This is a genomic window from Bradyrhizobium hereditatis (assembly GCF_020329435.1).
GTDB classification, from domain to species: domain Bacteria; phylum Pseudomonadota; class Alphaproteobacteria; order Rhizobiales; family Xanthobacteraceae; genus Bradyrhizobium; species Bradyrhizobium hereditatis.
The window spans coordinates 284,299-341,969 of sequence record NZ_JAGKJK010000006.1 but is presented as its reverse complement, the minus strand read 5'-3'; the positions used below and the strand labels follow the sequence as shown (position 1 = coordinate 341,969).

Annotated in this window: 47 protein-coding genes and 3 pseudogenes (2 of these 50 only partly in view); 8 read left to right on the top strand and 42 right to left on the bottom strand. The window is 62.4% G+C overall.

Annotated elements, in window-relative coordinates:
* The 13 genes and pseudogenes from J6524_RS16795 to J6524_RS16740 form a co-directional block, all read right to left on the bottom strand.
* Window positions 1–9,238 carry the 5' portion of a choice-of-anchor I family protein gene (locus J6524_RS16795; protein WP_225672407.1) on the bottom strand. Its footprint begins 743 nt before the window's first position, so only the first 9,238 of its 9,981 coding nucleotides appear in the window; the start codon lies at window positions 9,236–9,238; its stop codon lies off the left edge, out of view.
* A 423-nt stretch (window positions 9,239–9,661) separates the two neighbouring features.
* The gene (locus tag J6524_RS16790) at window positions 9,662–10,918 is read right to left on the bottom strand and encodes an ABC transporter substrate-binding protein (protein WP_225672405.1); all 1,257 of its coding nucleotides are present in this window, start codon (window positions 10,916–10,918) and stop codon (window positions 9,662–9,664) included.
* A 52-nt stretch (window positions 10,919–10,970) separates the two neighbouring features.
* Window positions 10,971–11,813, bottom strand: a complete 843-nt coding sequence (locus tag J6524_RS16785) for a carbohydrate ABC transporter permease (RefSeq protein WP_225672403.1) — start codon at window positions 11,811–11,813, stop codon at window positions 10,971–10,973.
* Window positions 11,810–12,664, bottom strand: a complete 855-nt coding sequence (locus J6524_RS16780) for a carbohydrate ABC transporter permease (protein WP_225672401.1) — start codon at window positions 12,662–12,664, stop codon at window positions 11,810–11,812. Before J6524_RS16780 ends, J6524_RS16785 begins: the two co-directional genes overlap by 4 nt.
* Window positions 12,665–12,738: 74 nt before the next feature.
* Entirely contained in the window at window positions 12,739–13,860 is a 1,122-nt protein-coding gene (locus tag J6524_RS16775; RefSeq protein WP_283843315.1) for an ABC transporter ATP-binding protein, read from the bottom strand.
* Window positions 13,853–15,139 (bottom strand): alkaline phosphatase family protein, encoded by a 1,287-nt coding sequence (locus tag J6524_RS16770; RefSeq protein WP_225672399.1) that lies wholly within the window; start codon window positions 15,137–15,139, stop codon window positions 13,853–13,855. Before J6524_RS16770 ends, J6524_RS16775 begins: the two co-directional genes overlap by 8 nt.
* A 153-nt stretch (window positions 15,140–15,292) precedes the next feature.
* Window positions 15,293–16,372, bottom strand: a complete 1,080-nt coding sequence (phnA, locus tag J6524_RS16765; RefSeq protein WP_312002400.1) for a phosphonoacetate hydrolase — start codon at window positions 16,370–16,372, stop codon at window positions 15,293–15,295.
* A 46-nt stretch (window positions 16,373–16,418) separates the two neighbouring features.
* Window positions 16,419–17,771 (bottom strand): amidase, encoded by a 1,353-nt coding sequence (locus J6524_RS16760; RefSeq protein WP_225672398.1) that lies wholly within the window; start codon window positions 17,769–17,771, stop codon window positions 16,419–16,421.
* Window positions 17,768–18,667 carry a branched-chain amino acid ABC transporter permease gene (locus J6524_RS37705; protein WP_312002406.1) on the bottom strand — a complete coding sequence of 300 codons (900 nt, stop codon included), beginning with the start codon at window positions 18,665–18,667 and terminating at the stop codon, window positions 17,768–17,770. Before J6524_RS37705 ends, J6524_RS16760 begins: the two co-directional genes overlap by 4 nt.
* Before the next feature lie 162 nt (window positions 18,668–18,829).
* Window positions 18,830–19,681, bottom strand: a pseudogene (locus J6524_RS37700) (branched-chain amino acid ABC transporter permease); the annotation flags it as partial.
* An 11-nt stretch (window positions 19,682–19,692) separates the two neighbouring features.
* A complete protein-coding gene (locus tag J6524_RS16750) occupies window positions 19,693–20,400 on the bottom strand; it encodes an ABC transporter ATP-binding protein (protein WP_225672393.1) in 708 nt (235 codons plus the stop codon).
* Window positions 20,393–21,214: an ABC transporter ATP-binding protein gene (locus tag J6524_RS16745; RefSeq protein ID WP_225672391.1), complete on the bottom strand. Its 822-nt coding sequence runs from the start codon at window positions 21,212–21,214 to the stop codon at window positions 20,393–20,395. Before J6524_RS16745 ends, J6524_RS16750 begins: the two co-directional genes overlap by 8 nt.
* Entirely contained in the window at window positions 21,211–22,413 is a 1,203-nt protein-coding gene (locus J6524_RS16740; RefSeq protein WP_225672389.1) for an ABC transporter substrate-binding protein, read from the bottom strand. Before J6524_RS16740 ends, J6524_RS16745 begins: the two co-directional genes overlap by 4 nt.
* 175 nt (window positions 22,414–22,588) lie before the next feature.
* Between J6524_RS16740 and J6524_RS16735 the strand changes: the two genes are divergently transcribed.
* Window positions 22,589–23,566: a sugar-binding transcriptional regulator gene (locus tag J6524_RS16735; RefSeq protein ID WP_225672387.1), complete on the top strand. Its 978-nt coding sequence runs from the start codon at window positions 22,589–22,591 to the stop codon at window positions 23,564–23,566.
* Between the two features lie 7 nt (window positions 23,567–23,573).
* Here J6524_RS16735 and phnY read toward each other — a convergent pair whose 3' ends face one another.
* The 5 genes from phnY to aepX are packed head-to-tail and all read right to left on the bottom strand — an operon-like array spanning window position 23,574 to window position 29,352.
* A complete protein-coding gene (gene phnY, locus J6524_RS16730) occupies window positions 23,574–25,010 on the bottom strand; it encodes a phosphonoacetaldehyde dehydrogenase (protein WP_225672385.1) in 1,437 nt (478 codons plus the stop codon).
* On the bottom strand, window positions 25,004–25,957 hold the full coding sequence (locus tag J6524_RS16725; protein WP_225672384.1) for a DMT family transporter: 954 nt from the start codon (window positions 25,955–25,957) through the stop codon (window positions 25,004–25,006). The genes phnY and J6524_RS16725 overlap by 7 nt, the downstream gene beginning before the upstream one ends.
* 17 nt (window positions 25,958–25,974) lie before the next feature.
* Entirely contained in the window at window positions 25,975–27,234 is a 1,260-nt protein-coding gene (gene aepY, locus J6524_RS16720) for a phosphonopyruvate decarboxylase (RefSeq protein ID WP_225672381.1), read from the bottom strand.
* 41 nt (window positions 27,235–27,275) lie between these two features.
* On the bottom strand, window positions 27,276–28,424 hold the full coding sequence (locus J6524_RS16715; RefSeq protein WP_225672379.1) for a methyltransferase: 1,149 nt from the start codon (window positions 28,422–28,424) through the stop codon (window positions 27,276–27,278).
* Window positions 28,405–29,352, bottom strand: coding sequence for a phosphoenolpyruvate mutase (gene aepX, locus J6524_RS16710; RefSeq protein WP_225672377.1), 948 nt, complete (start codon window positions 29,350–29,352; stop codon window positions 28,405–28,407). Before aepX ends, J6524_RS16715 begins: the two co-directional genes overlap by 20 nt.
* A 389-nt stretch (window positions 29,353–29,741) precedes the next feature.
* Here aepX and J6524_RS16705 point away from each other — a divergent pair, with 389 nt between their 5' ends.
* The gene (locus J6524_RS16705) at window positions 29,742–30,623 is read left to right on the top strand and encodes a hypothetical protein (RefSeq protein WP_225672374.1); all 882 of its coding nucleotides are present in this window, start codon (window positions 29,742–29,744) and stop codon (window positions 30,621–30,623) included.
* Here J6524_RS16705 and J6524_RS16700 read toward each other — a convergent pair.
* The gene (locus tag J6524_RS16700) at window positions 30,588–30,980 is read right to left on the bottom strand and encodes a nuclear transport factor 2 family protein (protein WP_225672372.1); all 393 of its coding nucleotides are present in this window, start codon (window positions 30,978–30,980) and stop codon (window positions 30,588–30,590) included. The two genes, J6524_RS16705 and J6524_RS16700, sit on opposite strands and share 36 nt — an antisense overlap.
* Window positions 30,980–31,411, bottom strand: coding sequence for a hypothetical protein (locus J6524_RS16695; protein WP_225672370.1), 432 nt, complete (start codon window positions 31,409–31,411; stop codon window positions 30,980–30,982). Before J6524_RS16695 ends, J6524_RS16700 begins: the two co-directional genes overlap by 1 nt.
* A gap of 515 nt (window positions 31,412–31,926) precedes the next feature.
* Between J6524_RS16695 and J6524_RS16690 the strand changes: the two genes are divergently transcribed.
* Window positions 31,927–32,403, top strand: a complete 477-nt coding sequence (locus J6524_RS16690) for a helix-turn-helix domain-containing protein (protein WP_225672368.1) — start codon at window positions 31,927–31,929, stop codon at window positions 32,401–32,403.
* Window positions 32,404–32,449: 46 nt separating this feature from the next.
* Here the strand turns inward: J6524_RS16690 and J6524_RS37960 are convergent, their stop codons facing one another.
* The 13 genes and pseudogenes from J6524_RS37960 to J6524_RS16625 all read right to left on the bottom strand — a co-directional run.
* The gene (locus tag J6524_RS37960; RefSeq protein ID WP_225672586.1) at window positions 32,450–32,719 is read right to left on the bottom strand and encodes a tetratricopeptide repeat protein; all 270 of its coding nucleotides are present in this window, start codon (window positions 32,717–32,719) and stop codon (window positions 32,450–32,452) included.
* Entirely contained in the window at window positions 32,643–33,440 is a 798-nt protein-coding gene (locus tag J6524_RS16680) for a hypothetical protein (protein ID WP_225672596.1), read from the bottom strand. The genes J6524_RS37960 and J6524_RS16680 overlap by 77 nt, the downstream gene beginning before the upstream one ends.
* Window positions 33,441–33,506: 66 nt before the next feature.
* Window positions 33,507–33,866 carry a YybH family protein gene (locus J6524_RS16675; RefSeq protein ID WP_225672365.1) on the bottom strand — a complete coding sequence of 120 codons (360 nt, stop codon included), beginning with the start codon at window positions 33,864–33,866 and terminating at the stop codon, window positions 33,507–33,509.
* A 17-nt stretch (window positions 33,867–33,883) separates the two neighbouring features.
* Window positions 33,884–34,795, bottom strand: a complete 912-nt coding sequence (locus J6524_RS16670; protein WP_225672364.1) for a hypothetical protein — start codon at window positions 34,793–34,795, stop codon at window positions 33,884–33,886.
* Entirely contained in the window at window positions 34,792–36,513 is a 1,722-nt protein-coding gene (locus tag J6524_RS16665) for a radical SAM/SPASM domain-containing protein (RefSeq protein ID WP_225672362.1), read from the bottom strand. The genes J6524_RS16670 and J6524_RS16665 overlap by 4 nt, the downstream gene beginning before the upstream one ends.
* A gap of 18 nt (window positions 36,514–36,531) precedes the next feature.
* Window positions 36,532–37,032, bottom strand: a complete 501-nt coding sequence (locus tag J6524_RS16660) for a hypothetical protein (RefSeq protein WP_225672360.1) — start codon at window positions 37,030–37,032, stop codon at window positions 36,532–36,534.
* The gene (locus J6524_RS16655; RefSeq protein WP_225672358.1) at window positions 37,026–38,639 is read right to left on the bottom strand and encodes a LysM peptidoglycan-binding domain-containing protein; all 1,614 of its coding nucleotides are present in this window, start codon (window positions 38,637–38,639) and stop codon (window positions 37,026–37,028) included. Before J6524_RS16655 ends, J6524_RS16660 begins: the two co-directional genes overlap by 7 nt.
* Before the next feature lie 163 nt (window positions 38,640–38,802).
* Complete coding sequence (locus J6524_RS16650; protein ID WP_225672356.1) at window positions 38,803–42,246, bottom strand: LysM peptidoglycan-binding domain-containing protein; 3,444 nt, start codon at window positions 42,244–42,246, stop codon at window positions 38,803–38,805.
* A 144-nt stretch (window positions 42,247–42,390) separates the two neighbouring features.
* A complete protein-coding gene (locus tag J6524_RS16645; RefSeq protein ID WP_225672354.1) occupies window positions 42,391–43,020 on the bottom strand; it encodes a hypothetical protein in 630 nt (209 codons plus the stop codon).
* A 25-nt stretch (window positions 43,021–43,045) separates the two neighbouring features.
* On the bottom strand, window positions 43,046–44,332 hold the full coding sequence (locus J6524_RS16640) for a DUF1521 domain-containing protein (RefSeq protein WP_225672352.1): 1,287 nt from the start codon (window positions 44,330–44,332) through the stop codon (window positions 43,046–43,048).
* A gap of 345 nt (window positions 44,333–44,677) precedes the next feature.
* Window positions 44,678–45,049: an immunity protein YezG family protein gene (locus J6524_RS16635; RefSeq protein WP_225672350.1), complete on the bottom strand. Its 372-nt coding sequence runs from the start codon at window positions 45,047–45,049 to the stop codon at window positions 44,678–44,680.
* A gap of 29 nt (window positions 45,050–45,078) precedes the next feature.
* Entirely contained in the window at window positions 45,079–45,768 is a 690-nt protein-coding gene (locus tag J6524_RS37695) for a DNA/RNA non-specific endonuclease (protein ID WP_225672348.1), read from the bottom strand.
* A pseudogene (locus J6524_RS16625) lies at window positions 45,749–46,600 on the bottom strand (DUF4781 domain-containing protein); the annotation flags it as partial. The gene J6524_RS37695 and the pseudogene J6524_RS16625, both read right to left, overlap by 20 nt.
* Before the next feature lie 53 nt (window positions 46,601–46,653).
* Here J6524_RS16625 and J6524_RS16620 point away from each other — a divergent pair.
* Window positions 46,654–46,785: pseudogene (locus J6524_RS16620) on the top strand (CopD family protein); the annotation flags it as partial.
* Here J6524_RS16620 and J6524_RS16615 read toward each other — a convergent pair.
* The 9 genes from J6524_RS16615 to J6524_RS16575 all read right to left on the bottom strand — a co-directional run bounded on the left by J6524_RS16615 (window position 46,769) and on the right by J6524_RS16575 (window position 54,901).
* Window positions 46,769–47,191, bottom strand: a complete 423-nt coding sequence (locus tag J6524_RS16615) for a DUF4781 domain-containing protein (protein WP_225672584.1) — start codon at window positions 47,189–47,191, stop codon at window positions 46,769–46,771. The pseudogene J6524_RS16620 and the gene J6524_RS16615 overlap by 17 nt on opposite strands.
* A 1,386-nt stretch (window positions 47,192–48,577) precedes the next feature.
* A complete protein-coding gene (locus J6524_RS16610; RefSeq protein WP_225672344.1) occupies window positions 48,578–49,090 on the bottom strand; it encodes a tetratricopeptide repeat protein in 513 nt (170 codons plus the stop codon).
* Window positions 49,091–49,236: 146 nt separating this feature from the next.
* Window positions 49,237–51,399 carry a type III secretion system export apparatus subunit SctV gene (sctV, locus tag J6524_RS16605; RefSeq protein WP_225672342.1) on the bottom strand — a complete coding sequence of 721 codons (2,163 nt, stop codon included), beginning with the start codon at window positions 51,397–51,399 and terminating at the stop codon, window positions 49,237–49,239.
* Window positions 51,396–51,740 (bottom strand): type III secretion apparatus assembly chaperone SctY, encoded by a 345-nt coding sequence (gene sctY / locus J6524_RS38270; RefSeq protein ID WP_512699567.1) that lies wholly within the window; start codon window positions 51,738–51,740, stop codon window positions 51,396–51,398. Before sctY ends, sctV begins: the two co-directional genes overlap by 4 nt.
* 72 nt (window positions 51,741–51,812) lie before the next feature.
* A complete protein-coding gene (locus tag J6524_RS16595; protein WP_225672338.1) occupies window positions 51,813–52,199 on the bottom strand; it encodes a hypothetical protein in 387 nt (128 codons plus the stop codon).
* A gap of 31 nt (window positions 52,200–52,230) precedes the next feature.
* A complete protein-coding gene (locus J6524_RS16590; RefSeq protein ID WP_225672335.1) occupies window positions 52,231–53,214 on the bottom strand; it encodes a SctD/MshK family protein in 984 nt (327 codons plus the stop codon).
* Window positions 53,215–53,333: 119 nt separating this feature from the next.
* A complete protein-coding gene (locus J6524_RS16585) occupies window positions 53,334–53,558 on the bottom strand; it encodes a nodulation protein NopA (RefSeq protein ID WP_225672333.1) in 225 nt (74 codons plus the stop codon).
* Window positions 53,559–53,755: 197 nt separating this feature from the next.
* Entirely contained in the window at window positions 53,756–53,995 is a 240-nt protein-coding gene (locus tag J6524_RS16580; RefSeq protein WP_225672331.1) for a hypothetical protein, read from the bottom strand.
* Between the two features lie 117 nt (window positions 53,996–54,112).
* A complete protein-coding gene (locus tag J6524_RS16575; protein ID WP_225672329.1) occupies window positions 54,113–54,901 on the bottom strand; it encodes a nodulation protein NolW in 789 nt (262 codons plus the stop codon).
* A gap of 202 nt (window positions 54,902–55,103) precedes the next feature.
* Here J6524_RS16575 and J6524_RS16570 point away from each other — a divergent pair, with 202 nt between their 5' ends.
* The 4 genes in view from J6524_RS16570 to sctL are tightly spaced (at most 38 nt apart) and all read left to right on the top strand, a layout consistent with a single transcriptional unit that may run on beyond the window.
* On the top strand, window positions 55,104–55,649 hold the full coding sequence (locus J6524_RS16570) for a nodulation protein NolB (protein WP_225672327.1): 546 nt from the start codon (window positions 55,104–55,106) through the stop codon (window positions 55,647–55,649).
* 38 nt (window positions 55,650–55,687) lie between these two features.
* Window positions 55,688–56,566 carry a type III secretion system inner membrane ring lipoprotein SctJ gene (gene sctJ / locus J6524_RS16565; RefSeq protein ID WP_225672325.1) on the top strand — a complete coding sequence of 293 codons (879 nt, stop codon included), beginning with the start codon at window positions 55,688–55,690 and terminating at the stop codon, window positions 56,564–56,566.
* A gap of 25 nt (window positions 56,567–56,591) precedes the next feature.
* Window positions 56,592–57,242 (top strand): hypothetical protein, encoded by a 651-nt coding sequence (locus J6524_RS16560; RefSeq protein WP_225672324.1) that lies wholly within the window; start codon window positions 56,592–56,594, stop codon window positions 57,240–57,242.
* Window positions 57,229–57,671: the 5' portion of a type III secretion system stator protein SctL gene (gene sctL, locus J6524_RS16555; RefSeq protein ID WP_225672322.1), read on the top strand. Its footprint extends 196 nt past the window's final position; only the first 443 of its 639 coding nucleotides appear in the window; the start codon lies at window positions 57,229–57,231; its stop codon lies off the right edge, out of view. The genes J6524_RS16560 and sctL overlap by 14 nt, the downstream gene beginning before the upstream one ends.

Genomic DNA, 57,671 nt, shown 5'->3' with positions numbered 1-57,671 from the left:
TGACCTCGAAAGCCGCGAGGCTGAGCGGCAGGTTGCCTTCGACGTCGGTGTCGTTGGCCAGGAGATCAAACGACTTGGCCTGATTCTCACCCGTAGTGCCGATATCCGCCACCGTGACCGGTGCATCATTGACGGGTGCAACCGCCACCTTGACGACGGTATCGACCGCCGCGGCGATGCCGTCGCTGACCTTGATGACAAAGCTGTCGTCGCCATTGAAGTTCTGGTCAGGGGTATAGATGTACTGACCCTGGGCATTGACGCTCACGGTGCCGTGCTGCGGGCCGGTACCAACTGCATAGGTTAGCGTATCGCCGTCAACGTCGGTGGCCACGATCTGGCCGGTGAGCTGCGTATCCTCGTTAGTGCCCGCGACGGCCGGCGTGACAACAGTCGGCGCATCATTGACTGGTTTGACGGTGACATTGATCACCGCGTCCACCGGCGGCGCGATGCCGTCGCTGACCTTGATGACGAAACTGTCGCTGCCGTGGAAGTTCAGGGCTGGCGTATAGGTGTATTGACCCTGGGCATTGACGCTGATGGTGCCATGCTGAGCGGAGGTGCCGACCGTGTAGGTCAGCGTGTCGCCTTCGGCATCGGTTACTGCGACCTGGCCAACGAGCTGAGTATCCTCGTCGGTTTGGACCGCGACCGGCGTCGTCGGAGCCGGCGCATCGTTCACCGCGGTCACGGTGAAGCTGACCTTGCCGATATCCGAACCGCCGCTGCCATCGCTGAGGGTATACTCGAACGAGGCGGGCCCGTTGAAATTGACGGCCGGCGTGAACCGGATGCCGTCAGCTACGATCTCGGCGGTGCCGCCAACGACATTGGCGAGCGCAGTGATCGAGAGCGTATCAAGATCGGCATCGGTATCATTGCCGATAATGTCGGCGAACGGGATGACGAACGCCGCCGCATCTTCCGCCACGGTCGCCGCCGTGTCGTCCACGGCCACCGGTCCGCGATTGACGATCGCAGCGTTGATGCCGTTGCGATCGAGCTCTTGGCCGTTGGCGAAGGTCACCTTCTCGACGCCACCGCCGATCCGCTGATCCTTCAGCGTGATGACGCTGCCGTTGGACAGCTCGATCTGGGTGTCGTTGCCGAACCGACGGAACGTGACGTCCGCAGCATTGATGTCAACCAGCGCCAGCGTATCGGTATCAGCCGGCGCATTCGCCGCGTCAGTAATGATGTCGGAACCGTCGCCCAGCTTGTAGGCATAAGCATCCGAACCCGCACCGCCGTTGAGATTGTCATTGCCAATTCCACCGGCCAGCTTGTCATTGCCGTCATTGCCGCGAAGGCGGTCGTCGCCGGCACCGCCCAGCACGGTATCATTACCTGCGTCGCCGAAGACGAAATCGTTGCCCTCGCCGCCCTCGAGACGGTCGTCGCCGTCACCACCTTCGATGACGTCGTCACCGCCGCCGCCGAGCACCAGATCGTTGCCGCCAAGGCTGCGGACGCGATCGTCGCCATTCTTGGCAAAGATCGAGTTCTTTGCGGCGGTACCGGACAGGTCATCCTCACCGTCGGTTCCCATGATCGGCAGGACGGTGTCGGTGCCGCCGTTTGCGACCAGATTCTGGATGCGCTGATCCTGGGCCGGAGCCGTATCCGCCTGCGCGTACGGTGTATCCGAGAAGTTCGCCGCGAGATATTCGGCCAGTGCGTCCTGCTCGAAGCCGTCGTCGGTAAACTTGGCGATGCCGGTGCGGGCCGCTACGTCGTCGGCCGGCAAATTATCCGGAGACAGATCGACACGGTTGGCAAACGCCGGGTTGGCCGCGATGTACTCGGCAAACCGGAAGCCGTCGGGCCGGTTGAACCCGCCCGGAGCGTTGGGATTTGCCCCACCGATCAGGAAGCTCAGCGTCACCATCCGGATCGCCGCCGGCGCATCTGCAACCACTTCACCGTCGGCGACAACGACCGCGATCACGTGCTCATTTTCGTCGACCAGCGAGACCGAGCGAACCCGGTCCTCCACAGGACGAGTCAGATCGTAGCTGAACCGGAGGCCGCCGACCTGGGCGAAGATGCCGCTTGGATTGGAAACACCATTTTCGAGTGCCTCAAGCAGTTGCTGCGGCGTCAATGTGACAAGGCTGAGCGCGTTGTTGAAGCGCAGTGAGTTCTCAATGTCGAGCTGGCTGACCTCGCCCGCTTCCTTGCCAACTTCCGGATTTGCAGCCGGTGGCAGTTCCGCACCATCGCCCTCGGAGCTGATCGAGCCGATCGAGTCGCGGATGCCGCCGCCGTTCTTGATCGAGATCTGAACCGTGTCGTCGTAGCCGGACTTGGCGTACCACAGGTTGGCATCGGCAGAGAGGTTGCCGAGATTGGTTTCCTGCGAGCGCACCTCGCCACGTCGCCCCTCAAGGTAAACGTCGGTGCGACCGAAGGTAACGGCATCCTTCTGGGTGATGATGCCGTCGATTGCGGTGGTGATGTCGCGCACTGCATCACCACGCGAGCCCTCGGCGAACGGATCGATTCCGGAGCCTTCATAGACCCTGGCAAGACCCGCATCATCAGTGGCATAGGCGCCGTTGATGTTCGGATCGAGGCTGGCGGGAATAATGTCGCCATTGGCATCGAACTCGAGCACCAGCCGGCCCACATACTTGTAGTTGCCGTCGGTATTGACGAGAACCGTGTTCTTGCCTTCCGCGTTGGTGATGATCTGTGCGTATTCGCCTTCGCTGACATCGCCCGGGCGAAGAACGTCGTTGCTGTCGGAGAGCAGCGTGTTCGAGCCGCCGCCGATCACGACGTCGACGCCCTTCAGGAAGGTGATGAGCTTCTGCTCGTTCTCCAGCTCCTGCAGCTGCGAAACGATGATCACCTTGTTGACACCCTGGGCGATGACAGCATCGATCGCCGGTTGGATAACCGCTGCAAGCGCGATGAAGTCGGCATCGGTTTCCAGCGTACGCGGGCCAATGATCCGCACCCCGCCCGGTGTCGTGATGTCCTCGAACACCGGCGTGGTGACGCCAACGACGCCGATCTTCTCGCCATTTTCCTCAAGAATGGTCGACGGAGCGATGCGGCGCCCGCCGCTTGCACCGACGCCGAACGTCGCTTCAGTCAGCGGCGTGGTCTGGGCGTTGGGCGCTAGGTCCGGCTCGCCGGCAAAGTTCAGGTTGGCGGCGAGATAGGCGAATCGGGTTCCTTCGTAGCCACCCAGCGGACCTGCCCCGTCGGGATCGGCGACCGGGCGGATGAGGTTCTGCACATCGCGCGGGCCCGGATCGAACTCGTGGTTGCCGATGACGGATGCCTCGATTCCGGTCGAGTTCAGGATGCGGATGTCGGCACGGCCGATACTCGGCGGGAAGAACCCCGCCATGGACGGGTCGCTGGCGGCATTGAAGAACGGGCTCGGAATATAGTTGTCGCCAGACGCCAGCGTGATCGAGTTGGCGAACTGATCCTCGAGCCGGTCCACGATGGCCGCGAAGCGCGGCGCGTCGTCGATCGCCTTCAGCCCCGCCTCGAAATCCGATGCGTGCAGGATCTGCAGCTTATAGGTCTGCGGCGCCGCAACGGTGAAGTCGAGCGCATTCTGCGCGATGCCGCCGAAAGCGTTACCCGCAACGTCGGTGATCACGCCCGATGCAAGGGTAACGTCGTAAGTTGCTCCGGCCGCCAGATCGGCCGTCGGATTGATGGTGACGGTGTTGCCGGAGATCGTGACCTGCGAGGCGTCGTTGATCGCGATCGTGCGGGTGTCGCCTGCGCCGTTGCTGATGACGATATTTCCGGTACCGGCCGCGACGGCTTCGTCAAAGGTGAGCACAATGTTATTTCCGGCCGCCACTGCAGTCGCATCGTCCGCCGGCGTCGCGGCGGTAAGGACGGGCCACGTTGCATCGGTCAACTCTGCGGCCGTGAGCGTGCGGTCTGCGAACTCGAACCGCTCCACGTTCGAGACGGTGTCTATACCGTCCGAAGAGCCAGTGCGGTTATCGGTAATGACGAACGAGCCACCCTGCACGGTGATCGTGTAGTTGCTGCGTGCGCCAGTGAACACTGCAGTGTCGCCAGCCGCACCATTGGTTCCTCCATCGACGACGTCGTTGCCGCCACCGGCGACGATGCGGTCATCACCTCCGAGGCCGTCGATGGTGTCGTTACCGGCGAGGCTGCCGCGCGCGCCGAACTTCGCCGTGTAGGCGGCCTGATCGAACACGTCGTTGCCAGCGGTTGCGATCGCGGCCGAACGGGACATCAGAAGCGACGATACCGACGGGTCGTGATCGGAGAGCTGGTCGATGAACTCCGAGTTGATGTGCACGATGTCGAACTGCGCGCTGTCGAACATGTTGTTCGACACCAGGATGTGATCCAGCGCCTGCGCATTGCCGTCGAAACTGTAGGAATAGCGCTCGTTCTCCGGGAGCTTGCTGATCAATTCCCCAAGCACCGCCGTGCCCGGAGCAAAGACACTGGCGGTCCCGTCGGGGTTGGCGGCGGTGCGGGTGAGCGCGCCCGTGATGAGATCGACGACCGGGAAGAACTGGAAGTCGTTCAGGTCGCCGAGCACCACGATACGGTCATCGGTCGCCGATCCATTGGCCAGCAGCCCATCGACAAACGCGTTGATCGTTTCGGCCTGCCCTTCACGCTCATTCGACGTGCCGGTTTGCTGCGCGGAACCATTGATCGGATCGGCATAGAGCGGCAGATCTAGCAAGGTGGTGTAGAGCGGCGCCGAGCCACCCTTCGAGGAGAGATGGTTGTTGACTGTCCAGAACGTACCGCCCTGCTCGTCGGTGTAGCCGACGGGCGACCATTCCATCGGCAGCGACTTGCGCGTGGCGGTGAAGTCGGTATTGCCCTGCCCGATCTGGTTGGCGCTCGGGAACAGCTGCACTTTCACACCATCTGCATCGCTGACGATATCAGTCAGGCCATTGCGCGCCGTCGGCGAAACCGCCTCTGGATCGTACAGATAGGCGACACGCTGATTGCCGTTCGGGATGCCGCCAATGTTGTCGATCGGCGGTGAGTCGATGGCCACGTAGCGTGGGCCGCCGGCAGCGACGATGGCATCGATCAGTTGCGAGAGTGTCTGCGAGGCGCTTGTGACGCTCGAGCTGGTGGCACCGTCATTGTCCAGCACCTCCTGGAGCGCAATGATTTCCGGCGTCTTGAGGTTGTTGACGATGGCAGCGGCGAGACCAGCGAACTTGCTTGCTTGCGTCGGCACGCCATCCACCGGCTGGCCAACCGGTGCCAGGTTCTCGACATTGAAGGTCGCAACGCGAATCCGGTCAAAGTTCTCCACGATAGTGGTGGTTTCCTTTTCCAGGTTCGCGGCCGTTACCGGACCATACGCCTCGGTGGTGTTTACCTCATACTGGCCGTTCGCGTAGTTGACGACGCCTGTCACATCGCCCAAGCGGTCGCCTGTTTGAAGGCCGGTCGGCAGCGCCACTCCCGCCTCGTCGTCGAGTTGAATACGCTCCGGATTGAAGTCGAATACTTTGTCGGCCGGCTGCGTCGTCCCGGGCGTCGTGTCGCTGATGGTCAGGCCGCCACGCGAATTGCTTGAGGGGTTCGCGCCGACGTTCGGCGTGACGAACTGCTCGTCGAAATTCGAGTGGAAGGGACTGGTGACGCGCACGTCTTCAAGCGTGACGCGCATACCCTCCAGCGATTCCCAGAAATCCGATCCTTGATTGATCGGGTCGTAGCTGCCGGTAGGAGGAGCGGTATCGACATCATCATCACCGAGCGACACCAGCGCCGGTTTACGCTCAAGGCCGGTCGCGAGGTTGTCGACATCGCCCACGCGGACGGCCGTTGGCAGCGCATTGCCGGTTGACAGCACGCTCGTCGTGCCGGCCACCGGATTGAGCTGCGTCACCGAAAGCTGGTTCGTGCCGGCAAATTCGTTGACGGTTGCGGTCAATTGCACTTCCGCACCAACCACGATGCCGTTGGGGATCGTCACATTGGCGCCGGTACCCAGGAAAACAAACACGCCATCCGAGGTACGGTAGTCGCCGTCGCCGACCGCGTCCTGAATGTAATAGCCGACCGGGTTGTTGCCGCCGTTCTCGGTGCCGGACGCGTCAATAGCCGTGACGATGCCGCGCACAGTCACCTGCTGGCCAACGTACTCCGAACGATGTCCTGCACCCTGGACGTCGTAAATATGCAATACATCATCGTTCTGGATCGTGCCGGTCGCGACGGCCTGGGTAGCGCTGATTGCAGTGGTGACACCCGTCTGCGTCGTCGTCGCGCTGGTGATGGTGGCCGTGAAGCTCTCGTTGGCTTCAAATGCGGTATCGCCGGCTACATTGATCGTCACCGTCGCCGACGCCTGACCGGCCGGAATGGTGACGGTGACATTGCTCGGCAGGTTCATGACGCCCGCGAAGTCCTGCGCGTTGGCGCCATTGCTTGCACCCGCCGCCAATTGCAGCGTCACATCGATCGAGCCGATGGTGCCATTGGTGCGCTCGATGGTGAAGGTGAAGGCGGTGGTGCCGGTATTGCCCTCCGCCTGCGACACACTGGTCGAGGACGACGCGACACGAATCTCCTGGGTATAGTTTTCCGGCAGGGCCGCGTAGACTGTCAGCCCGGCGCCTGCGAAGCCGGCGCTTGAGTTGCCTTCGTTGGCCGTGAGCACCAGCGCCGTGCCGGTCGGCGAGTCCTCGGCGCTGATGAATTTCGTCACTTCGGGCGCGTTGCCCTCCCCCGTCAGCGGCGGGCGGTAGCCGACATAGCTGGCGTTAGCTGGATCGGTGACGTCATAGATCATGACGCCGCCGACACGCTCCAAACCAACAAAAGCATAGGTGCGGCCGTTGATGACACCGATGTCGACGCCTTCCGGCTCGGGCCCCTTATTGTCGGACCGGTTGTCGGTCGCGCCGCCTCCGCCACCCTCGGCGGTGTCGATGTTGAAACGAGCCGCGAAGTTACGGGCAATGATAGCTTCGAACTCGCCGCCGGTCTCGCGCACCTTGGTGATGGTGCCGTCGGCATTCTGCTTGAAGATCGAGATGCCGCGGCCACCATAGGCGTAGATCTGATCGATATCGCCGTCGCCATCGGTATCGCCGAGATCTTGGCGAACCCGAAGCCGGCCGAGCCCGGTGGTGTTATTTTGAAGCGCAGCCGCATTTGCGTAGGCTGTCGGATCGAGCGTTAGGTCGGCAAGATTGGCTTCATCGTCGAGATTGACGCGCGCATCGCCTTCATTGGCTGTGATGAAATAGGTGGAGCCGCCGACCGAATAGCTGGCGATCGCATCCGGCTGCAGCAGGCCGATCACGTCGGCCGTACGGAGGTTCGCAGTGCCATCGCGATCGCTGCCGTCGAACACGTTGCCGGCGAGGTTATGATCGACGCCGCCGAGCGGCAGAATGGCGATCGGTTTGGTCGCGGCCGGGTTGGTGAGATCGATCACCGCAACGGCATTGACTTCCTGGAGCGTGACGTAGGCGCGCGATCCATCCGGAGAGACGGTAATGTATTCCGGCTCGATGTCCGCGGCAGCCGCCTGACCGGTGAGCACACTTACGCCGGCCTGCTTGAGCACGCTCTCAAAACCGTTGAGCGCGTCGAATTCAATCGTAGTCGCAACGGCCGCGTTGGCCGCGCCACCGGCAAGATCGATGATAGATACGCTGCCTTCGGGATTGACCACGTTCGATTCGACCGTGAACGGCTCGCCCTCGTTCGCGACCAGAAGTTTCGAACCATCCGCCGTAAACACGATCTGGTCCGGACCGGCGCCGACTTCGATCGTCTTGATCAGCACACCATTGGTATCAAACAGCGCGATGAAACCGTTGGCGCCGGGCTGGTCGCCCGCGACGGCGACCGCGAGCACGCCATTCTTGACCGCGACCGAGTTGGCGCCGCCGAAACCGTCAAGCGCGGTGAGATCGATCGAACCGACGGCACTGGTCGCGCCGCGGGCGCTGATGCCGACGATGTCGATCCTGTTGCCGATGGTGTTGAGCACGAACGCTCGATCGGTGGTGGCGTCGAAGGTCACGACCTCCGCATTCGTGCCGGCGGCGGGGGTGAAATTGTCGAGGCGGATGAGCTGAACCGCATTGGTTGCTGCCGGCGTCGCGGTAGCACCGGCGAGAGACGGCGCTTCGTCGAGGATGGTAATACCGTTGATAACATTGCCCGGGGCGGCCGCATCGTCGTTCTGGATCGTGCCGGTCGCGGTGGCCTGCGCACCGAGCGACGCGGTCACGTTCGCATTGTTGTTGGAGACCGTCTGCAAGGTCAGGGTGAAGACCTCGTCGGCTTCGACGGCGGCATCGCCGGCGACCTGGACGACCACGACCGCCGAAGTCTGCCCTGCCGGAATCGTGCCGCTGAAGGCGAAGGGTACCGTCGCTGGACCACTGAAATCGGCGGCGTTCGCCGCAGCCGAGGAAACCTGACCGCTGAAGCTGATATCGCCGACAGTCCCGCCTGTCCGCTCGACCGTGAAGGTGAAAGTCGTGGTGCCTGCATTACCCTCGGCCTGTGACACCGACACCGAGGCCGGCGCGAACGCGACCGCCTGGGGCTGCGGCGGCGCGCCGATGGTGAACGTTACACCTGATATCGGCGATTGCGGATCGGTGCGGAACGGCGCGTCCGGCGTCACATCATCAGCGTCCTGGTTGCCGCTGGCGTCCTGCGTCACGAAATTAGAGCCGGTATTAAAGGCGATCAGAGCGTCTGCGCGCGAAGCGAACACGCTGCCTGCTATTGCCGGATTGTAGACCGCCACGTCGGCTCCGCTTATGCCGGGCAGCACCAATGCGGTGGAGCCGGCGATCAGGCCGGTGTTGGTCAGCAACCCGCTGCTGGTCGCACCGCTAAAGCCGCCGCTATTGTTGGTGACAGCGGCAAGGAACGTGGTCGGCGTAGTCAGCGAGGAGCCCGTAAAGGCGTAGATCGACTCGCCCGAATTGCCGAGCGCAATCGATCCCGCAGAAACCGTGCCAATATTGACGGATTTTGTCGCCGAAGTGTTCAGGAACTCGACGACCGTTCCGGCGGCAAGCGCGGTGGCGCCATTGGTCCAGGAGAAACCACCCTCGCCCGAATTAAAGGCACTGCCGTCCCACTCGTTGTCGCTGAAGTGAATGACCTGACCCGGATCGATCGTGTCGAGCACGATGAAGGCGAAACCGTCGTTGCCATCAGCGTTGTAACCGATGAAGGCGATCGAACCGGGAACGAGAGCCATGGTATTCTCCATTCGAAAAGACAAAAGGAAACCGTCGCGCCGCAGGGGGACCGCGCGCGCAGCATTGAAGAATTGTTGTTGGCGACGACCGGGAGGCGTCAGCGCGCGGAATGTAGGATGGCGTTAATTACAGCGCGGTGACGGTTTTTTAACCATTGCGATTCATCCACCGAGATAGGAGGCGGCGGCGCCAGCTATCTCGGTCCGGACCTTCGGACAGAGAGACAACGATTTTCCGGTTTTGCCCACGGCTCGGACCGCCACGACCGCGCGATCCAGCACATTTCGCTTCAGCCGGAGCAACGGCAGCGGGGCCCGCGCACCGGCCAGAGTGCCCCGTGCCAGCATCCGCAAATGAAGCCGCAGCACGACGGATGCGACAATTTGCTGCCCTTCGGCGGTCGCGGTTCGTTCGATTGTTGGCTAGTCGCCACACTTTGGCAGAAGATTGGACACATCTCCAACCAGCTCAGGCATGACCTGCTCCGCCGTACGCTTGGCCGTCACCAGGCTCTCTATGTGGTGCTTGATCACTTCGATAATTTTCAGCGAATTATCACCTGGAAAAGATGCCCATTCCGTCAGCAGCGGCAGCTGCTGGATACTGGTCAGGTGGTTGGGGCTCCGCTCGTAGAAAGCGCCGAGCAGCTCCGGTGTTTTTACAGCGATCTCGTTGCCGGGCATATAGCCGGTGGAATTGACCATGGCGGTCTGGCCGACCGGTCCGGTGACGAACTTAACGTATTTCCAGGCGGCCTTCTGGCGTTCCGCGTCTTTTGCGAAAACCATGGCGACGTTTCCGCCTGCGGGAAGGCGCCCGTCGGCTGTGGCGAGCGGGAAGGCAACGGTTTTGAACCGGAAGCGACCACCGATCTGCCGCTCAGCCGCGGCCACGTAGGATGTGGAATCCGCGAGTATCGCGATACTGCCGGCGACGAAGGATTGCCGGGCCTGACCAAGCGCGAGGTTCGGCATGCCCGATTTGCCGAAATCTTCCAGCGTCTTCAGCGCCCACTTGCCGTTCGCGTCGTTGAAGGCGACGCTGCATCCGTCGGCTTTGAGAATACGACCGCCCTTGCTCGTCACCAGCGACTGGAACAGCCAGTTTCCAGTTTGCTCCCACTGATAATAGAAGCCGGTAGCCGAGGTGCCCGCTTTCGCCTCGATGGTCTTGCCCAGAGTCAGAAGCTCCGGCCAGGTCTTTGGAAGCGCTGACACATCGGCGCCGGCCTTTGCGAGCAGATCAGCATTCACGTAGAGCACGGGCGTCGAAACTGCGAATGGCAGGCCATAGAGCTTGCCCTTGTATTTTCCGAGTTCCGCAAGCGTCGGGTAATAACCAAGTCCGGCAAGCCCACCATCTGCCGCCGCGAATCCGTCCAGCGGCGCGCCTAATCCCCGATCTACAAACAGGCCAATCTGGTTGATCCCGTTGAAAGCGACATCCGGCAGGCGACCGGTGATCTGGTCACGCAGAATTTGCTGTGCGGCCTCCTCATAGCTCGCAACGGGGTTGCGGAACTTCACCTTGATGTCGGGGTGCGCCTCGGTGAAGCGCTTGGCCAATTCCTGATGCAGCGCATTGAAGGTACCGGGCGTGGTGTAGAGCACGTCAAGCGTGACTTCGGCCCGCGCGGCCGTCGCGCCGACCGCCGCGACGGCGGCGGCTCCGGCGAGCACCGGGCGAAGCCGGGTTACGATTTGATCAAGCATGGACGGTCTCCATTTTGGATTACTTCATGTTCGTTACAGCGAGGCCGTCGATAAACCGGCGCTGCGCAATCAGAAATGCAAGGAGAAGTGGGGCTACGATGATCACGGCGCCGGCCATCAGCGGACCGAGGAATTGCCCGGCTTCGTCGTCACGGAAGAGCAGGATTCCGAGCGCAGGCGTGGAAACTTCCTCGCGGCGCACCGCGATGAGCGGCCAGAACAAATCATTCCAATGGGCCACGACCGAAAAGATGCCAAAGGCAGCCAGCGCCGGGGCCGTCATGGGGATCATGATGCGCCAGATGATCTCGAACTCGCCGAGCCCATCGAGGCGAGCGGCGTGAATGATCTCGTCCGGTATCGACCGAAAGAACTGCCGCAGCAGGAAAATTCCGAAAGTAGAGATCGCCCACGGCAGGATCAGCGCGGCATAGGTGTCCAGGAGCCCAAACACGTTCAACAGGACGAAATGCGGAATGGCGAGAGCTTGATGCGGCAGCAGCAGGCCGACCAGCACCGCAGAGAACAAGGTGTCCCTGCCGTGAAAACGCAGCTTCGCAAGTGCATAGGCGCAGGGAATGCAGACCAGGAGCTGCAGCGCGAAGATCGCTGCGCATACCAGCAGCCCGTTCAACAGGAATCGGAACATCGGCGCCGCCGTTAGCGCGACGCGGTAGTTCTCGATCCCATGAAAGGTCGTCGGCCAAAGGTGGAAGTCGGCCTGAAAGATCTCTTCCGGCGGTTTGAGCGAGAGGCTCACCATCCAGAGAAATGGCAGCAACGCAAATGCGGCGGTGAGAATCAGGATCGTGTGCCGAGCGAGCCGGCCAGCGATCCGCCAGTCTGGAGAGCGGGCGATCATGAATAATGGACCCGCCGTTCGAGAAGCCGCGCCTGCGTCAGCGTAAGCAGCACGACGATTGCGAGATAGACCACGGTGAGCGCTGCGCCATATCCCATGCGGAGGAAATCGAAGCTCTCGGTGTAGAATCGATGCAGCAGCACGTCGGACGCATAGTTCGGCCCGCCTTGGGTCAGAACGCGAACGCTGTCGAAGACCTCGAAGGACCGCTTCGCCGTCAGGATGACGACGAACATGGTGACCGGTCCCAGTATGGGCAACGTCACGAAACGCAGACGGTCCAGAACGCCGTCGGCACCATCGATGGCGGCTGCGTCGTAGAGCTGCTGCGGAACGGCCTTGAGGCCGGATACGAACAGGACCATGGCGAAACCGAAGCCTTGCCATATGCCGATCAAGGCGAGCGCGAGCAGCGCCGTACGCTCGTCCCTGAGCCAGTTGACCCCGGAAATCCCCATCACTCCCAGAGCCCGATTCACGAGGCCGATCGTCGGATGCAGCATGGTGCTCCAGACGATCGCCATGGCCGACATCGTGGCCATCACAGGAAGGAAATGGGCGGCCCTGTAGAAACCACGCACGCGGGGACTCGCCTCGATGAGCAGGGCCACGACCAAACCGAGCAACACCGTGCCCGGCACGACGATAGCCGCATAAACCAGGGTATTGCTCAGCGCTTTCCAGAAGGTCGGATCCGTGAACAGCGTCCTGAAATTCGCGATTCCGGTGAAACGAAAGGCAAATGATCCGAGCTGCCAGTCAGTCAGGGAGAAAAACACAACCGCCGCAACCGGGCCGAACAGAAGGACTACCAGCAGCAGCAAAGCCGGGGATACGGCGAGCCAGGCCACCGCGTGTTCTCCCGATCTCGTCGCGAAGCTGGCTTTCGCATTGCCCCTGCAGGCGCGATCTTGGTCAGCATCCGTCACGCTGCGACCTCGACCTGCTCGGTCTGGCCCTGGCGCATCCCCGCGCCGTCAAATTGCAACAAGCAGCCCGGATCGATCTGAAGGCCAACCGGACGACCTGGCTCGGAACGGGATCCGTCAGGGTGCGTGCGCACGACGACGGTGCCGCATCCGTCTGCAAGCGCCACGTTCAGGAAGATATCGGAGCCGAGATTTTCGACGGTGGAGACGATGCCGCTGAGTCTTCTATCCCCGGGCGCGGCTATTCCAACGGCCTCTGGACGAAACGCGAGATGTGTCGTGCTCCGATGAACGCCTGGGGGAAGCGACGCCCCCAAAGATGTCCAGTCGGCGCAAGAAACCACATTGATCTTTGGGCTGCCGATCATCTCGGCAACTCGCAGATCCTGCGGGTCGCGGTAGAGCTGCTCTGGCTGGCCGACCTGAAGCAGTTCGCCGGCCGTCATCACGGCGACGCGGTCGGACATCGTCATCGCTTCTGCCTGATCGTGAGTGACGTAAACGAAGGTGACGCCCAGACGACGATGCAGCGCCATAATTTCACCTCGCATCTGCACCCGCAACTTGGCGTCGAGGTTGGACAGCGGCTCGTCCATCAAAAACACTGCAGGATGCCGCACCATCGCGCGGCCGAGCGCGACGCGCTGGCGCTGGCCGCCGGAAAGCTGGCCTGGCTTGCGGTGCAACAGATGGGCGATGTCGAGCATCGAAGCTGTTTCGGCGATCTCGGCACGGATCGCGTTTTCAACATCGCTGCGACCAGGCCAAGCACGGCCTACAAACGGCAGCCGCTGGGCGAAGCTCAGGCGCCGCGTCCGCAGTGGCAAAGCGAGGTTGTCGAATACGCTAAAATGAGGATAGAGCGCGTAAGACTGGAATACCATGGCGACGTCGCGCTCCTTCGGGCGCTTGTCGTCCACGCAGCGGCCGCCCACTACGACCTCGCCGCTATCCTGCGCCTCCAGCCCGGCGATAATCCGCAATAAAGTGGACTTCCCGCATCCGGAGGGACCAACCAAGGTAAGAAACTCGCCGTCCCGAATGCTCAGCGACACGTCCTTCACAACTGCCGTTTCGCCATAGCTCTTCTCGATGTGGCGCAGTTCAATCTCAGCCATTGCGGCCTCCCTGAACTGCCTGAAGCGGACGCCCATCCATTCCGGAAGCGGGAAGCCCGAGATGCGTAAGAATGGTTGGCGCGATGTCTGTGATGCAGGAAGGCTCCTGCCTCGCTACGCCGCGGCTGAAGCCCGCGCCGTCGATCATGAGGAACGGCGCTTGCTCGCCTGCGCCGAGGCCACCGTGCTGGCCGCTGCCAAGAATGTCTGCCTTGTTGCCGGCACGCTCCGCGACAAGGCTGGTACCAGCGACGCCGTAGGCGTTGGGCTCATCACTTGCGCGCATTGAGACCGCAAACGCCAGGCCGTGATCCCGGCCCTGCCCCACCGACGCCAGCGCGGCACCACCGAGAACGGTTTCCGCCCATTCCTGACTCGCGAGGAAGTTGGCGACTGCCGGCGTGCGCGCGACGAAATCGGGATGGACATAGAGCAGCGCGGAGGTGCCGTTCGAGGCGACGACCACGTCGGTCGATTCAAGGCTCTCCTTCAGTCCGGCGGAGACCAGTTCTTCGTCGATGTCGATGACGCCGGTGACCGTTTGATGGCCGTGATCTGATCCTATCAGCAAAAGAATATCGTCCCTGTCGGCGAGCGTGGCCACCGCGTCCATGACGCGCCCGGCATTGCGATCCGCCTCCGCCAACACCGCAAGATGACCGGGCGATCCCATGGGCAAGGCGTGCTGCGTGGCGTCCGGTTCGCCGAGCCACAGCACCGCAAGCGCAGGAGGATCAGACTCAGGCAATACCGCTTCGCGGATGAAGCGCTCGGTCATTGCCCGGTCGCCATCTACATCCAGCGTGACGCGAAGCTGCTCATCTTCCGGTAGCGGGACACGATCGCGGCCGAACGACCCGGCGCGATGATAGACCCGCCCAAATCCATCCGGATCGTGCGCATAAGCCGCTCCCGGCGAAACATTGCTGAAGATGATGGCGCCGCCGCTGTTCGTTAAGCGCTCGGCCAGCGTTGGCACGGCCAGCGAGCGACCGGTGACGCGCCGCTTGTGCTGGAGAAAATCGGGACGGCCTGCATCGTGGCGGACAAGGCGCCCGTTTTCCAAGAGCGCCATGGTGTTGCCCTGCAAGCCGTGACGCGCCGGATAGCAACCGGTCGCCAGGCTCGCCGAGACCACCCGCGTGCAGGACGGAAACACCGTTCGATGGGCGGCGAACTGTTCGGAACGCTCGGCGAAGGCGGCAAGGCGGGGCGTGGTCTGCGGCGTCACGAGATCGCGGCGCAGACCATCGAGGATGACGAGGATGGCACGAGGCATAGTCAGACTTTCACATCGTTAAGCAGGACCGAAAACACATCATAGTTGCGGAGCGGTCTCCCTGCCCCGCCCTCAACCCGTCCGGTCTTCAGCGGGTGACAGAGAATGAACGGCACCACCTGCTCGGCGAGCCCGCCGTGAGAACGCAGCCGCTCACCCGACAGCTGCGAAATGTCGTGGTCGCTTGCATGGGCGCCGAGGGCGACGCCCGACCTGGCCACGACGGCGGTCGCCTTCGCGATCTTCCGGCAATTCGAAGCGCAAACATGCTTCCTCACGCGGGGCGGCCATGCAGACGCCTGGAATCTGCCGAATGAATTTCAACACCTCGGTGCTGGAAGGCTCCGTCCGTTGCAGATGGACGCGAACAAAGCCGCCCAGTGCACCATGATGCCGCACGAAGGGATCGGTGATCGGACAGATGACGCGGGCTGCGCCCGCGCCGAAGGCGGCATCCAAGAGGTCGCCAAGATAGATGACATTCGGCTCCCCGCTCGGGTGGGCCATGTCGTTCATGCCATGGTCGGCGACAATCCCGAGGCACGCCCCGAGCGCGAGCATCCTTGCGAGCCGCTCGTCCACCGCGCGCATGAAGGCGATCGCTTCCGGCGCATCCGGTGCATGCTTGTGCTGCACATAGTCGGAAAGCGACAGATACATCAGGTTCGGCCGGCGGGTTTCAAGCAGGCGAATTCCGGCATCGAGCACGAACAAGGAAAGATCGGCGGAATACTGGTCCGGCGCTCCACGCCCCACCAGCGCGCCGATTGCGGAGATGCCATTCTCCGCATCGGTCGCCTCGTCGGCTTTCTCGGCAGAGAAGGCGATGCCGTCGAGCCCATGTCCCAGCGCCTTGCGCAGCTTGTCCTTGGCAGTAACGGCGGCAACCTTGGCTCCCACTTGCGAGAATGCAGCCAGAATGGTCGGCGCGCGCACGGGAGTGGCGTCTACCATCATGATTTCTGCGCCGGTATCTCGGTCGAGATAAAAATTGCCGGAGACGCCGTGAACGGCGGGCGGTACCCCGCAGACGATGGACACGTTGTTGGGATTGGTGAATGTCGGCATTGCCGCGAGCGCGGAGGCAGAAAAGCCCTCGCGCCGCATCCGGTCGATGGCAGGGATGGCTCCGGCAGCGCTGGCAGACTCTATGTAGGCCGGATCGCAGCCATCGAAACAAATGACAACGGCGGAATGTTTGGGCCACGCATAGTCGCGTCCGTTCACTCTCACCAGAGGTCTCTCCGCGCGATGGGACGCGGCATTGGTCAGGGTTCGATCAAGCTTGTTCATGGGAAGACTTATCGTTGAGTGTTGCTTCATCTGCGAGCCACGCCGCGACGCGCAGAAGGTTGCGGTCGCCGCCCTGGCAACCAACGAGCTGAACGCCGATCGGCATGTCACTCATTCCGCGCAGCAGCGGTAGCGATACGGTCGGTAGTCCGCACAGGCTCCAGGGCATCGACATGGCGCCAGAGCCCGGTCCCTGCTCGAGGCGCGTGGCCTCTCCCGGTGCGGAGAGCGTGATCAAGGCGTCATGATCACAGAACAATGACGCGGCCAGAGCAGTCAGCCGGTCGGCCGTCGCCTCAAGTTCGAGATACTTTGCGGCGCTCAATGCGCGCCCGGCAACAATACCCTCCTGCAGTGGGGGGCAGAAGCTATGGAACGTTTCCTCTGGCAAGGCGCCGAAACGATGTGCCAGATGAGCGTTCAGAAGACCGTGCACGACGTCGAGCGCAATATCGAATTCTCTGGGAAGATCGACCGCGGCCACAGTTGCAGGCAGTCCGGCGACTAAGCGGTCGAGCGCCTGGCGCGCATCGGGAGTTGCCAAATCCCAGCCCGGCCCGCGAACCAAGCCGAGCCTGGGCGGATGCCGCAGTGCATCGACCTCCGCGAGCCTGTGATCGAATGCGCCGGCGAACAGCGCGAGATCGTCGACAGACCGGGCCAACAGACCCACATGCGCCATCCGGGGGACCAGCACGTTCGATCCGCGCATGCTCGTAAAACCAAGTGACGGCTTGAGGGCGAACGCGCCGCAGAACGAAGCCGGTAGCGTCGTGGACGCCGTGTGCTGGGTGCCGAGCGCCAGCGGAACCATATGATCGACGACCGCGGCCGCAGAGCCCGCCGACGACACGCCGGGTGAGCGCGACGGATCCAGGGGATTATGGGTCTGACTGGGGTGATACATTCCGAATTCGGACGTCGTGGTTTTGCCCATGATGAGCGCCCCGGCCCGGTGCAGCACGCTGACGGCATCCGCGTCCTCCGTCGGCCGACGACCGCGCAAGCTTGCACTGCCATATTCGGACGGCATGTCGCTGGTATCGAACACGTCCTTCACGCCGACCGGCAGACCATGCAGTGGACCGAGCGGGAGTCCCGCAGCCTGCCATTCATCTGCCACCCACGCGCGTTTCCGCGCCAGATCGGCGTCCAGGAAACTCCAGGCCTTCACCTGCGGTTCGCGCACGGCAATGCGCTCCAAGCAGGCTTCCATCACCGACGTCGCCGTTAACTGGCGATTGCGGATCGCGCTGACGATCATGCGAGCGGACAATTCGTTCAATCGCTTGCTATTCGAAAGGAGCGCCAGCTGCTGGGTGCCTGATACGTCGTTCATTGGCCAATTGCCTCCATAGCCTGCGGAGCCCCGGCGGTTTTTGGAGTTGCATGTTGCCGGCGAAGATTTGCGGCGAGTGCCTGGGCATGGGGCAATAAGCCGTCGCGAAACAGCAGGACACAAAGGACAAAGACGGCGCCCTGAATTGCCACGATCCAGGCGCCGAACGGCGAGAGGAAATGCTGCATCGTCACCAGCACGGCGGCACCGACGAGAGGCCCGCCGAAGGTGCCGATCCCGCCGATCAACGCCATTAGCACGGCTTCGCCCGAGAGATGCCAATGTGCGCCGGACAAGGTGGCCAGCTGGAAGACGATGGCGCTCATCGAGCCGGCAACGCCGGCGCAGAAGGCAGCGACGCCGAATGCAGCGAGCTTGTACGCGTCGACATTGTGCCCCAGCGACAGGGCTCGCCGTTCATTGTCGCGGATGGCGATCAACATCATCCCGAACGGGGAGTCGATCAGACGGCGCAGGCCGAAGAGCACGCCAAGCATGGCGGCAGCGCAGAGCCAGTAGACATTGGTATCGTCACGGAGATCGATCAATCCCAGCAACGTGCCGCGGGGGACTGACTGGATGCCATCCTCGCCATGGGTGAAACTGGCCTGCACGAATACAAAATAGACCATCTGCGCGATCGCCAGCGTGATCATGGCCTGATAGATGCCACGGCGCCTGATCGCAAAGATGCCCATGACTAAGCCGAGCACGAGCGCAGCCGCGATCCCGACACCGATCGCGGCTTCCGCCGGCAGCGCCCACTCCCTCGCCGCATGCGCCGTGAGATAGGCAGCAGTACCGAACAAGGCGGCCTGGCCGAAGGACATGATGCCGGCAAATCCCAGCAGGAAATTGAATGAGGCAGCGAAGATGGTGAAGCAGAAGATCTTCATCAGATAGACGGGATAGAGCAGCATCGGCAGCGCCAATAGCGCGGCGATGGCGATGAGCACCGGCACGATGCCGGTCACGCGTTTGGCGGTGGTTTGCGTGCCGGCAGGCTCGATCCACGGAAGCCGGGCCGCCAGGAATTCGTGCGATCGGACCACCGAAATGCCGAACAGCCCCTGCGGCCGGAGCAGCAGCACGACGCACATGAAGGCGAACACGATGAAGCTTGCCGCCTGTGGGACCAGCGCCTGCGTAAGGCTCTCGATCAGCGCGAGGACATAGCTGGAGACGATGGTTCCCCCGATCGATCCCATGCCGCCGATAACGATGATCGCAAAGACGACAAGCAGGATATCCGAGCCCATCAGCGGACTGACCTGATAGATCGGCGCGGCCAGCGCGCCTGCCAGTCCCGCCAGCGCAGCGCCCAGGGCGAACGTGGCGGCAAAGACACGAGGCACGCCGACGCCGAGCGCTTCGGCGGTAGCTGCATTTTCGGACGACGCGCGCAGGATAGAGCCAAGACGCGTGCGCGCAATCGCGATCCAGACGATGACACATACGACAAGCGCCACGAGGACGGCCCAAAGCCGGTATGCGGGAAAATACAGAAAGCCGAGATCCAGGCCGCCGGATAACCAATCCGGCGCGGCGTAGGGAAGTCCGGTCGAACCGAAATAGGCCTGGAAGCCACCTTGAACGACCATTGCCGCGCCGAACGTCAGCATGAACCCGTAGAGCGGATCGAGGCCATAGGTCCGACGCAGCAACGAACGTTCGAAGATGATGCCGAAAGCGGCTACGCAGATCGTCGCGAAAGCCAGCCCGGCGAAATAATCCAATCCGAGATATCGAGAACCGGCCCACGCAGCAAAGGCGCCCATCATATAGAGCACGCCATGCGTCATGTTGAGAATGTTGAGAAGGCCGAAGATAAGCGCCAGCCCGAGACTGAGCAGCGCATAGAATGAGCCGTTGACGAGGCCGATCGTGAGGTAGCCGAGGATGAGGTCCATCATTGCAGAAATCACAGCGCAAGACGTTCGAGGAGCCGAGCCTTGACGGGCTCGCCGCCACGGGTTTCGAGGTCGTCCACAACCGCACCGTTTTCGATCACTACCACCCGATCGGCGAGATGCAGGACGAAGTCGAGGTTCTGTTCCACAAGCAGGATCGTGTAGCCGCGGCGCTTGAGCTCGATCAGCACATCCTCGATCTGCCTCACGATGACCGGCGCCAGTCCCTCGGTGGGTTCATCCAGAAGAAGCGTGCGCGCGCCCGTTCGTAAAACCCGGGCGATGGCGAGCATTTGCTGCTCGCCGCCGCTAAGCTGGTCGCCATAGTGGCGTCCCCTCGTGCGAAGATTCGGGAACAGCGCGAAGATTTCAGCCTTAGCCATGCCGGTGGTGTAGACCGCTGGAGGAAGCGCAAGATTCTCCTCGACGGTAAGGCTGGAGAAGATCGCCCGCTCCTCGGGACAATAGCCAATGCCGAACCGGGTTCGCTCATAGGGGCGCAGTCCGCTGGCTTCGCGCCCGGACAAAGTAATGCTGCCGGTTTGGCGCGGCAGTAGACCCATGATAGCGCGAAGCACAGTTGTCTTACCTGCGCCATTGCGGCCGACCAGACAGGTCACCTCACCTGGCCGAACCGCGAATCCGACGCCGAACAGCGCCTGGGAATCGCCATACCATGCTTGCACATGCGAGAGGCGCAGCGAGTCCGCGTCAGGCACGACGCTCGGCCCCGATATAGGCGTTGATCACGCGAGGGTCGCGCGCGATCTCGTCGTAGCTGCCTTCGCAGAGGACCGAGCCTTCCGCAAGCACCGTGACCTTCGCTGCCAGAGTTTTGACGACCTGTAGATTGTGCTCGACCAGAAGGACGCCACAGTTGGCGGCGACCGTCTTGATCAGGGCTGCGACAGGCGCGATATCCTCCCGCGCCAGACCCGCCGTCGGCTCATCGAGCAGCAGAAATTTCGGTGCGATCGCGATCGTCGTGACGATCTCAAGCAGTCGCCGCCGGCCGTAGGACAGATCCGCGGCGCGGCGTTCGCTTTCGTCCGTCAGCCCGCCTCGATCGAGAAGATGCCGGACCTTTGCTTCATTTTCGTCCCGTCTCGAACGCCCGCGCAGGAGCTGCAGACCCCGCACGTTCAGCGCGAGTGCCGTGCGGACATTGTCGGCGACAGTGAGATTCGGGAAAATCGAGCATATTTGAAACGATCGGGCGAGCCCGAGCCGAGCGAGACGGTTCGGCGATGCCGCTGTCACATCCGAACCGTCGAAATGAATCTGGCCGGCGGTCGGCTTCACAAAGCCGCTGATCACGTTGAATAGCGTGGTCTTGCCTGCTCCGTTGGGCCCGATCACTGCATGGATCGACCGTGTGTCGAGGTCGATCGAGACACCACGAAGTGCCTCGAAATCGCCGAAGCGAACCGTCAGGTCACGGGCGGTCAGCAGCGATGCTGCGGCGTGTTTTCGAACAGCCGAGGCAATCGGCGCGGCTGCCCGCTGTGGATGATCAAGAAGGACGATCGTCATCGAATGCTCGGAGCGGCGCAGCCCGCGGTATCGATCGAGCGAAACGCGGTGTCGGCCGGAACCGTGGCAATACGCTCATAGTAGTCCCACGGAGCCTTGCTCTCGGCCGGTGTTTTCACGCGATAGACGCCGAGATCGTAGATGACGCGACCGTTTTCCTGGATGTGGACCTGGCGACCGAATTTATCGACGGGAAGCTTTCGCATCTCCGCGTTCACGAGAGCGGCATCGTCACTCTTCGCGTTGCCGGCGGCCTTGAGATAGTGCAGCACGCTCGTATAGACGCCGGCCTGCTCACGGGTCGGCATGCGTCCATGGGCCTTGAAGAATCGCTCCGAGAAGGCGCGCGTCCCGTCGGTATCATTCCAGTAAAAGCCGGTGGTGATGATCAGGCCCTGGGCCGCTTCGAGGCCGACGCTGTTGATGTCGGTAACAAATGCATGCAGAGCCGAGACGCGCTGGCCCCCGCGCATGATGCCAAACTGGCCGGCCTGTTTGATGGCATTGACAGTGTCGGCACCGGCGCTCGCCAGAGCAACGACCTGCGCTTGCGAGGATTTCGCGCGCAGGAGCAGCGCGGAGAAATCGGCCGTGCTTAGGGGATGGCGAGCGCTTCCGATCACCTTGCCACCACGTTCCTCGACGACGCGCGAGGCGTCCTTTTCGAGATCATGGCCGAATGCGTAGTCCGCGGTGAGGAAATACCAGGACTTCAGGTCCTGCTGCGTCAGGGCGGCGGCGGTGCCGCGCGCGAGCGAGTAGGTGTCATCAGTCCAGTGCGTGGCAAAGGGCGAGCAACGCCCGCCCGTGATCTCGACGCTGGCGGCGCCAGATATCATCAGCGAACGCTTTTTCTCGGTAGCGATCGCCATCAGGCCAAAGACAACGCCGGAATGCGGCAGATCGACCATGACATCGACGCCGCGCCGGTCGAACCATTCGCGCGCAATCGCCGACGCGACGTCGGGTTTATTCTGATGGTCGGCAGTGATGATCTCGATCGGAACACCGCCAGCGTTTCCGCCGGAATCCTCGACCGCCATGCGAGCCGCCAGGATCGATCCGGGGCCGCCGACATCAGCGACGACTCCGCTTTGATCACCCATCACCCCGATGACGATCTTGTTGTCGGAAAATTGCGCGAGGGCGGACGTTGCCCAGCCGCATAACAGAAATGACCCGATGATCAGCCGACGCATGGATTTTCTCCTGTTTCCAAGCTCGGCGCACAAATAGAAGGGGCCCGTAACACATTTGTGACGGCGGAGGAACAATTGTGCACAACCACATGAGTTGTGGAGAAGTATGAAGGAGTTGCCTTCCAATCCCGGAAGCAGGCAAACAGCGGGTTCCTGAAGCTGATCGGAGTGCGCGTTGATTCGAGGCTTGCAAGTCGCAGTAAACGAAGGCGAAGCGGGCGATGGTCGTGCCGACGCCGCGTTGGTTGCAAAAATCTGCTGGTACTATTTCCGCGAAGGCCAAACCCAGGACGCAATCGCGCAGCGGCTGAAGATGACCCGCAAGCGCGTCAACCGGATTCTTGGTGAGGCACGGGAAAGCGGCTTCGTTCAAATCACGATTGCCGACCCATCGGGCCAACGCACCGAACTTGAGGAAGAACTGATCCGCAAATTCGATCTGCGCCACGCGATCGTGGTTCCGGTCCCGATGGGCGGCACGGACGTGCGTTCCTTCGTCGGGGCCGCCGCCGCGCGATACGTCGCGGAGTGCCTTCCACCGTCCGGTTCGCTGGGGATCACCTGGGGAGGCACCATCAATGCAGCAGCTCAAAACCTGCCGCAGCGATCCGGAGACGGCACCCGCGTGGTGCTGATGTCCGGAGGGCTCGCCGAAAGCGCGCCGATCAATCCGTACGACAATGCGACCATGATTGCCCGGGCACTCGGCGCGCGATGCTATTATCTGACCGCGCCAATGTTCGCCGAGACTGCGGAGCTCAGGGACATCCTTGTCGCGAGTGAGCCCGTTCGTTCAGTGCTCGCCATGGTGCCCTCCCTCGACGTGGCGCTATTAAGCGCGATCGACCTCTCTGAGCAATCAAAGGCGCTCGAATACGAGGTTATCTCTCGCGAAACCTGGGCTTCCCTGCTTAAAGCCGGTGCCGTCGGGGATATTTGCGGCCACTACCTTGATGCAGCCGGCAAGCCGCTTAGCCACCCCCTGGTGCAGCGGACGATCAATCCGCCGATCGAACATATGCTCCAGATCAGGCATCGGATTCTCGCGGCCGGCGGCGAGCACAAGGTTCCTATTATTCGCGCCGGCCTGTTGGCTGGCTTCTGCCAGGTCCTGGTCACTGATGAAGCGGCCGCATCCAGACTGCTGGATTGAGCTTGCCTCACCACGGCAGCGAATAGGTTTTTATGTTCGTAAAGCTCTTCATGGCTTCCAGCACGCCTTCCTTGTGGCCGAGGCCGGAATCCTTGATGCCGCCGAACGGCGTCAGCTCCGTCCGGTATCCCGGAACTTCCCATACGTTGACGCAGCCGACGTCGAGGGCATCGATAAAGCGGGTGATGTAGTCGAGTCTATCTGTGCACAAACCCGCCGAAAGACCGAAGGCCGTTGAGTTTGCGATGGCAATGATGTGTTCAACATCATCCGGGCAGCGAATGATCGGCAGGACAGGACCAAATGTCTCTTCGCGCACCAATTCGCAATCGGGCGGGACATGGTCCAGCAGTGTCGGCGGATAAAGCGCGCCCTCTGGAGTATTTCCAAGCAGCAAGCGTGCGCCGCTCTCAACTGCGGCTTCGACGCGTCCGGCAATTACCGACGCCGCCCTCGCGTTGATGACCGTCCCCACGTCCGTGTCAGGGTCCAGGGGATCCCCTGCCCTGAGGCGCTTCATCAGAGAGAGGGTCGCTTCGGCGAAGCGATCGGCAACGCTCTCGACGACCAGGGCGCGCTTGACGGCGGTGCAGCGTTGCCCGGAATTTTTGGTCGCACCCTGCACCGCCAATCGGGCCGCGCGGTCGAGATCGGCATCACCCATGACGATCAGAGGATCATTCCCGCCGAGCTCGAGCACCAGCCTTCGGTATCCCACCCGTTCGGCGATTTTCTTGCCAGCATTCACCGATCCGGTAAATGTCACCAGGTCGATGGCCGGGTCATTGATCATCGCGTCTCCCAGCGAACGCGGCTCCCCGGTGACTACCGACAACATTTCCGGCGGCAGTCCCGCTTCATAAAGTAGCTCGGCAAGAGCAAGCGCGGTCAAAGGAGTCGCCTCCGCCGGTTTCAGCACGACCCTGTTATTGGTCGCGATTGCCGGAGCGAGCTTGTGGCTCACGAGATTCAGCGGATGGTTGAAGGGGGTAATCGCTGAAATGACACCAAGGAGCGGCGTCCTGCTCGCGAATATGCGTCTGCCCTGAGCATTCCCTCCGATATCGCCCGCGTAAATCGCTCCATCGTCCTGGAGCACTGCGTGCGCCGCGAATGACCAGACATCCTTGGCCCGCACGGTTTCATGCAGCGAGTCTTTCAAGCATAGGCCGCTTTCTGATGTAATGAGATGCGCAAGCCGGTCCCGGTTTGCTTCGATCGCCTCTGCCGTGGCCAGGAGGATCCGCGCCCGCTCATGCCGCGTGAGCCTCGGACGGAATGCCCGGGCAATCGCGAAGGCGCGCCGAACATGCTCTGGACGCGCTTGCGGCACCGCGGCTATTACCTGATCCGTAAACGGATTCCGCACGTCGATCGTCGAATCCGCAAGGACATCCTTCCCTGCGATCTTCATCGGATGATAGGGACGTGTCGAATCTAACATCGCCGGACTCCATGTGATGTTCCGTGCCGCGCAGGATTCCGGGCGCGTGGGATCGCCCCTAAAGGGATCGGCTCCTTTCGCCGCCAGCATGCCAAATCGCGATGGTAACGCCGCCGATGATGAGGACACAGGCGAAACACGACGCGTGCCGTGGGAGTCTCCTGTTGCAGAACGGCGGCCGCAACCAGCGCGACGACAGGGATGAGCACGAGGCTCTGCGATGCGATCTGCGTGGAAATGGAGCTGAGCGCGCGATACCAGGCGACGAACGCCAAGCCGGTCGCCACGATGCAGTTGAATGCGATAGGCCAGGCGAGAATCGGCAATTGACTCCAGTCGAGCCGACGCTCCAGCAGGAGCGATGCAACGATGACAGCTACGCCCGAGGTCGCCAATTGAAAGATGGTACGGCTCCACACGTTGATGTCGCCGGGGGTGCGCTTGTGGATCCATGTTCCCAGCGCCCAACTGAAAGCCGCCATCGAAAGCAGCGCTATGCCCAGGATGCCATGAGATGTCGCCACCGGAGCAGCACCCGAAGCCAGCAGCCCGAGACCAAGCATGCCACAGGTCAGTGCGATGACATCGAGGAACGATTGCTTTTGGCGATCGATCGCCCACTCGATCGCGACGAGCCACAACGGCATCGTATAGAAGATCAAGGCGCTGGTGCCGACATCGAGATACTGCAAGCCGACCAGGCTCAACCCGAGGCCTCCGGCCATTTGAAGGAGGCCCACCGCGACAAGCCTGCCCTTACCGTCACACCCGAGCTGGAGCGGGTATCCAAGGCACAGGCGGACAGCTCCGATCGCGATTGCGCCGCCGAGCAAACGGATGCCCGTGAAAAACAGCGGCGGCGAGGACTCCAAGGCGTCCTTGATCACCAGCCAGTTTGTGCCCCAGATGATGACGACGAATGAGAGGCAGAGGAAACCGATCAGCATGTTGGCCGCCTGATGTTTCACCGAGCCCCACTCGCCGGCACGGCTTGCAGGCGGAAAGTCCGCGGCTGGTTCAGCGCGAGCTGAAATGCTTCTTTGTTTTCCTCCGGGGTGTAACGCGACGTAACCCGGGGTAGCGAGTGCGAATGTGATTGATTGACCTTGCAGAGCAGGAAGTGCGGCCCTTCGGCCAACAAGCTTCGCGCAGCCGCGTCGCTCAATTCGGCACGGGTTACACACCGGCGGACCGCGCGATACCCGCAGGCCACGGCGACTGCTTCCAGCGATGACGTCGCGGAGGTGGATTGCTGTCCCCCGGTAGAAACGTAGCCTTCGTTATCGAGCACGATGTGGAGGAAGTTTCGCGGGGATGCGTGCCCGATCGTGGACAAGACCCCCATATGCATCAGCACGGCGCCATCGCCATCCAGCGCGACCACGCGACGCGATGGATGCGCAAGCGCGACCCCTGCAGCCACCGCGCTGCAATGGCCGAGTGATCCCTGCATGTAAAAATTCCCAGGACGATCGCTCAAGCGAAACAGCTCTCGGGAAATGAACCCGGTCGTCGAGACAACGAGATCGGTCGGCCGCAAGGCCTCACTGATGATTTCCAGAGCGTCTCCGACGTTGAGAGGATAGTTGTCCGCTTGTTGCTCGCCGTTGATGGCAACGCCGACGCCCGCAGAAAGTTGACCTTTCCGGACCAATACTGCAAACGAGAGCGATCGCTTAAATGCCTCTTCGGCCTTCACGAGAGCCGCCATGAACCCGTGCGGCGTCCCGTCGAACTCACTCCACGGGATTGCCAATTGATCGAGCAAGGCATGCGTACTGGCGCCCATGATGCGATGCTGCGGCTCGTCCTCGGGTTCGTCGACATGCCCCCGCACGGAGATCAGAAGCAGTGTCGGAATACAGTTGACCTGGACCAGTGATGTCAGCGGATTGATAATGTTTCCTAGTCCGGAATTCTGGAGGGCAACGACGCTTCGTCGCCCCGCAAGTGCCGCGCCGACGGCAAACGACAACGCGCTGCCTTCGCTCGCCGCCGGGACCGACATGATATCGCTGTCCATGGATACCCGCTGGAACAGATCGGCGAAATGCGAACAGGGTACCCCGGAAAAGAACTCATACTTCTGCCGCTTCAGTAGAGCCAAGAGCGTCGTTGTTGACATCGTCATTTCAGGCATCCTTCCGTGATGCGATATTTTGCTCCCGCCGGGCACAACGCGGCGTTTGGTGCCGTCGGCGTCGACGAAACCACGATCCAGCAAGACGCTTTCAGACAGCGATCTTGTTCGGATAGCGCGCTTGTTCAGCTGGAGCCGTTGGCGCGCTTTCGCGCTGTGATGAGACTTCGGTTGCAAATCGACTTGCGATACTCGACCTGCTGAAAGCCGACGCCTTCCATGAGTGAGCGCATGTCCTCGAAGCTGTAGCAGCAGCCTTCATAGCCGGTGGTCAGCAGGACCGAGTATTCCGCTTCCGCGACCGGCGCGGGACCGCCTCGGTCGTCGGGGTGGCAGCTATAAACGGCCACCCGACCACCAGGAAGCAAGCTCTGGTACGATTTATCCAGCAACAGCCGCACTTTCTCAGGTCCCCAATTGTGCAGGACATGCGAATAGAGATGGAGCGAAGCGGCGTTCGGAAACGGATCGACGAACATATCTCCGGCGATCACACGCGCTCTTGGTGCCGTCAGCTTTCGCTCGGCAAGACATCGCGTGGCGAGTTGGTCGACGGGCGGACGCTCAAATATGGTCGCCGACAGATTGGGATATCGGTTGAGCAGGTGCGCGGAATAGACCCCGGATCCACCCCCCACATCGAGCACGGCCGTGTCCTGCGAACAGTCGAGCAGGCGCGCGAGATCGGGAGCAAAAATCCGCCCACGCTCCTCCATGCCTTGCGTGTTCAGATCGGCAAATTCGTCCGTTTGCATCAGCGCGTCCCAGCTGGTCGTGTCGCCACGCTCGACATGCCACGTGTCTGGTGCACCCTGGCGCAATACGTCGTAGATCTCCCGAACCGACGATTTGTACTTCATGGTGGCGATGTAGGAGGAAATGTTCTCAGCCGAGCTGCGGCTCAAGTACCGCTGCGCGGATGCCGTCACGAAAAGCTTGCCATCGACGTTGGCGAGCAGCCCCCAGGACTCAAAGAGCCTGATCATCGTTCGCGTCGGCCGCTCCTTGATCTGAAAATGGCTGCGCAGCTCTGTTTCGGTCGCGGGAGTTTGGTCGAGATAGGTGAAGAGATCGAGCCACGAGACCGCCGCGATATAGAGGTCAGCCGCATACGAACTATCGCGCCATCGGATCACCTGGGCGATATCCGGTTCAGGCAGCTGGTTTGGTATTGAGGCCGCTAGTGTTGATTGAAGCATGGCACGATCTCCGCGTTCGAAGGGTTCTACGGCATTGGATGAAGGGACCGGAGAATCACGCTTTCGCGTGACCATTTCCGCTGTATGTCGGCAAGTATCGCTCCTCAGCGGCAGCGAGTTCGCCATAGCGCATCAAGCCAAAGACCTCGTCAAGCGAGGCGACTTCGCCTTCGATGCCGGCGATGCTCTCCTCGGCAATGATACGGCCGCAAATCTCTCTCATCCCGGCAATCGCCGCCCGCATCGAGTGGTTGGCCCAGATCACAGTCGAGATGCCGGCTTCGCGGTAGGCGGAGACGGGCGTTCGATAGTATTTGGTGGGGACGATCACGACCGGAAGCCGGTTCTGCCAGGCGGCGGCGAAAGCGAGGATCTCGTCTGCCACGCTCCTGCGCGAATGAATGAGGATGGCATCTGCTCCGGCCTCGGCATAGGCATGGGCGCGCATGAGCGCTTCGTCCATTCCGTGGCCGGCGATCAGCGCCTCGATCCGGGCGACGAGGACTAGGTCGTCGCCGACAGTATCCCTCACAGCGCGTAGCCGGCCCGAGAATTCGCCCGTATCGGCCAACGGATGCCGATCGCCGACGAACGAATTCATCTTGGGAAAGCCCTTGTCCTCCAGTGCGACGCCGGCGGCGCCGCGTTGCTGTAGCTTGCGTGCCAGAAGGCGCGCATTGTTGAAATTGCCAAAGCCGCTATCGCCGTCGACAAGCACCGGAAGATCTGTCGAGTCTACCAAGCGCTCGACGACATCAACGAGCTGTGTCCAGGAGGCCTCGTTGGCGTCGCGGTAGCCGAGCGAGCACGAAATTGACAGGCCGGATGCCCAGAGTCCCTTGAAACCTGCGCGCTCTGCGATGGCGCCCGACAGACCGTCGTGGGCCTCCATCAGAAAGGAGAGATCGTGATTGCAGCAGATTTGATTACGAAGTTTGCCCGCCGCTCCCGACGCAGCGGGGTGGTGATGGCCGTTTGCGACGGACTGTTTTTGCGCTTGCATGTCGAACTCCCTGGGACGCCTGATCAGCTTCACTAACAATAGTTGTGACACGTTTACACCTGACGTCAATATCTAATTCTGGTTGATGCGCAAAATATCTAATTCCAGTTGAGATGAAGCGCATCGGGCGGACGCAGTCGGCTGCCGGTGTCAGTTCAGTAATTCATTGCAAACCAAGAAGTGGTTTCAGTCGCTGACTTCGCGCAGTCAGATCGGCACGAGGCCTAAGGCGAGGCGGAATCGGAGGAAAAAAGCCGTCACGAAAGCGTGAAGCCAATTGTTCATCGAATTTTGATGTCTAGCCGAACGAGTATCACTAAGATGCCGCAACTGCGCCAAACAACGAGCGCTAGGTAGACGACTTTGCTCCTCGGTTGGGTGGGGGTCGCATGCAAACAGTCATTCTGGACGACCATGGTCGCACATGGGACGCTCGATCCCCGGCCCTACGGAGTTTCCTGCACTGCTCACTTCCCGACTTCGATTTTCTGACCTACCTCGTCGAGAATCTGGGATTTGTGGCTGTCACGAAAATCGCTCCCAATGCGGCACGCATCCGATTTCGGCCCGAAACGGTGTCACAGACCAGCATCGCGGCAGCTCTATACCATCTCGCTGATATGGGAATCGAACGCACCATCATTTCCCACCCGGACCAGTTCGTCGAGAAGCTGGTGCCAGGCTTCGCGCAGACGATCGCCTACATTACCGAGCAGATTGCTGCGAGCCATCAGCAATCTTCTTCCGTGTTCACGAGCAGAGAGCAGCCGCTCGAAACACTTGCAAACACGGACGAAGCACTGTCATCCCTTTTCGCGCAATGGATTGATTCGAAGCGGGTTTACGATTCAGCGACGCTGGCCGACGTGTTGCCTGAATCGCTTCGTGGGCGCTTCATGCTTGTCGAGCCCGTGGATGGCCGCCTGACCATTACCGATGTCGGATCTGGCTTTGAGATTTTCGGCGAGACCTGGCGGAAGAATGCGCGAGGCCTGCCTATGGAAGAACAACCGGATTACAATTACGGCCAGTGGGTGCAAGGCATTTACCGCCGCGTCCAGGAGACGCTAGTGCCGCGCCTGGACGAGGTGAACGCCACGATCAGACGGCCGGACAGGAACGACAGCATTCACTGCCATTATCAGCGTCTCATCTTGCCGTTCACCTGCAAGGGAAGCGGGCGAATATGTCTTCTCGGCGCATCGGTGGTTGACTTCTGGGAGCAACAGTCCGCTCTAGATCGCCGGGCTGTCGAAGAATGTCCGGCGTAGATCAATCCGCCCTTCCCTGATGCGGTAGACATCCGCAAAACGCATGCTGAGATTGCGCCCATTCTTGGCAACGCCGGAAAAGCTGCCCCAGCACGCAATGTTTGCGCCGTCGCTCAGCACCCTCTCGACGCGGTGCTGACCGAGCGAAATAATCCGTTTCGTCAGGTAGAAGTCCAGGATAGCCGGCTTTCCGACGAACGGGTCATAACCCGGCCGTTCGTAGATCGCCTCGTCGTGGAGAAAGTCGGAAAGCCCTGCCCAGTCCCTGCCGTCGATACAACCGAACAGCCCTTTGACAAGCCCTTCTGAATCCTCCGGACGAAAGGTTCTGATATTCACCGCCACGCCTCGCGACATCACTGATTTGCCTCCTCGGCAATGCGCGGGGCAATGACAGGGACGCTCGCCCGATCCATGATTGCTGCGAGATCGGCAAGCAGTTCGTCAGACTGCATCCAGCCCAGCCCGCAACGCATCTCGCCAAGCGGCGAGGCCACAAGCTCGATGCAACTATGCTCGATCTTCGTGTATCCGGCACGCTCTGCCAGGCCACCGGCGATGACGGCATCGGCCATCATGCCGATCGTGAAATCGCTATTCCAGCGTGTGAAAGCATATGCCCGCGAAATGCGCGACTGGATGGTTGCAATGTCCTTGCCTCTGAAATCACGCCGATACCAGACGGCACCGGAAAAGACGACGCGCCCGCTGATTTTCTCGGCAATCGGCGTGGTGATCTTGCAGCGGTCTCCACGCGCGAATGCGGCATCGGGATCGGCAAAGAACATTCGCAGGGAAGCTGCTTCGTCCTTCAGAGACGTTTCCGGCCAGTCATAGATGCGCGCCGCTTGGGTTGTGACTACCTCTCCATGCGTGTTCCGCCCGATCAGGACAAACGCTGTCTCCGGCGTAACGCCGCCCAAAGCCTCGTCAAAAACCGGCACAAGCGGGCGCCAGCTATCGGCGTTGCCCCTGTTGACTTCGGTGAGGTCCTGCAGGCTGCCAAAAGACAGCGTTACTCCGCGATCCCTTGCAGCGGTGTCGGCCCAAAGGAAGAACCGCCCGAGCAGGCCCACCGGCCCGTATTTGATCTTGAGATGGGCAGGTAGGCGCCCCGATGTCGGAAGAGGCTCTTGCATGGAGTAAACGTCCCATCATTCTCACATCGTGTGGTTGAGCCTAATAATCCGTGCATTTGTAACCCGCGTGACATAATTCTAGTTGATAGTACCGCCTAGGAGTTGATATGCCGTTTTCACCATTCAGTTGATTGTACCCAGCAAGAATTCCACCGTGGTGCTTGATGCCTTCTGAACCGTCCGAGAAGAAACCGAAATCCCGCGCGCCGAACAGGCGCGGCGCCAAAATCAGGGTTTCGTCAAAGAAGCCGACCCACGTCGACGAACATGTGGGAAAGCGGCTGCGCTTGAGGCGCAACCTTCTCGGTTTGAGTCAAGACGAACTGGCAAGGCGTCTCGGCCTGACATCTCAGCTCATCCAAAAATATGAGGCGGGGGAAACCCGGATCAGCGCCTCGAGACTCTACGGCATTGCCATGCAACTTGCCGTCCCAATCACATGGTTCTTCGACGAGTTGGAAGGCAAGAAGCGACCGTCCGTCGAGTCCAAGCAAACCTCCGAAGCGCAGGATTGGAGTGAACTCGTTACGAAGCGAGAGTCGCGCCAGCTCCTCGAGCTCTACTTCGGCATTGCTGATGAGCGCCTCCGCCGAAAATTGATGGAAGTCGCGCAGCTACTCAAGACAACTGACGCGGAATAGAGGGCAGCGACAGCCTACCCATGGCTGAGTGTCGCCCGGCTGAGCGCTATCTGGCCAAGCGTGGCAAGTACGGCGGCAACGTCGGGATGATTTGGACCAAGTGCCTTTTCGCGGACGGCGAGGGCCTTCTTAGCGCGCGCTCGGCTTCGGCCATTTCGCCCTGGGCCTCTAGCGTCTGGGCAAGCACGACAAGGCTTGTCGCTGTCAAAACTGACTGCCGACCCGAAGTCCTTTCAGCTTCAGCTGTAATCTTTCTTGCCAGGGCTACCGCTTCCCCGTATCGCCCCTCTTGAGCCAGCGCCGTAATGCGGCGCATCAGGGTCAACATTTCCTGCGGATTGGCCTGGCAAGGCGACGCGAGGACTGCTGTAACGACAAGCCACGCAACAAATATTTGCCGGAGCGCTCGCATTTCTTGTCGCTCCGATCCGCTTTCCTGCGAGCTTGCTATCCCCCCTATGGGCAGCAGCAACGCATCGGGATTCAGGCTTGTGCCCACCGGCGGGGGAGCTCGAGCTAGCTCGGTCCCCGGCCGAAGGGGCGCCGAGGATGCGGAGCAAATTGGGATCGTCTTGCAGGGTGTAGGCGCCTATCCCGAGCCCCCCAATCGCGTAAACGCCGACCGCAATGCCGCCCAGAGCCCAATAACCCGTGGCGATTCCGCCTGCGCCGAGGCCCAGCGCCAGTGCAAGTCCACCCACGCAGGCGAGGCCGAGGCTGATGCCGCCGAACGCCGCAAGCCCCACCGCGACGCCGCCGAACGCAACGAAGCCGATGGCGATATTGCCCACGGCAATGATGCCGCGCGCGGGCCTAAAGCCGATGAGCCATGTCGGGCCGAGCATCACGTGGATGAGCGGCAGGCCGAACAGAATGGTCTGAGACTTGTACTCATAGAAGTAGGGCGGCGGTGCTACCCACTCCCCGCTCGCAGCTATTGCAGCACCGCGCTCCTGTCGCAGTCTGCCGCATCCGGGGCAGGCCATCGCCCGATCACTGATCTCCCGGCCACAATCCGCGCACCGCTGCAAAGTCATTCTGGGATCTCCCTGAATGTTGCCGTGACTCCAGATGACGCGCCCTCTCTTGAACCGGAGCCGAAATCAGTTCCACATATGGACGGCTATGAGCCGGCCTGTACCCCCCTGCGCCAGCATGTTCATCCAGTTACCCTGGTAGAGCTGCAAACCGCCGCCGCCGGGTCCCCGAAGCGTCCAGCGGCCCGACACGACGAGAGCCGCATCCTTCGCTAGTACGTCAGCGACCTCCACGGCGTAGTCGCGAAAGCCCTGTGCCCGGATGTCGGCGAAAAACGCACAGATCGTTTCGACGCCGAAGACCGTGGATCGCCCGGGCGGCACGATCCGCGCATCCTGGGTGTAGAAGCGGGCCAGATCGGCGGGCCTCCCAGTGTTGAATGTCCGGGCCCATTCATCGACGAGTGCCTGTACCTCTCGCTGCATATCGAATGATTTCCTCTTCAATTGCCCACGACGCCATTGTGGGCGACGGCCTGCTGCCGCGCCGTCCCAAGCAACGGCCAAAACAGCCAGTCCTCCAGCGGACAGAGCGATACGGCGGCCTCATCTGTGTCGATCGGCCGGATTCGCACACTGTCCGGCGAAGGATAGTCGAGCATGACGCGCCTCGCGCCAAGGCGACGGGCAAAGCTCTGCGAACCGGAGACCGTTTCGACCTGAAGCACCGGTCCCTGCTCGTTGGTGAGCAGAAGGCGCGATCGGCCCCGCTCTCTCCGTGCCGCCTGAGGAAACGCTTCGGGCGGCATGTCGGTCAGATAGTAGATGACGGTGTCCGGTGTGGTAAGGCGCCCGAGGCGTGCGAACCAGTTTCGCCGGAGCGGCAGCAGCACCAAGCTGACGCCGTGCGCCCGGCGCAGCAGATCCGCGACAATGCGCAGCCGAGGCTCCGGCCGCTGACCCTGATGCAACAGCACCACCTGGCCGAATCTCCGGTTCTTGCCAATGAACGCCGCAAGCTGAAACAGCACGGAGAAGACGCAGACGTGGTGGATAGTGTCGACCCAGAGCGGACCGTCGTAATCGAGCCCGCGCGCCTCGCGAACACGCAGCGCGTTCTCAACTGCGCCCAAATATCTCATTGCCTGGTCCGTCGACATGTTCTGCAGGACGATCGGCTCGAACGCGAAATCAATGATGTTCAGCGCCGCTTTCCGGTTGACGGCGTCAGACAGGCCCGCGACGCCGCTGCGCGCGCGCAAGAGCACATGGTCGAGGCGACCGCCGTCGACCTGCGCGATCAGGCGGTCGCGCACGTGGCGGCTCTCCCTGCTGGCGGCAAAGGCGCTGGAGACGAGGCTATCGAATCTGTCGGCAGTCAGATCGAAAGCGCTGGCCGGGGGGATCGCGTTCACGGCGTTATGCTCTCCAACGCCTGACCTCCCTCGGCCGGCGCGCGCGAGGGCGCAGCCTCGAGGGCCGATTCGCCGGCAAACAGCATCGCGGTGTCGATATTCCGTCCGTGCAGCGCGCTCACCTTCTCCAGCACGCGCGCCTGGGCGGCTTGCAGCGAGTCCAGTGAATGACGCTCGCCGGATTGCTTGGCTTCTACGGTTGCTTCCTCGGGCAGCCATTTTTCGGCCGAGACCACCCCGAGATCCTTGGCGCGGCTGAAGATGTATTCAGCCGTGTTCCATTTCCAGCTTGGGCACGGCAACGCCGCTTCAGCCGGACTACTGTAGACGAAACGGTGTGCACAGAAGCCGCCGCACATCGGCAAGATCTTGCAGGATGCGCAAACCGGACTGTCGAATGGCGTCCATTGCGACCACAGGCTTGCGTTCACGCTACCGTGGAGCTTGTCTGGCTCGAAGATGCTGCCCGTCCGCTTGCTGGGATCGTGTGCCGTCTCCCAGCATTTATGCACGTCCCCCTCGCCCGACACGACATAGCCGCCATGTGAGGCTGCCACGCACATCCCGGCGAAGCCGTTCGACGGCGCCTGGATGGAGGCGAAACCGAGACGCCTCGCGCGCTCCTCAAGGGCGAGCACCTTGCGATTGAATTCCGCACGGGAGAGCCTTTCTTCGTAGGCGCTGCCGCTCTCAGGTGTCGAAGCCTCGATGGGCGCGAAATAGACGCTGAAGTTGCCGCGCCTGGCGAAGTTGCGCTCGACGAAACAATCGAGCATGGCGTTCACATTGTCGACGTTGCTCTGACCGACATTGACGCGCGCATTGATCGAGATCGCAGTCTGGTCCAGCGCCTCGCCGATATTGTCGAGGATGCGGTCGAAGGTGCCATGCCCTGACGTCAGAGGCCGCATCCTGTCGTGCGTCCCGCGATCGCCATCGACGGTCACCTGCACCCAGCGGACTCTGCGGGAGTAGAGCTGAGCGGCCATTTCACCGTTCAGGAACCAAGCATTGGAGACGATTCCGGCGCTGTAAGAAATCTTGTGCTTGTCGCAGTAGGAAATCAGCAGGTCTGACAAGCGAAAGATCGAGTCCTTGCCCATCAGGGGTTCGCCGCCGTACCAGACGATATTCAGCGATTTGAGATCTTTTTTTGCCTTCACGAACTCGACGATGGCGTTCTGCACGTCGGGCTTCATCCGCGTCGTCGGCTTGTTCAGGCCCTGGAAGCAGTAACCGCAGGCGAAATTGCAGGCCATGGTCGGCGCAATCGTGAGCGTGAGACTGCCCTTGGCGCTTCTCGTCGCCTCATAGCTGTCGCGCACGACGGCCAGCTCATCGACCATGGCGCCCACCACGTGACCGCCGCCGACGAGTGCTTCGAGCAACAGTCGATCGTTCACCTGTCCGCTTGAGAAGGCTGATCGTTTGGCCAATTCGCGATAGATCTGAGCCTCACCATCGGACAGCAGGATGAGCGACCGCGTCCGCGAATTGAAAAGCAGCGCGGACTCATCGGCTAGCCTGACCGGAATGTCGTAACGCGAGACCTTGTAGCGGCTCGCCGCCGCCTCCCGCTGGCGCCCGTGAACACCCGACAGCACCTGTTTGGCCGCCGCCTCCAATGCGTCGGCTCGCGCGGGATCCCGCGCCAGCAACGCGACCTCCGTCGCCTGCTGTTCGACGTCCTGGGAAACCTGGCATTCGAAATCTGGCATCGGATGATCCCGTCCTGCTTAGTGCTGTTGCGACGGAGCGGATCGTGCCGCCGCGACATGCGCCAATGTCGTCTCCGCCAGATCGGCAAGCATGCCGTTCCACAAGGCAAGAAACACGTCCGCCCGGACCGAAGAGTCGACGATGGCAAGGCCAGAGGCGTCATCGCGCGGCAACCCGGTCAGCGTGACTACACGCCTGTTGACGGCCATGGTGGTGAAATCTCCATGGCGACCGATCCCTGCCAGGCGCAGCGCGAAGCGGCCGCCGAGCGCCTCGAGATGGTGTACGTCGTAGCGCTGCGGCAGCAATCCGAGCATCAGATGGCGGAAGAACGCAAAATTTCCCGCCGCTCCGGCCGGGCTGCGCCATGTTCCTTCCAGCAGCACTTCCGGCGTAAGGCGCACGCCTGCCATGAAGCTCGAAAGCGCGATCGGGCTCGACGCGTAGCGTCGACCCGCCGCCGCGATCTCGCGCATGGTAATGCGCGCGGTAGAGTTGCGCATGTCGATCATCAGCATGACGGCAGCACCGGGATGACGTTCACCGCGCAGAACGAAATTGGATCGAGCACCGGTGCATCGACGCCGCAGACGCCACCGAGATTGGCGGCGCAGACGCCCGTATCGACTCCGCAGGCGTCGGCGCCCGCCTTGGCGGCGCAAGCATCTGCATCGGCCGCGCAGGCATCAAGCGACGCGTTGGCAGCGCAGGCGTCGGCATCGGCGGCGCAAGCATCGGCAGACGCGTTGGCTGCACAGGCATCCGCGTCGGCCGCGCAGGCCTCGGCAACGGCGTCGGCCGCGCAGGCCGCAGCGTCCGCGGCGCAGGCTTCGACGGCCGCATCGGCACCACAAGCATTGGCGTCTGCCGCGCAAGCTTCAGCGCCCGCATCAGCGCCACAAACATTGCCGTCAGCCCCGCAAGCTTCAACGGTGGCATCCGCGCCGCACACATTGCCATCGGCGACACAGGCCTCCGCGCCTCCATCGACGCCGCACGCATTGCCATCGGCCGCACAAGCTTCGATGGTCGCATCTGCTGCGCAAGCGTTGCCGTCGACGCCGCAGGCGTCCGCCCCGACATTGGTGCCGCAGGCATCTCCATCGGCAGCGCAGGTGTGGATCGTGCCGTCAGTCCCGCAGACGCTCCCATCTGTCCCGCACGCGCCGGCACTGCCCTTGGCGCCGCAGGCCAGATTGCCGTCGACCCCGCAGAGCTTCGGCCCGCTGTACTTCGAGCCGCAGTAACTTCCGTCGATCCCGCAGGCCTTTCCTTCCGTATACTTAGCGCCGCAGGTCGCATAGTTGACAGCGCAGACCGCGCCGGCCCTGGCGTTCGCCGCACAGGCGCTTGCCTTTGCGACGCACCCCGCTGCGCCGCCCGCCGCGGCTCCACACGCAGTAATGTCGGCGCCGCAAACCGTGCCGATCCCCGCAACGGCGGCACAGCCGCTTCCCTTGGCTCCGCACACGGTGCCTTCGCTGAGCTTGCCCGCACAGGGCGACGCGTTCAGGCCACAGGCGGTGCCGATGCCCACATCGAAGGCGCAGGGCGTGGTTGTATTTGCTGCACAGGCCGCGCCGGCGCTCGCATCGATGCCGCATGGCACGCCCGAGCCCGACGCCGGCTGCACGCCCGGCGCACCACCAGCAGGCGGCGCGCTCGGCGCCCCGGTCGCGGGCGGCGCACTTGGCGCGCCCGTGGGAGGCGGCACGCTCGGCGTGCCAGTTGAAGGCGGCGCGCTCGGTTGCGGCGGCGTACCCAGCGGCACACGGACGGTCTCGCCCGGATGGATCCGGTCCGGGTCACGGACCTGCGGATTGGCCTTGAGCACGTCGGGAAACGGACGATCATACTGGCGCGAAATGCTCCAGAGCGATTCGCCTTCCTTGACGCGATGCTCGACGACGTTGTCGTTGGCGGCATTGGACCCTGCCGGCCGGTGCTGGGCTGCCGATGCGCGGTCAATGCGAGAGCCATCATCGCGGGAAGCATCAACGCGCGGGGTGGCTGGCTGCGCCGCGCGCTGCAGGCTGTCCGACCAGGCCTGAGCGTCGCTGCTTTCCTCTTTCTTCGCCGGCCGCTGCGCGCGGGCGGCGAGAGGCCTGTCGACGACCTTCACCATTGTTCAATCCGCCAGTTGCTGACAATCGCCGCTGAAGCAGATCGCTCCGCTTCGACGACCCCCGATGGCTGCGCCATCATTTGTTACAGTTTTAGTGCGCTGACCTGACATCGACCTGACGAGGACGGAATTGCAGGTCAGGCGTTCGGGTCGCCTGTTTCCCTCAGTTCAAAATGGCCTCGCCGAACAGGACCCGTGCATAGTCGCGAAGCGCCGTCATGCTTCGCGGATTGGGATCTTCCATTCGCGCCGGGTACCAGCTTCCTGGCACGGGACGATATTCACCCCTGAAGCGGTGATCCTGCGGGTCGTAAAGGTAACTGCCGCCGAATGCCGGATCTTTGCCCGGAGGCGCCCACACGTTGCGATCGTTGGGTGCCGTAAGTTGGAAACGTCCCGACTCATCCTGATCGACCGTGTGCGCCTGGTCGACAAGTTCGCGCACCTTTGCAGGATCCATGCGGTTAAGCCGCTCCATCAACTGCTCGGGCGTCACGCCGAACTGCTTCGCGGTCGCTGCTAGCGCGGGACCGGCACTTCCGCCATCATTATTGCTGTAGTCCGACAACGCCGCAGCGATCTCGGGCCGATAACCGGCCGCCTCAAGGAATTCACGGCTCGGTCCCTCGAAGCGGGCCTTGTCCTTTGCATCATTATAAAAGTAGAGACCGATTGCCGACGCGAGCACCAGGCCCGCACCTACCGGGCCGCCCCAGGTCGCCAGCCAGCCGCCGCTCGAGGCGACCGAGCCGGCCGCCATCAGGAAGCCACCGCCGGCGCTCGTCGTGTAGAGACCGGAGGCAATCCAGTCACCGCGGGCGGCCGCATCGATGGCGAAGGCGCTGTCGATTAATCCGCCTCCGATCTTGAAGTACGTGCTGAACTTGACCCACCCCGGCTCGAGCGCAAGTCCGGTGCGGTTTGCCTTGGCGAGGATAGATGTCGAGAAGCGATCGGCGCCCGGAATGGTCCCGAGACCGAGCCAGCCGCGCTGCGCGCCGACAGCAAGCAGTTCGGCCGTTTCCTTGCCCGTGCCGATCGAATAGTAGACCGCCTTGGTCATGTTGAGGAGATGGCCGGGATCCTTTGCGAACTTGTCCCACGCCAGCGCGGCCTGGTAACCGTTGAAGGCAGCACCAAGGCCGTTCATGCTGCCAAGGAAGACGGATGCCTTCTTCGGATCGAGTTTGACGTCCTGGCCGGTTCCGAAAATGTCGCGGACTGTGTTCGAAGCCGTCGTTCCCGCCGACGGAATCGCGGCGGTCGTGCCGGCGCCGCGATCGACGACTGCACTCGAGGAGGACGGCTGCGACGTCATCAACGCATTGCCGAGTTCCTTGACAAAGCCTCTGGTGCTGCTGACCGATGAGTTCGGCGAAGCTGACGGCGACAATGTCCCCGCCTCCTGGCCGAGCACGATTCGCAGCACCTCCTTGCTGCCCTTATCGCTCAGCCCCATCGCGAATTGCGTTTCCTTGCTAGCGACGAACTCGTTGCGCGTTTCGGTCAGCCGCTCCGTGGTCGGCAGGCCCTGCAGTCGGGGCAATGCGTTGTTTAGCGCCATGCTGGTGCGCACCGCGCCATAGCCGAGACCATCGACCGCGTTGTATGTGCGATCAAAGTTGGGCAATAGGTCCGGGCGACTAGCGACGTATTCGACAGTAGCGCGATCGAGCTGCTCGGGCGACATCGTGCCCGACCAGTCGGCTCGCAGCCGGCTCACCTCCGCGGTCGCATCGCCAAAAGCCTTCACATCGTCTTCGATCCTGCCTTTCAGGAGCTCGACCCCGACCTGGGTAGCGCTGAGCAGGCTGTCGGCTTCGCCAGTCCGGCGTGCGTTCTTGAGCTGCGTTGCCATCTCCAGCGCCAGCGTCGCGCCGGTGCCGTCGCTGACCGATTGCATCACGGCTTCCTGATAGGCAGGCAGCGGATAGGCTGGGCTGTCTTGGAAGTGCGGCTGGAATTTCTCGCTCGGCAGGTGCCGCACCATGATATCGGCGACCTGCCGCGTCACCTCTGCGCCATCGTTGCCGCGCGCGGCATAGTCGGTCGCAGTAGCGATATTCTTGTAGACGCCGGCGACGTCCTGATACGGAATCGGACCGCCCTCGGTCAGGCTGCGCTTCATATCGGCGGCGACGCTGCCGATCGTCGGGAGGCTCGCCGCAACGATCCGCTCCGCCGTCTCCGGCGAGACGTTTTCCGTCTGCTGACGAAGCGCCTCGGCCGCCGCCTTCGCGTCGCCCGCCTGGTAGGCATTGCGCACGATATCGACAGCGGGTTGCACGGTCTTGTTGTAGGTCGCCTCGTCGACGATCGCCTTGAACGCGGCGTCTTCCGGACCATGCTCCTGGATCAAGGCGGCGCGGGCACCGATCGCCATTTCGCGCTGCTGGGGCGGCACTTGCCCGGCGACCCTGTCGAGCTGCCGCTCGATCTCCTCGCGTAGGGCCGTCCGCTGCGTTTCGAGATGCTGCTCGAGGCCGGCCAGCCGTGCCTGCCCGACAGGACCAGCGTTGCGCGCCGCATCGATCTCGCGTTGCGCCTGCGCGAGCGCGCCATACTTGTCCACGACGGTGCCTAGCGTGTCGCGAGTCCAACCTTGCTTGCGCCAATCCTCCGTCACGTTGCGATAAGCGGCTTCAATTGTTTCCCTGAGCTTGGGATCATCAGGGAGGTTTCGCTTGAGCTCGTCGAGCTGCGCGCGGACGGCCTCCTCGGGATAAGGCTTACCGGTCCCGATCAGGCGAAACTGGCCCTCGAGCTCCGTCTCGACATTGCCCCACGCAGTGCCCGCTGCGTTTCGCGCCTCCTGCAATTCCTTGTTGGTGGGACTTCGCCCGCCCGGCGTCGCATTCGGATCATGCGCCGTCGCTTCCAGCGACGCGACCGAGCGGTCGGCGGCCTGCGCATCGCCGACCAGTCCGCTCAGCTCCGACTGTGTCGTTCCGGTCTGTCGCCATTCCTTCTCGACCGTTGCCCGCGCGCTCTCTACCGTATCCTGATACTTCGGATCATCAGACCGGCCGCGTATTTCATCGAGCGCAGGCCTTGTCGCAACATCCGGAAGCGCCGTGTTGCGGCCCGCCTCGCGCAGTTCATTCTCCACCGAACGCTGAATGTCCCCCCAGCGCCGTGAAACCTCGCCGCGCGCGCTCTCCAATTCGATGCTGGCAAGCTTGCGCGCCGCCGGCGTGGAGTTGGGATCGCGCGCCAACCGTTCGAGCGACGCCACGTTTTCTTCCGCGCGATGCGCAGCAGCCACCTGGTCGCGTGCGGTCACAACGCGTGGATCGGCATTCGGCACAAAGGCGACATCGCCGGGCTTGATGCGGTCGGGATCGCGAAACTGCCTGTTGGCCTTCAGCACATCCGAGAACGGCGCGCGATATTCCTTTGAAATCCCGTAAAGCGTTTCGCCGGGCTTCACCTGATGCGGGATCTCGTTTCCTCGCACGCGTTGCGGATTTCCGTCGACGCGGCTGCGCTCCCGCTGTGTCTTCTGCAGAGCTGCATCGAACTGCGGATCCGTCTGCCCGGCAGTAGCCTGCTCCGGAGGCGTTCGCTGCTTATCCGTGACACTTCGTGCGGGACTTGCACCAGACATCGATTTTTCACTCCGGTCCACAACGAGAGCTAGGCGCCGCGACACGGCTGCACCTTCCTGATCGGCCGACTTCGATCAGCTACCGCGGTTTTTCGCTATTGAAGCTGATGACAAGCTGACTTGGGAAATACGCCAGTGGTCGCGTCAGCGCGGTGGCGAAGCCGAGCGTGCGACATTTTCAAATTCGGCCCGGCGTGCGTCGAAATCCTGCTTCTCGCCCACGCAAATCGTGGTCGTTCGCCCCTTCGGCGTTTCGACCAGCATGAAGAGGGTCCGAACATCCTGCGCCCGCGCCGGCAGACCAGGGCGCGGCTTGAAGTCCCCGATCATCGCAATGCCACCTATCCCGTTGACATTGAAGCGATCGGTGGCCGACACATCATAGTTGATAGCCACGGTCGCCCGCGCAAGATCGATCCAGCGCTGTCCTTCGACGATGTCGTTGATTTCGCTTTGCTTGAGTTCGGCATTTTGCGGAAGCGGCGTGAACGCGACCTGACAGCCCGTGTCGCGGTCGGATGGTTTCTTGACCTCGAATCGCACGACAAAAGTTGGCGTGGGAGCGAGGACGCGAGCGATGTAACCTTGGGGAGGATCGATCGCCAATCCCGTGCTTTCATCGCGCAATGGTTCGGCTGCGGCCGGCGAGATCAGTGCCAGCGCAAGACTTGCATCAAGACACATGCGGATCGGCCATCTCAACGCCATCACAATCCCTTGCACAACACATTGAAAAAAGGCATTGGCCCTGACGGAACCGACCGTCAGGGCCAATCACTTCAGGTCAATCAGGCGATAATCAGGCCGCCTGCTGGATGTTGTGCTGTCCGCTGTCCGCTCCGCCGAGCAGACGGCCAAGGAGCGACACGACCGTCGTCAGCGCATCCTTTTCATTCTGCGGCAGGTTGAGACGGCCGATCAGCGACGAGAGCGCACTCAGGATCTGGTCGAACGGGCTGCCGCCTGCTCCGGACTGCTGCTGGGCCGGAGCAGCTTCGTCTCCCTCATGGCTCCGCGGCGCCGCGATGGGCTGCGGCTGCTGGCCGCCACCGACGCTGCCCGCACCGTTCATCACGCGGCCGAGCAGTGATACCACGGTTTTGAGCGCTTCCTTCTCCTGCGGCGAGAGGTTCAGCCCGTCGATCACACCGTTGAGGTTCTGCAGGATCTGATCGTCAGTGCCGTTACCAGCGCCGTGGGTCGGCCCGGTTCCTGCGTAGCCGTCGATGTCCTTGATCTTGTTTCCGACGATCTCCTGGCCGTTCGGCAACACGAGATCATCGATCTCGCCGTTCTTCGTCTTCATGACCGTGCCGTCTTCATACTGCTGATCGAGCGCCCGTCCCTGTCCGGACTTCAGCTCGGTCTTCAGATTGCCGCGGAAGCCGGTCATCTCGGCAGCCTGGTCGCCGCGGGTAATCGCGACTTTTTCGATGAAGGTCTTGCCTTCGCCATTGGTCGGATCGATCGTGATCTTGGTGCCGTCGGGCAGTTCGAAGGTCGCAGCCTTGCGATGGAAGTCCGTCTTGTCACCGTCGCCGGTCTCGATATGGGGGTCACCCCAGACCTTGAACTTCTTGCCGGTCTGCTTGTCGGTGACTTCCAGCCGGCCACTCTGTTCGTTGCTGGCGGTGATGCAGTAGCGACCAGTGTCAACCGTATTGCCGTTGACCTTGAACGGCTCGCCGGATGAGCCGCCGCACGAACCACCGGAGCTCGGAGGCGTGGTCGGCTCAGTCGGTTCGGCCCCGCTGTTGCCATCGCAGCCGCAATGGCCACCGGGCCGACGCCCGCCGCCACCCAGAACATCGTCGCTGGCAAGCCGGCGCACGAGGCCGGAGAAGGTCTGGAGCGCCGAACCCTGCGCATTCGGGTCCTGGCCAGCCGACACAAAATCAAGCGCACCCGTGATCAACCGAACGCGCTCGCCATCGCTCCATTGAGCACCGGACTGGCCGGCGCTTTTGAGGATATTCGAGAAGATCGACGCCACGTCCTGCTGCTCGCACTGCTGGACGCCCCCACCCGCAAGTTGACTGAGGCGATCGGCATTGCCGATCATACGCTGTGCGACGTCTGAGATCATTTGCTTGCTCCTTCGCATCCCGTAATTGGTCAATCGCAAAACGACCGAACCTGGTTCCTGTCCGGCCTGCCGTTCCGAACAGGCCGCGGATCAATTTGATCGATGAACCCTAAAGCGTGGCACCGCTAACGGACTGCACGCCGGCTCATGGTCGTACGATAGGGGCGCAAGCTTTCGAGAACCTGACGGCGGCTGGGATCTCGCAGGCGTTGCGCACCGTCACGGAAGGACGCCGTGAACCTCGCGCCGGCAAGCCCGGCGTCGCTCCTCGAATGTCCTTCAAGAAAATGATCGCGTCGAAATACGGCCGGCAGCCGTCATCCGCCGTTGCAGCGGCCTACGCGGTCATTGCTGGCGCGCGCGTTCGGCTGCCGCGTCCAGCCGCGCGGACAGTTCGGTGTCATAAGCGAAGTTAGCGAAAAATTCGCCGTCCGGAGTCACCCGAAACGTTGCCTTGTTCCAAGATTCATGCGCACTCGATGTCATGATCGTCTGCAGCTTCTTGATCGCCTTGGCGACCGCATAATCGAGCCGATCGACGTCCAGATCGGCAACGCCACGCTCCTCAGGATCGCGCGTGAAGTCACCGGTAAATCCGGTTGATGTCTTCCAGACCTCGGCGTGCAACCGTATTTCCTTCCACGGCTCGTCGACCGCTTCCGCCAGCGCGTTCGCGATGAAATCGTAGATCTCCTCGACGGTACTCAATTCAGCCATCGCATCTGCTCCCGTCGGCGTCGTGCGGCCTATTCGGCCATATTGTCGAAGAAGCGCGTATGCTTCTTGCCATCGATCCAGAACGTCACCCGAAACGCTGCAGGCCGTTTTGAATCGCCATCGAACTCGGCACGGATTCGCGCATCTACTGTCTTGCCCTGCTGAAGCGCGGTCCGCCACTCCTGCTCCATGTTATACCAGTCGCCGCCGCCTCCGTTCAACTCGCGCGTCATCGGGTGATAATTGATCTGCTCGCCGGGGCCGTCGAACATCGCCGCGAACAGATGGCCGCCCTGGTCGCCCTCGACGGCGTCCTTGATGCCGCCGACCTCGGCTGCTTTCGCCTGCTGGTGCGTGTTGCGGTCGTGGCGGTTCAGACGGACTCGTCCCCTGGCTTCGACCACACGGCCGGCTTCGTCCGTCGTGTAGGTGTAGCGTCCCACAACATAATCGGTGTTGGGCTCCAGTTCACCGTTCAGCGCCTGATTCCAGCCATCAGCCTTGTTCCCCGGCTCGAGCACGATGCGCGGCCGTTCACCAGATTGGTTGCGCGTGTTTCGCGCTTCGATCACGGCACGGCCGGGATCACGCACGAACGAGCTGACATCTTCGGCGAGTTGATCGAGGTGCTGCTGATCGAGGGCGTTCTCGCGGATGATGTCGGCCCGTCGCTGCGTGCTAAGGTCAGGATCGGCCAGTTCACGCGATCGCGTTTCCACTCGCTCGCGGATCTTGCCGATATCGATCCGCGCAGCCCAGCCAACCGTGCCGGCCGGAGGCTCGCCATGCTCGGTAGAGAAGCTCTTGAGCTGGCCCTCGAGCGTGAGGCTTCGCTGGATATTCTGTGCGGTCACGACATGCAGGGTCGATATCGGCCGCTGTCGCTTGCGGACCGTGCCTGATGCCGCGGACGGCGCCCGTCGCCGGATCGTAGTCGATCCGAACTGCATTCCCCTTCAGCGACCCGTCCGGGACGACTTGCGGCGCGAAGTTGCGTAGCAGACCGTCGCGCACCGCAATGGGGTTGAACATGTCGCCGGGGCGTAAGCCTCCGGCGCGCATGGCGGCACCGGTGCCGGCAGCCCAGAAACCCATCGACAACAGCGATTGCGCGCGCTGCTCGCCCGACATCTCGTTCCAGTGGCGCGACAGATAGAGGCTCTCGTTTGCGATCGCCGCCGTATCGACGATCGCCGCGCCCGCCTGCACGTAACCATGAAGCGATGTCTCAACCGGCGCGATCGCCCGGCCGGCGCGGCCCAGTTGGGCCAGTCGCGCGGCGCTGCCAAATGCGCCAATCGATAAGGCACTTGCCCCGACATTCAGCCACAGCCCGCGCGCGGCCTCGTCGCTGAACGGATCAATCGACTGGCCATGTCCAGCGCGGTCGGCGAGTTCACTGCCGCTGCGGTACGCCCCCCATGCGCCCGCGCCGATCGCAACCGCGCCAGCCCCGATTACAACCGGCGTTGCAAGGCCCCCGGTGCCGACGATCAGCACGCCGCCGGCGACGATGCCGCCGACCAGCGCGACCTTGTCGACCACCTGGGTGAAGTGCTCACCGAAGCTATAAGGCGCTGCATGTGATCGCCGTCATCTCGTGGATGGCCGGCATGCTCTACCTGCCGCGGCTGTTCGTCTATCACTGTGAAGCCGAGGTCGGTTCAAAGCAGTCCGAGACCTTCAAGGTCATGGAATGGCGGCTCCTCAAGCTGATCATCAACCCCGCGATGATCGGACCGTCTTCGGCGTGTTGCCATGCTGGAGCGCGACGCTTCCATCAGGACGGGCGGTCAGATGTCCGCCGGATGGATAGGTCATCGATCCCGGCGGAAGCTGGTTGTTCTCCCGCCAGTCATCGAAGCTGTCGTAGGCGCGTCCGATATTGTCGACGAAGCGCTCGCGCCCATCCGCGCTGGTGACGCGAAACAGCGGGAGCTGGACCGGTCCCGTCTCTGCGCTCGAATAGGTGACCGGCAGAACAGTCACCTGTGCGTCGGCACCCCCGACCGCGCGAATCTGGTCGGTGACCGCACGAACCGCTGCAGCATGTTCGCCGCTGGCATAGAGCGAAAGCTCACCGCGCGATACGCCAGCCTGTGCTTGCGCAAAACTCGTGCCTGACGGCAGCGCGGGCGGCATGCCCATCGCAAAGCCGATGGTGTTGTCCAAATCCGTTCCGCGCAGGCGCTGCGGCGTGTCGCCACGAGCGGAGAGCAGGCGTTGCGCGGATGCCTGCGCCTGCGGTTCGACGATCGCGCGGTTGGTCCAGGGGTCGTCGGTCTGCCGCAGCGCATCGGCGGTGATCGCCGGATTCGTGCGGATGATTGCAAGTGCGTTCACGCGCGCCGCAAGGGGCGTCTTGTCGGCGCCCTGTGCGCCCAGCAGTTCGCGTCCCTGCGGGGTTTCGAGAATGCTGCCGAGCCGCTCCGCCTCTGCACGCTGCCGGGCAGGATCATCGGGATGCCACTCGCGCGCAAGCGCTTGCGCCATCGTCGCTCGCAAGACCGGCACGGTGCTGTAGTCGACCGCCGATGTTCCGGCGAAGGCGTTCTGTACGAACGCGCTCGCCGCTTCCGACTGATGTCCCTGATTGAGCGCCGACAAGGCACGCTCGCGCATCGACGCGGTCATCTGTCCGGCCAAGCCCGCCGATGCATCGGTCGAGAGCGCTCGCGCGAAGCCGGCCGCATCCTCAGGCCGCAGCCGGTTCAGCATGTTCCGTAGCGGCCCGAGATCGGTGGGAGCGCTTCCCGGCGGCCCCGATACGGCCGTGATGGCGGAGACGGCATAGGACGCAGCCGTCATTCGGCGCTGCCACTCCTCGCCGGACTGCGCAGTGGCGATCGCGGGATCGCGCGCAAGCTCGGCCGCCTCCAGCGCCGTGCGCTCGGCGACAACTGCGCGCAGTTCAGGCGCATCACCTAGCGACCGCGAAAGACGGGCGGCGTCACCCGGCCCCTCGCCACGGCCGGCAGTCCAGCGATCGAGCATCCGGTCCATCAAAAACCGCTGCTGTTGCTTGTCGAGCGCTCCGAGCTCGGACTGGCCGCGCAGCGCGCCGATGACCTTCTCGGTCGTCGAAGTCTGGCCGATCCCGAGGAAACCTCCGCTGGGGTCCGACTGCCGTTCGACCCACTCCGCAATCTGCTGCCGGCGCTGCGGCGTGATGTCCTGCTCCGCTGCCGCAGCGACATTTGACGCATGGTCGTTGGCGCTCCGGACCGGCGCTTCGCTCGCGCTGGTTGGCCTCGCCGCTTCCGAGGAAACCCGCGCCCCGTCGATGGCGTCCTGAAACGCCGCGCCTGACGCTTGCGGTCCGGTTTCGTTCTGCGGTACGTCGCGCGGATCGGCTGCGACAGCACTGGCTCGTGGCGACATATTGCCTCCGTGTGTGCGCGGAGTGTCGATCAATTCGTGCCACGGCAGAGCTTTGCCGATCGATAGGCACGGATCGGCGGCCGTGACAGCCGCACGAAGGCTAGCGTTCAAAGCTGATGCGAAACTGACACTATACGGGAGGACGGCCTACCGGACGTTCGGGGTCCCCAGCGTTTTCGAGAGTGCCAAGTTGTTGCGCGCTGCGCGATCATCCGGTGCGACCGCCAGAGCGCGATTGTAGTGCTCCTGCGCCTCTCCGTGCCGACCAACGGCGTCCAATGCAATTCCGGCGCCATTGAGCGCTTTGATGTTTTTTGGATGCTGTTCCAGAATGGCGGCGAACGCTGCAAGAGCTTCTGCGTTTTGCTGGCGCGCAAGCATGACTTGCGCAAGACCGACCTGGCCATCGACATTGCCGGGCGAAATCTCAAGCGCCTGGCGAAATGCGGCGTCCGCTCCGTCAAATTCGCCATTGCGCATAAGCGCACGCCCGAGATCGATCCTAGGCTGTGCTGCGGACGGCTGACGATCCGCGATCCGGCGATAGATATTTGCCGCGTTGAGCGCGTTACCGCTGCTCTCGGCAGTTTGCGCCAGCCGGGTCAGCGCTGCGGTATCAAGATCGGCGGTCGCGGCCGACGGCTCGGATGATGCGGCCACTGGGGCGAGCTGCGCTCCCGCACAGGCGCCGACACCAAGAGCGACCAATGGCGGTGCGAGCGCGTGCAATAATTTTGATGTCGGGCCTGCTCCCAACCGTTGCGCACACTGACTCAACACGCACCTCACGGCTATCAGCCATGCGGTCAGCCGACGGCCGGCACGACACCTTGCGGAAACGATCCAGATTGCGGAGCCGAATCGGAACCAAAGCTGCCAGCGAGCCCGATCGTGCCGACCGGTTGAATGGTAAAATCGCTTGCCAACTCTTGATACGAAAGGACCGGAATGTCCAGACCGTTGCGCACGAGAAATCCGCGGACGAAGCGGCGGATATCCATTGACGTCAAGATCACCGGCCGATTGCGATCCGAATGTGCATTCGCTCCGATGCGGCGAACCCTCTCCAGCAGCCCTTCCGAAATTTTGTCTTCCAGAACGAGATAAGGACCCACTGCGGTGTCGCGAACGGCGCCACGAATACTATCCTCCGCAGCGCGCTCGATCAGGTAAGCAGGCACGATCCTGTGGGCATTGGCATATTTGTGACAGATTTGTCGCTTCAGCGCGGCGCGGACATACTCCGTCAGAAGGACAACGTTGGGCTCCCTTTCGCCCCATTCGGCGAGCGCTTCGAGAACCAGCCGTGGATTGCGGACCGAAACGCCCTCGTCGACCAGGCGCCGCAGCACTTCGGCCATTCTCTGTACCGGTGTCGTGCGTATCACTTCTTTGACGAGATCGCCGTAACGGCCTTCCAGCCGTGTGAGCAGCGCCCTTGTTTCCTGAATGCCGATAAATCGAGCAGCATTGCGCGCCAGCACTTCCCGCGTGCGGGCGGCAATGACTTCCGTGCAGTTCTGGTAGCCGATGCCTGCCGCCGATAGCGAATTCTCGTGTGCCACATCGATCCAGATCTGAGTGGAGGATTTGGCGTCGCCATCGATGTGTGCCGGAATTCCGGCGAGTTCCAAATTCACGGGATCGTCACATAACAACAGCCGCTGCGGATCAACGTGCCCCTCCTCGACCGGCACACCTTCCACCTCGATGCGAAATTGTGATGTGCCAAGCGCCGGATCGAAAGCGATGCCTACCTCCGGGATCAGGATGCCCAGCGCATCAGCCAAACCGGTACGGGAAGCATCCAGCTTCGATCGCAAATTCTGCAGCTCTGCGATGGAGCGCAGATTGTCCGCCAGCAGTACGACGACCGCCGGTGCTTCCGCCGGCGCCGCCTGGCTCGTCTCTCGCATACGCGGCTGGGCGCCCCCACGTGTCTCGGCTGCAGCCCCGACTCCTTCCTTGAAGGAAGCAACCTCCCCCTCCCCGTCTATTGACCTCGTTCGTGCAGCCAGGCTTGCCGCGCCGAACACAAGCGCCAGTACAATGAACACGGCGGTTGGAAATCCCGGCACCAAGCCCATGGCAAGCAGAACGATCGCAGCGAGCCGCAGCGCGCGCCGATCTCCAGAAAGTTGACCCGCGATATCGCGTCCGAGATCGAGCTTGCTGTCGCCGGTAACCCGCGTGACAACGGTCGCGGCGGTAATCGAGAGCATCAATGCCGGAATCTGCGAGATCAGCGCATCGCCGATTGTCAGCAGCGTGTATTCGCGCACCGCCTGCACGAACGGCATGCCGCGGCTCAGGGTACCGACCGCAATCCCGCCAATCAGGTTCACCACGATGACGACCAGCCCGGCGATGGCGTCGCCCTTGACGAACTTCATGGCGCCGTCCATCGCGCCGTAGAGCTGGCTTTCCTGCTCGAGGCGGCCGCGCCGGCGTCGTGCCTCAGTCTGGTCGATGTCGCCGTTTCGCAGCTCGGCGTCGATCGCCATCTGCTTCCCCGGCAGCGCATCGAGAATGAAACGCGCGCCCACTTCGGCGACTCGCTCCGCACCCTTCGCGATTACTATGAACTGCACGATCGTGACGATGAGGAAGACCACGAGGCCGACGAGAACGCTGCCGGCGATGACGAACTCGCCGAACGTCCGGACAATGTCACCTGCATTGGCCTGGGTGAGAATGAGGCGCGTCGTGGTGATGGTGAGCGCCAGCCTGAAGACCGTCGACAGCAGAATGATGCCCGGCAGCGTGGAGAACTCGAGCGGGCTCAGCACATAGAGCGACACCATCAGCAGCAGAACTGCAAATCCCAGATTGAAGCCGATCAGGAGATCGACCAGCAGCAACGGCATCGGCAGGATCATCATTGCGACGGTGAGGACAAGCACCAGCGCGATCATCAGATCCGGGCTCCCGGGAGCCCGCGTGACCAGCGTCTTCAATCTTTCTATCATCCGCGGCCTCCTTGCGACCGGGCAACCACAAACTGATCAAACTGTCGGCGGGCATCAGCCGTCTGCCCCTCGAGACGGAGCGCATGGCTTCGCAGCAGCAGAAGCGGCGCCCTCGATGCCGGATCAGAGTCGAGCGCTTCCAGGCGATCGATGGCCGCGAGCGCTGCCGCGCCGTCCTTGTTTGCGAGATGCGCATACGCCAGCAGCCTGATTGCCTCGACATCGTCCGGCCGCTCGCGCTCGACAAGACGCAGCAGGGCAAGCGCGCGGCGGCACTGTCCACACGCCACATAGACGTAGGAAAGCGCGCAGAGCAGATCGCGCTGGTCGGCCCCGACCATTGCGACGCCGGAACCTGGCTGCAGCGGATCGTCGAGGGGACCGGGCTTCCGCACTAAGCCGCGCATGCTGGGCTAACCTTCGACCAGGCTGTTGCTGTTCTGGCGCAACTGCGACAGTCGCTTGAGCTCACGTCGGATGGTCAATACCCCCTCGCGAACGATTCGATCATCGGTGCTCCCGACCAGATCCGACTGCAATTGTTCGAGCAGCGCACGATGGCGCTCGGCCTGCAGGACGTGTGGATTGCGCAATCGCGGCATCACAAACGTCATTAACGCTTCGACCAAGTTCCGGCCGGCAAAGCCGGAGATGGCACTGGTTCGATCGACCTGCGAGATGATGGTTTGCGCTTCATCCAGATGCCTTCGGGTGACGCCATCAAGGCCTGGCGTAGCGAGCGCGCGTTCGATCGCCGCGTCGAGGCGCACACCAGGTGGCAGGCTGGTCAGCTTTGGCATCATCCGCACCGGTTAAGGTGAATGCATCACATTAGTAGCGAACGGCAACAAGCTTGCCCTCGCGCCGCAACAGCACTCTTTCGGCCTCGATGCGTTCGATCGCCCAGCCGCCATCGAGCAGCGCACCCTCGAGGTACTTCTGGCCTCTGATCAGGAGGTGCGGATGATCTCCGCGCCACACGCCTTCGATGGACAACGACACCGGCACTTTTTCCGCTTTGATGCTGACGCCATTCACGAGCGTGATGTCGCCTTCGAAGCGTTCATCGAACCACCTTTGAACTGTCTGCCACTGCGCCGCGGCCTTCGGATCGATGGTGCCGGTCGCTGCGACGATCCCGACGCCAGGCTCGATCAGGACATTCAGAATGCCCATGCGCTCGACTTCGGCCCGCATGGCGTCCGCTGCAGCCTTGACTTTGTCGAATGCCAGATCAGGGACGTTGTGGCCAGCTTCCCGCTCGCGCGGCGCGGCTTCCTTGGCGACCACCGGCAGGATATCCGGTACGTTCGCCGTTGATACGAACAACGCCTGCCGAACGTCGCCATGAAATGCGCCCGTCGTTTGCGAGATCGGCACGTCGGCCAGCGAGTGCATCACCAGCGCGATCGACACGATGCTGACCAGTCCCGCCCCCACCAGGAGGCGCGACCGCGGCATCGAAGCGCCGAACAGGCTGCCTCGCGATTGCAGCCCTGAGCCGTCGGCGCGGCTGAAGTGCAGCTGCGCAGCGCCGATGTTCATTCGCAAAGGCGTTGCCACAGGCTGCCGCGCGCCGGCGGCGAGAACTTTCTGCGCGCCGATCGAGATTCGGCCAGCCAGCGCCTCGATTTGGATTTCGGGCCCGGAGGTATCGATCAGGGCATGAAGCGGCTCGACGTCGGTCTCCATCAGGACGATGTCGGCGTCCACCGCGCTTCCGATCGTGTAACGCCCCGGTGAGAGCTCATGCGACGAACCGGCGTATAGCCCGGACTCAATTGACATTGTCAGGCAATTGGACGGCAATGACATCGTTCGCTCCGAATTTCATGGCTGGAAGCCCCGCATTCTGCAAGGCTGCCTTGAGGCGGGGTAATGCGCGTGAGCGGCGCGCGCGTTGACGCGCGCACCGCGATGTTGAAGCCAAACGGTTACTGAACGCGCTCGTCGGCCACTTTCTTCTGCGTGTTCTGATCGACCTGCACACGGCGCAGTTCCATGCTCTTCTGCATGGATTCCTGATATGTCTGCTTGAGCTGGTCCATCATGGCCTGGAAGTCTCCGCCGCCGGCCGCTCCGCCACCGCCGTTACCGCCAGCAACTGCGCCTGCAGCCGCGTTCACGATGTTGCCGACACCACCAAGTAGTCCGCCCATAGTTCATCTCCTGTCGTTGATCCTTGATGTCTTCGCGTCTTCGTCACGCCATGGCCTCGATCGATGTCGATGGCTAGCGCAACGCCACCAGGGTCGCCGCGCGAAGGCCGCAACCTGATGCCTTGTGCTCCGAAGGCATCCAGCCATTCGAATTGCACCTGTCCGGGCGCATGTCCCTTGCGAACAACGCCCTAACCTTATGAATCCTCTTCTTCCTCCAGCGCTTCCCGGCCCATGTCCATAATGTCCATGAGCGGCTGCACCGACATCATCCCGATCGCTTTCTGCAGTTCCGCCTCGAACGCCTGGGAAGCTCCGCCGCCACCACCGCCGCCATTGCCTTCGATCGCGCCACCGACCGCGCCGCCGACCATGCTGCCGATCGGGCCACCGAAAATGCCGCCCGCGATCTGTCCAACCGCTCCGAGTACACCCATGACGAATTCTCCCTCGCAACAGACCTCATGGCGCGTCACGCTATGAGCGCCAGCTTTCAGGAAGCTGACGAGAGGTCAATTTTTTGGGGAGGATAAGGATAAGCGGCGCGAGGACGGTCAGCGCGAGTTATCGTGGCGGCTGGGCGTATTGGGATCGCCGTCACGTCCACCCGACTGCTCGCGCCCGCTGGATGCATCGGAGGACTCGTTGGAGCCAAACGTCGCTTCCAACCGTCCGTTGCGAAAGATCGTCGTCTGAGAGCCGCGAAACACCGTCAGAAAGGTTTCACGCGGCGACGGCGGCGGTCCCACTCGCGCTTCAGCTGGCTTCGGACGCGCCTGCTCCTCGGCAATCAGCCCGTTGAGCGTTTGCTCGACCAAGGCCACAAAGCGCGGCGGCCCGGTGACGAGAACCAGTTGGGTGTTCGGAGCCGGCCGCACGGCATATCGCTCATCGGCGACGTCGAACGCCGCAAGCGTCGAAGCAAGTCGTTCAAACGGTACTGGACCGGGCACAAGCAGCCTGCTTTGCGACTCCCGGGCGGAGGTGACATGCAGCACCTGCCCGTCGTAGTACCACTCCAGATTATAGAGTGCGGCGAGCCTGTTCAGGAAGGCTAGCGGCGGAAGATCGGGCAGCCGGCCCTGAATGCGGCTGCGGACCTCCTGGCTCACATTGACCTTGATATTGAGGTTGCTGCCGAACTCCTGAAGCGCCGCCGACAGATCCTGGTTGATGACCGTGTAGGTATAGGTGGTGTCCGGTAGCTTGAGCTGCGCCGCGTGCGTTGTCGAAGGTAGCGCTACGACCGCGGCTACGGCGGCAACGACGCTCGCAGCAACAGAACGGCGTCCCCAGCGATGTGTGGCGCCGAAACTCTGATCGGGGATCGCTCGTGACGTCATATGCCCGTCGTTTATGTAGGCTCGTGGTTTTGATCGTTATCTGACGGAGATATCGAAGCGATGACATAAGTCAAATCGATGGCGTGAGCACCGGAACAGCAGCCCGACGAGTTCGTCACTTTCCGGTCAGCTAGCCTCAATAGCTTCTTTCGTACTGTGCGTGCCACGAAGCCAGCCCTCAGATGTCAAGCCGAGCCGAAACATGTTCCCTGATCCGCTGACGACCATCAACGGGGCAGTCTCCAATACTGTACCGCTATCGGGAAACGCCGCGCCGACCAGCGATGCCGCCGGAGCATTCTCCCGTGTGGTCGCAAATGCATCGTCGGATGCGACAAATGTGGCGACATCGCATGCATCCGCGCGCGGGCAAGAAAGCCGGCCCGAAGCCACGCGTCTGGCAGCGGTACGCGAATATCAGCTAACGTCGCTGCCGAGAAATCCACAGGACGGAATGGGACACCACGTACTGGACCGGCTCGAAGCTCTCCATCGTGGTGACCAGCGGCTGCGCACGGCCAATGCGCATAACGCGGCCGATTCTCCGGCCGTTGGCCTCGCCGGCGCTGGACTGCCGCGTGGCCCTGCCGCAGCGCCGCTCAATGGCGCCGCCAGGCCGACCGATGCCTTCGACGTCATGCTGCGTAACTTCGAACAGGTTTATCAACAGTCCATTCAAGTCGGCCTGATGACCAAGAGCACCGGCGCCTTCACCACCTCGATGAACAAGTTGATGTCCTCGGCGTGAGCTGCGGCAAGACTCTCTGATTTCAAGCGGAGACGCACATGATTGCCGTCCGTTCAATGGTGAAGCCCGCTGTGCTCGCACTGATGCTCTGTGCGCTGGCTGGGTGCCAGACGGAGCTCTACTCCAAGCTGGACGAGCGCGAAGCAAACGACATGATTGCGCTGCTGCACAAATACGGCATCGCCGCCGAGCGCTCGTTCGCCAAGGACGGAACCAGCCAGATCAGCGTCGAAGAGCGCCAGCTCCCGCAGGCAATCGAACTTCTCAAGGCGAACGGCCTGCCACGCAGGACGTTCACCAACATGGGAGAGGTCTTCAAGAGCAGCGGCCTGATTTCGTCGCCGACGGAGGAACGCGCGCGGTTCATCTACGCGCTGAGCGAAGAGCTGTCGCGGACGATCTCCGATATCGACGGCGTTCTTTCGGCCAGAATTCATGTGGTTCTTCCGAAGAACGACCTTTTGCGCCAGGACGCGACGCCGTCATCTGCATCAGTGTTCATTCGTCATGATGCCCGCGCACCGCTGAAATCATTGCTGCCGCACGTCAAGATGCTGGTGGCGAACAGCATCGAGGGCTTGTCCTACGAGAAGGTGTCGGTGGTGCTCGTGCCGGTGGAACGACCTGCCATCGAAGCTGCTGCGCCGAGAACGGTCGGCACGGCAACTGCAGCCGGCCTCATGGCGCCGCGGACGGCCGATGGCGGGTTTCAGGCGCTCTACCTTTCGCTTGCGGGCCTTCTCGCGCTGCTCCTGACGGGCGCCTCGGCCTTCTGGCTCGGCCGCCGCCAGGGGCGGCGCACACAAGGCGATTTGCCACACGCGGCCGGCGCACCACAAAGTGCCCCGGCGAAAATCGAGCGTCTCTCCCTGAATGATCGCGACGCTGATCGGACAGTTGCGCAACGTGCGGCCTGAGGTTGGCATCCCGGCAGAGGACTTCATGTCGAGCCTACGCTCCGAAACCCAGGAAGTACCATCGCATGCGACGATGATGGTTCTCGCCGCTCATCCGCGCAGACTGGCTGATGTGCTCGATATCAGGCTTTCCGCCCCCCTGATCCGCCGACTGCAGAGCTGCGCGCGTCTCCATGACCGGCTTGCGCCATTGTTGATTCAGCAGATCGCCGGTTCAAATGACACACCGCCGGAGGACACGACCGACCTCGAGGAACAACGGGCAACATTCGAGCGTCTGTTCCGCGCCGATCTGACGCAAGCGTCATCGTTGGCAGGAGCCGCATGGCACGCGCTCTCACTGCGCCAAATGATACGCGGCCGCGACGTTGCCAGTCTGATCGCTCATATCGGCCAACGTGCCCACGCGTTCGGCTTGCGCCGCGACGGCATCGCGCCCGCGCTGCGTTCCGTCGGCCCCGACGCTTTGGCCGAACACATCAGGCGCGATGGATATGCGTGTCTCAGCGTCTGGATTTCGTCCTTTATGCCGCCAATGCGACAGCGACTGCATGTCCGGCTTCCGCCCGAAAGCGCCGAGCCTCCCGAATGGACCGACGTGCAGCGGACACTCGCACTCGGCCTGATGGATCCTGTGCTTTCAGAACTGGACGATTCGACGAATGTCCCCAATTGAGCCGCCGGCACGCCCCAAGTTGAAGCCATGCGGCCCGGTTGTGCGAGCCGAGGAATTCAATCACTGGCGCGAGGCGACTCGCGCGGTGGAAGCCGCACACCATTATCTGAAATCAATGCAAGACCTGGCCCATACTGCCTACGAGCAGGAAAAGCAGCGCGGGCTTCTTGAGGGTCGCGAGGCGGGAGCTAAAGAGGCCGCGCAAGTCGCCGCGAGCCTGGCCGGGGAGGCCGCGCGTTACCTCAATGAAATCGAACGCGCCGTTCCGTCCATGATCATCGTCATCGTGGAGCGCATTCTGGGTACGTTCGATGAGACCGAATTCGTGACGCGAGCTGTCCGGCAGGCGATGACCACCCTGGCAGGAACCGACATTCGCCTGCGCGTCGCGCCCGAGATGGCCGAGCCGCTCCGCCGATCGCTTGACGA

Excerpts from the sequence above, each read along its gene's own strand:
- J6524_RS37960 (WP_225672586.1), bottom strand. The coding sequence starts at position 32,719 with ATGCGCCGCATTACGGCGCTGGCTCAAGAGGGGCGATACGGGGAAGCG.
- J6524_RS16595 (WP_225672338.1), bottom strand. The coding sequence starts at position 52,199 with ATGCCAAAGCTGACCAGCCTGCCACCTGGTGTGCGCCTCGACGCGGCG.
- J6524_RS16675 (WP_225672365.1), bottom strand. The coding sequence starts at position 33,866 with ATGCAGCGAGAGGTACAGGCACTCGTCGATGAATGGGCCCGGACATTC.
- J6524_RS16740 (WP_225672389.1), bottom strand. The coding sequence starts at position 22,413 with ATGCGTCGGCTGATCATCGGGTCATTTCTGTTATGCGGCTGGGCAACG.
- sctY (WP_512699567.1), bottom strand. The coding sequence starts at position 51,740 with ATGGTCGGGGCCGACCAGCGCGATCTGCTCTGCGCGCTTTCCTACGTC.
- J6524_RS16575 (WP_225672329.1), bottom strand. The coding sequence starts at position 54,901 with ATGACGTCACGAGCGATCCCCGATCAGAGTTTCGGCGCCACACATCGC.
- J6524_RS37705 (WP_312002406.1), bottom strand. The coding sequence starts at position 18,667 with ATGAAGATCTTCTGCTTCACCATCTTCGCTGCCTCATTCAATTTCCTG.
- J6524_RS16745 (WP_225672391.1), bottom strand. The coding sequence starts at position 21,214 with ATGACGATCGTCCTTCTTGATCATCCACAGCGGGCAGCCGCGCCGATT.
- J6524_RS16770 (WP_225672399.1), bottom strand. The coding sequence starts at position 15,139 with ATGCCTCGTGCCATCCTCGTCATCCTCGATGGTCTGCGCCGCGATCTC.
- J6524_RS16655 (WP_225672358.1), bottom strand. The coding sequence starts at position 38,639 with ATGGTGAAGGTCGTCGACAGGCCTCTCGCCGCCCGCGCGCAGCGGCCG.
- sctV (WP_225672342.1), bottom strand. The coding sequence starts at position 51,399 with ATGATAGAAAGATTGAAGACGCTGGTCACGCGGGCTCCCGGGAGCCCG.
- J6524_RS16580 (WP_225672331.1), bottom strand. The coding sequence starts at position 53,995 with ATGGGTGTACTCGGAGCGGTTGGACAGATCGCGGGCGGCATTTTCGGT.
- J6524_RS16690 (WP_225672368.1), top strand. The coding sequence starts at position 31,927 with ATGCCTTCTGAACCGTCCGAGAAGAAACCGAAATCCCGCGCGCCGAAC.
- J6524_RS16725 (WP_225672384.1), bottom strand. The coding sequence starts at position 25,957 with ATGCTGATCGGTTTCCTCTGCCTCTCATTCGTCGTCATCATCTGGGGC.
- J6524_RS16640 (WP_225672352.1), bottom strand. The coding sequence starts at position 44,332 with ATGATCTCAGACGTCGCACAGCGTATGATCGGCAATGCCGATCGCCTC.
- J6524_RS16560 (WP_225672324.1), top strand. The coding sequence starts at position 56,592 with ATGTCGAGCCTACGCTCCGAAACCCAGGAAGTACCATCGCATGCGACG.
- J6524_RS16695 (WP_225672370.1), bottom strand. The coding sequence starts at position 31,411 with ATGTTCTTTGCCGATCCCGATGCCGCATTCGCGCGTGGAGACCGCTGC.
- J6524_RS16570 (WP_225672327.1), top strand. The coding sequence starts at position 55,104 with ATGTTCCCTGATCCGCTGACGACCATCAACGGGGCAGTCTCCAATACT.
- J6524_RS16760 (WP_225672398.1), bottom strand. The coding sequence starts at position 17,771 with ATGAACGACGTATCAGGCACCCAGCAGCTGGCGCTCCTTTCGAATAGC.
- aepX (WP_225672377.1), bottom strand. The coding sequence starts at position 29,352 with ATGCAAGCGCAAAAACAGTCCGTCGCAAACGGCCATCACCACCCCGCT.
- phnY (WP_225672385.1), bottom strand. The coding sequence starts at position 25,010 with ATGTTAGATTCGACACGTCCCTATCATCCGATGAAGATCGCAGGGAAG.
- J6524_RS16650 (WP_225672356.1), bottom strand. The coding sequence starts at position 42,246 with ATGTCTGGTGCAAGTCCCGCACGAAGTGTCACGGATAAGCAGCGAACG.
- J6524_RS16715 (WP_225672379.1), bottom strand. The coding sequence starts at position 28,424 with ATGGTCACGCGAAAGCGTGATTCTCCGGTCCCTTCATCCAATGCCGTA.
- J6524_RS16615 (WP_225672584.1), bottom strand. The coding sequence starts at position 47,191 with ATGCCGCCCGCGCTGCCGTCAGGCACGAGTTTTGCGCAAGCACAGGCT.
- J6524_RS16700 (WP_225672372.1), bottom strand. The coding sequence starts at position 30,980 with ATGTCGCGAGGCGTGGCGGTGAATATCAGAACCTTTCGTCCGGAGGAT.
- J6524_RS16705 (WP_225672374.1), top strand. The coding sequence starts at position 29,742 with ATGCAAACAGTCATTCTGGACGACCATGGTCGCACATGGGACGCTCGA.
- J6524_RS16665 (WP_225672362.1), bottom strand. The coding sequence starts at position 36,513 with ATGCCAGATTTCGAATGCCAGGTTTCCCAGGACGTCGAACAGCAGGCG.
- J6524_RS16590 (WP_225672335.1), bottom strand. The coding sequence starts at position 53,214 with ATGTCATTGCCGTCCAATTGCCTGACAATGTCAATTGAGTCCGGGCTA.
- J6524_RS16585 (WP_225672333.1), bottom strand. The coding sequence starts at position 53,558 with ATGGGCGGACTACTTGGTGGTGTCGGCAACATCGTGAACGCGGCTGCA.
- J6524_RS16660 (WP_225672360.1), bottom strand. The coding sequence starts at position 37,032 with ATGCTGATGATCGACATGCGCAACTCTACCGCGCGCATTACCATGCGC.
- J6524_RS16635 (WP_225672350.1), bottom strand. The coding sequence starts at position 45,049 with ATGGCTGAATTGAGTACCGTCGAGGAGATCTACGATTTCATCGCGAAC.
- J6524_RS16775 (WP_283843315.1), bottom strand. The coding sequence starts at position 13,860 with ATGGCTGAGATTGAACTGCGCCACATCGAGAAGAGCTATGGCGAAACG.
- J6524_RS16680 (WP_225672596.1), bottom strand. The coding sequence starts at position 33,440 with ATGACTTTGCAGCGGTGCGCGGATTGTGGCCGGGAGATCAGTGATCGG.
- J6524_RS16785 (WP_225672403.1), bottom strand. The coding sequence starts at position 11,813 with ATGATCGCCCGCTCTCCAGACTGGCGGATCGCTGGCCGGCTCGCTCGG.
- sctJ (WP_225672325.1), top strand. The coding sequence starts at position 55,688 with ATGATTGCCGTCCGTTCAATGGTGAAGCCCGCTGTGCTCGCACTGATG.